We start from the raw sequence: 56,438 nt of genomic DNA, 5'->3' as shown, positions 1-56,438 counted from the left end.
CCGATGGTCTATGCGATCTTTCTCTCGGCCTTCTATCTTCCAGTCGCCCTGCTGCTGGTTGCTTTGATCCTGCGCGGCGTTGCCTTCGAGTTTCGCTATAAGGATCACCGTCACCGCTGGCTCTGGGACCTCGGCTTCATCGCTGGCTCGGTCGTTGCCGCGTTCGTGCAGGGCGCTGCGATCGGAGCGATGGTCGCCGGGATCGCCGTGGAGGATGGCCGCTTCGCCGGCGGGCCGTTCGACTGGGTTGCGCCCTTCCCGATCCTCTGCGGCATCGGCCTGGTGCTCGGCTACAGCCTGCTCGGCGCCGGTTGGCTGGTGCTCAAGACCACTGGTCGCCTGCGCGACTGGGCCTACCGGTTGCTACCAAGGCTGATGTGGGGCGTGATTGCGTTTGTTGCAGCCGCGCTCCTGCTCACCTTGATCGACAACTTTCGCGTCGTCGATCGCTGGCTTGCGCAGCCCTGGCTTCTCGGCTTTCCGTTACTCGCCAGCGCCGCCGCCTGGGGCCTATTCCGCGGTGCCGAGGCGCGGCGCGATTGGCAGCCTTGGCTGATGGCCTCGGTACTCTTCGTTACAGCCTTCGCGATGCTCGCCGGCAGCTTCTGGCCCTGGATCCTGCCCTACCACCTGACCTTCGATGAGGCCGCAGCGCCGGAAGCCAGTTTGAGCTTTCTATTCTACGGGGTCGGACTGGTCGTGCTACCGGTGATCCTGGTCTATACGGGGGTGGTCTACTGGATCTTTCGCGGCAAGGTGTCGCCTGAAACGAGCTACCATTGATCATCCCACCAAGTCGGCACGATCAGCGACGGCCTTCCAGTCAGTCGAGCCTCAGGGCTGGCCTACGATCACGGCAGCACCCCAATCCGGAGAACGAAGTAATCGCAGCCGCGGCCGTTGTTTCACGACCGGAACGAGCCCGACCGCCGCTGTCAGTGGGCGCCGCGACTGCGTCAAGGTCACCTCAGGTCTTGGCCCACTTGCGACGGCTTTGCCGCGGTGCCTGCTAAGGGATGCGACAGCGTAACCCCTGACTAGACGGCTTCTGGCAATCCAGGCAGAAGCGCGGAGAAGTCTGGGACCGCATCGAACTCGTCGCAGGTTCGCACGGGCTGCGCCGAGTCCGGTGACAGGATCGCGAGCAGCCAGTGGAAGCCGTATTCGCGGGCGGCCCGCAGCACCGGCAGACTGTCGTCGACGAACAGCGTGCGCTGCGGATCAAAAGGCTCGACCTGCTGCACCCGCGGCCAGAACTCCGGCGACTCCTTCGCCGCCCGCAGGTCGTGGGAACAGACGATGTGCTCCAGATGCCCGTCGAGGCGCGTCTTGCTCATCTTGAGCTCGATCGACTTCTGATGGGCATTGGTCACCAGCACGCGCCGCTTGCCGGCAGCGGCCAGTGCCTCGAGGAACGCCAGTACATGCGGATGGACCGCGATCAGGTGCTCGACCTCGGCCTTGAGCAGCGCGATGTCGAGCTCGAGCTCCTGCGTCCAGTGATCGACGCAGTACCACTGCAGCGAGCCCAGCAGCTCCCGATAGCGGGCGTAGAGCCTCTCCTTCGCCGCCGCCAGCGAGATCCCGCGGGACTCCGCATAACGCAGCGGAACATGCTCGAGCCAAAAATGGTTGTCGAAGCGCAGGTCCAGCAGGGTGCCGTCCATATCGAGAAAGACGGTGTCGATCGCGTTCCAGTCCAGCATCGGTCAGCTCAGTTCAGTGGCGGGAGTTACCTTTTGCGGCATAAGAATGGGGACGGTGCCATCCCGCGTCAGGCGAATTGACGAATTTCGGCTCGCCGCCGGAAGGCACGGTTGCCGAGCGCGAAGCCGATAACGCGCCAGGATCGACCTTGCCGATCCGTTGAAGCGGCGTCCGGCTTATGGAGCCGAGACCGGCGGTACGCCGCCTGATCGACGTTCCCGCTGAGTCAGCGCAGCGGCATCGCGCTACCGCACGCCAATGCGATACCCTGCTCGATCTTGGGGTCGTAACCTGAATCGAACCGGGCGGTATCGATGCCGAAGCCACTTCGCCTGCTTGCCGGACTCGTCTTATGCCTGTGCGCCGGTCTGGCCGCCAGTGCCCTGGAGAACCGTGTCTTCGAGTTGGAGCACCAGCGTGCGGACGCGGTCGTTCCGCAGCTGCAAGACCTGTACGGGGGTGAGATCCAGCTCTCAGCGACGGGCCAGACCCTCGTCGTCAGAGCTCAGTCCGAGCGGCTTTCCGAGATCGAGACCCTGCTCCGACAAATCGACCGACCGCCCCGGCAGGTGACGCTCTCGCTTCGCCATCGCAGCACGGCCAAACCCAATGGGCGCGATCGCTATTCCGCGGGGGTCTACAGCACCGGCCGGGACTCGACGCGCAGTCTGACGGTCCTGGACGGACGGGTCGCGCAGATCACCTCAGGCCGGATCGCCCGAGTGCCGATCGCCGAGCGCAGCGGCTGGCGCCCCGCTGTCTTGCTCGAGGAGATCGAGATGACCAGCGGCTTCCTGATCCAGCCCTCGGTGATCAACGACGATCAGGTGGAACTGCGGATCACCGCGGTCCAAGACGGGCCGCTTCGGGGACGAGGCGATTACGAGACCGCGGATCTGACGACGATGCGCCGCGTGCGATCGGGGGAATGGGTGGAGCTCGGGGAGGAGCACCAGAGGCGCAGCGCTCGCGGCACCAATCGAGTCTATGGTTCCCAGTTGCACGACAATCGACTCTGGGAAGTCAAAGTGGACGTGCTTCCGGCGCCATGATCTAAGAGGCCCTATAAGGTTATTCTTCTCGGAAGCGGTCAACTGCCGATTCTGGATTTCACTCTAAATGAGCCACTGAGACCGCAGGACCCGCCTGCGCTGCACTGGATTCAGCCATGCCTGTCTACGAGTTCTATTGCCCCGATTGTCACGCGATCTACAACTTCTTCTCGCGCAAGGTCGACACCGAGACGATCCCGGCCTGCCCCGACTGCGGGCGCTCGCCGCTCGAGCGTCAGGCGTCGCCATTCGCGATCTCGAAGGGCCGCGGCGACGAGGAGTCGGACGAGGAGGGCCTGCCGGCCGGGATGGACGAGGAGAAGATGATGCGCGCGCTAGCGTCGATGGAGGGCGAACTCGAGGGCATTGATGAGGATGACCCGAAGCAGGCGGCGCAGATGATGCGCCGGCTGTTCGACGCGACCGGCCTGAAGATGGGCGACGGCATGGCCGAGGCGATGCGCCGAATGGAGGCCGGCGAGGACCCGGACGCCATTGAGGCGGAGATGGGCGACGTGCTCGAGAACGAGGACCCCTTCGCTCTGAGCGCCAAGGGCGGCGGCGGAAAGCTGCCGAGCCTCAAGGACCTCCGCCGCGACCTGTTACCGCCGCGGCGCGTCGACGACTGGTATCCGTTGAAGCGTGATTGACTCGCTCGGTTCGCCGGAGGATGTCTCGCCGCTCAACGGTTTGAACGAGGGGTCGGTCTCCTCGGCTTCCAATCGCGGTATGCTGCGAGCCGAGTTGCGGTTCTAACGCCCATGGCACGGTGCCACCCCGGACGATGAATCCCGCGTCATTGACGGTGACGATGCAACCGCGACCTGAGGTCAGTGAGCAGACCTTTCCAACCACCACGCGGTGGCGGGCAAGCGTGCGCCTGCACGCTTGGTTCAGCCGTCGATGCATTTGGGTCAGCGATCGGAGGCCCAGCGATCGGGGGCTCAGCGATCGGAGGCTCAAACGGCGAGGGCTCTCGGTGAGCTTGAATCAGCCCAAGCAACGCCTTGGCCAGCGGATCGTGCTGCAAGGACAGGGCACAATGCAACGCCTGCTCGGCCGTGGCCGTGTCGTTTACCGCGAGGGCGGCGACAGCGCGGCGCAGACAGGCATCGGCAGCGCGCTCGGCGGCCAGCAGTCGACTGTGATCCATGCCGCAGCGGCGGCAGCTCTCGCTGCCATCGCTACGGGCGCGGCAATTGGGGCAACGCTCCATTGCGACTCAAGACTCGTAACGAGCCGAGCAGGCGGACGACTCCCGAAGAAGTGCTCGTTCTCGAGCCTGCTTGAGGGCGCCAGATGCCTGCAAAAGGCTCAGATTGTGTGTGCGTTGCAGCAAAACCATCGCTCGTCGTTCCGAGGCGCAGCCTCGCTCGATTGAGGTCTTTAGGCGATTGCCGGAAAAGCTCGTACCGAATTGCGCAGGATTGTCGTTTGCCTTCGAGGAGCGTCGCCGGGAGCATAGCCGGGCTATGTGACCGGCAGCGCGACGAAGAAGGCGAGCGAAAAGACCAGCAAGGCGGTATGAGCTTTGACAGAAATCGCCTTAGGCTCTGGTTGCGGGTTCCCAATGGCCGAACTCCGGTCGCCGCAGCTCAGGTCTCCAGGTAATAGATCAGGTCCGATAGCGCTGCCACCGAGCGCTCGAGCCCGGCCATGTCGTCCGCCGCGAGGGCATCGCGGACCGACTCGATCAGATCGATCAGGTCCTCCTTGTCCTCGGCGCTCGCGGTCTCGAACAGCCGCTCGCCCTTCTCGAGCAGGGCGCGCGCCTGCACCACCTCACGGCGGTCACCGGTCGCGGCATCGGCCGCCTCATCGACCTCCTCGGCATCGCCGTCGATCAAGGCCGACAGCCGCTGACGGGCCGCATCGAGTTGCTCGGATTCGAAGCGCGCGGTCGCGTTGTCGATCGCGATGTGCTTTTCGAGGCCAGTACGCTTCTCAGTCGCGGTGACCTTGAGGATGCCATCCAGGTCCAGCTCGAAGCGCATCAGGATGACGTTGCCGGACGGCACATCGCTGAGCCCTTCGACCTTGAACGAGCCGATCTCGGTGTTATTTAGCGCATCGCGGTCCTCGCCCTGATAGATGCGTACGTCGACCGCCTGCTGCCCGTCGACCATCGTGTAGAAGCTCTCGCTCTTTACGGTCGGGATCGGGCTGTTCTTACGGATCAGCGGCACAAAGCGGTGCGGATAGGGCACCCCACCCATCTCGCCGACGGCACTGGTGCCGAAGGTGTAAGGCGTGACATCGACCAGCACGCCGCGGGTGGTCTCGCCGGCGGTCACCCCGGCCTGGATTGCGGCGCCGGCGGCGACGCACAGGTCCGGATCGATCTCGGCACGCGGCTGCTGCCCGAGGGTCTCCTCGAGCCGCTGCTGGATCAGCGGCGTGCGGGTGGCGCCGCCGACCAGCACGACCTCGTCGATATCGGCGACGGTCAGCTCGGCCCCCTTCAGTGCCGTATGCACCGCCTCCAGGGTCTCGTCGATGTAGCCATCGATCAGCGCCTCGTAGTCCTCGCGACTGACCTCGAGTGAGAGGTTCACCGGCGGATCGCGATCCGGGAGCAGATATTCCTCGTCGATGCGCGCATAAGGGGCATCGCTGAGCGCGATCTTCGCCGCCTCGCAGGCGCGGTTGATGCGAGCCATCGCAGCGCGGTCGGCACTCGGATCGCAGTCGTGCTCGCGCTGCAGGTACTCGCGGACATGCTCGATCAGCTTGGCGTCGAAGTCGTCACCGCCGAGGTGGTTGTTGCCGTGGCTGGCTAGGACCTCGGTGACCTCTCCGCCGGCGCGAACCACCGAGCAGTCGAAGGTGCCGCCGCCCAGATCGTAGACCAGGATGGTGCGCGGCTGAGTGGCATCGACCTCGTAGGCCAGCGCCGCGGCGGTCGGCTCATTGATAATGCGCACCACCTCGAGCCCGGCCAGCTCGCCGGCATCGCGCGTCGCCTGGCGCTGCGCGTCGGAGAAGTAGGCCGGCACCGTGATCACGGCCTTACCGACGCTCGCGCCCAGGTGCTCCTCGGCGGCGCGCTTGAGCCGCTTCAGGATCAGCGCCGAGACCTCCTGCGGGCTGTAGGACTGCTCGCCCATCGGCAGCTGCACGTCTTCGCCCATCCGCCGCTTAACCGAGCGGATGGTGCGCTCCGGATAGAGCGCGTATTGGTTGCGGGCGGCCTGGCCGACGAGCAGGTTGCCGTCGTCGGCGAGGCCGACGATCGAGGGCAGGATGCGGGCACCATCGACCTCGAGGACCTGCGGCTGGCCGTCGCGGATGAGGGCGACTTCCGAGTTGGTGGTCCCGAGATCGATGCCGATGATGATGTCGCTCATGATGAATCCTTGGTCGAAGACGGCGGGGTGAGATCAGGCCGATCGGGCCGATTGACGACCACCTCGGCTGAGCGCAGCAGCTCACCGTCGAGCAGGAAGCCGGCGCGCTGCTCAGCGAGGACCTCACCGACCCGACGCTCCGGATCGGAGGCGAGCTCGGCGGCGTGCATCCGGTGCGGATCGAACAACCGCCCAAGCGCCGGCAACGGCTGCACACCGCGCCGCGCCAGGGTTTCGTCGAGCCGGCGCAGGTTCATCGCCAGCCCCTCGGCCATCGACGCGGCAAAGGCACGTGCCTGGCGCCGACCGAACAGACCGCGCGGACGATAGCCCGCCGCGGCCTCATGCCCGGCCTGCAGCCGGTCGCGCAGGTCCAGCAGCTCCAGCAGCAGATCCTTGCGCTCGCGCGCCCGGTTGGCCTGCTCCTGCTCGCGGCGGCGCTGCTGCTCCTGCTCGGCGCGGCTGTTGGCGGTCTCCAACGCCTCGAAGACATTGCGGAACTCGTCGAGGGCGGTCTTGACCTGGCGCGCCTCGAGCTTGACCTCGTTCTTCAGCGCGGCAAGCTCGCTGAGCAGGCTGAACAGATCGGGCGCCGCGGCCTCGTCGGCCGCGGGCGCGGAGGAGGGGTCATCGGCCCGATCCAGATAGTCGCGCAGGCGCGCGAGCAGATCCTCCTTCGCGGTCTCCGTCACTGCAGGCTCCATCAGTCCTCTCCGCGCAGCAGCGCCGCGAACAGCGCCGGGTCGGGGCGCCGCGGCCTTGCCTCGTCCTCCCTGCGGCCCTGCGCCTCGGCGCGGCGCAGGATATCGATCGGCTCAGGCGGCTCGGTCTCGAACAGCGCATAGGCGATCCGGTCGCGTTGCGTGCGCACCCGCTCATAGGCCGCACGCACGGCCTGGAAACCGGCCGGATCGCGATCGGGCGGACAGCGCTTGATCGCGGCGCGATAAGCAGACTCGACGACATGATCGTCGGCATCGGGATCGATGCCGAGGGTCAGAAAGGGATCGGACATCAGAATAGATCGAACTGTTTCGGCGGGCCATCGGGATCATCGGCCGAACGCGCCTTGCTACGGCCACCACCTCCCTGCGGCTTCGGCAGCTCGCCGGCCGCTTCGGCGGCGCTGTAGATCATCGCCTTGAGCATCTCGACCGCAGCCTCGTCACCCTGCTCGCGCGCGATCCTCATGACCTGCCGACGCATATCCTTGGGCATTCCGGTGACCTCAAGCGCCTGCTTCAACGGCATCTGCTCGAGCACCTGCAAGAGCAACGCAATGCCCTCCCCGAGGTCCTGACCATCGTCCTTCGGGTCCGGAGGGAATGGATCATCCCAAGGATCATCATCGAAGCCCGGCGGGCCTGGCATCCGTCCAAAGGGCATGAACTGCTGCAGCAGCTCGCGCAGCCGCTCGGCCGCGCGCATCTCGCCGGCCTCTCGTGCCCGCGCCAAGGCGCCTTCCATCTTGTCCAGCTCCGACATACTCGGGAAGCCGCCATCGCTGTAGCGGCTATCGAAATCATGGTATTCGAGCATCGGCGTACGCGGCCAGCGATTGAGCCCGGCCCGCGCGGCCTCGCGCCGCGCCGCGTTCAGCCGGAACGCACGCAAGGTCTCGCAGGCGTGCTCGAGCTCGTTGCGCTCGAGCCGCTTCCAGGGCGCGCCCTTGAGCGCCGCCGCCAGCCGTTCCAGCAGGCTGCGCCGGAAATGGCCGACCTGGTCGGCATGGCTGCGCAGCTGACCGATGATCGCGCGCAGGTCTTCGGGAGCGCCCACCTTGATCCGCTTGAGCCCGAGCCGCTTCGCGATGTCGTCCTGCTTGAGCGTGAGCCGATCGACGGCGAGCATCAGCTCCACCTGCGCCACGACGCCGCTGCCGCGCTGAGTGAGGCATTCGTTCAACATCGCCTTGCCTTGGTCGGCGTCCTCCAGCGCCAGCACCACGAGGCCTTCGAGCAGATCGAGCTGCGCGCGCACCGGCTCCAGACCGCTACCCCGCCCGGTCCAGTTCCGGGCCTCGGCGAGCTCCTTGCGCGCCAGGTCGCCACGCCGCTTCGGGATCTGCTTGGCAGCGTGCTCGATATGGGCCTCGACCAGACGCCGGCGCGCACTGCTGTTGATCGGGTCGATCGCCAGCATGCGCCGGGCGATGCCGGCCGCCTTCTTGAAGGCGTTGCTCGCCAGCGCCGTCTCCATCGCCGCTTCCAGCAAGGCCATATCCTGCGGCCAGCGCTCCTGGGCCTGGCCGAGGACGCGGCGGGCGTCCTTGAGTCGGTTCGCGCGCCGGTACCAGGTGATCAGCCGCAGATAGGTCTCGCGGTGGTCCGGGTCCCATTGCAGGCTGCGCTCGAGCTGCTCAGCGGCGATGGTCTCGGGGGAATCCAGATCATCCTCGGGGTGCTCGGTCTCGAGCAGCTTGAAGCGCCTTTCCCCGCGCCGCAGCACCATCGCGATCTCGAGCGAATACGGTGCATCTCGGCGGCCGCGCTGCTCGGCGATCAGCCCCTGTGCGACCATCTCCCAAGCGTCGAGCACATCCCAAGGATCGCCCTCGGGCTCGGTGCCCCAAGCCTTGATCAGAGCGCGCTCGTGCCCGCTCAGCGCGTTCCAGCCCGGCGGATGCGGATCGAGCAGCCCGGTCCGCCGTGGCATCAACCGCAGCGAGGCCTGCTGCGCCCAGTCATGGCCGAGCAGATCCCGATAGCGTTTCAGCAGCGGCTGCAATGTCTTCTGCTGCCGGCCGCTGTCGCGCTGGAACGATGCCAGCGCCCGCGCCAGCTCCAGCTGTGCGTTGGACCAACCGCGCAATGCCGCGACGAGCTCGGCTTGTCGCGGTCCGGCCCGATCCAGCTCGGCCAGGAGCTCGGCATCGGGCAGGAGCGCAAGCTCGGCCGCGCGCCGCAGCGGCGCGAAGGCCGAGGCGTCATCGATACGCGCGAGCATCTCCCGAGCGGCGTCGGGCTCGGTTTCCGCGCGCACGAGCGCCTTGAGCAGGATTGCCAATGCCCGATACGGCGAGCGGAACGGCAGCTCGGCGAGCGCCGCTTCCATACCGTTCTGATCCGCGTTGCAATAGGCGGTGAGCGCCATCTGCGCCGGCTCGGCATGGCGGCGGATGGGATCATCCTCGGCGAGCTGCTCGAGCAGCGCGGTATCACCGCCGACGAGCCGCTCCGACAGCACGGCTGCCGCGAGCTGCTCGCCGACGCGCTGGCGCTCCTCGCGGTTCAGCGCATCAGGGTGAGCCCAGGCTGCGATCAGCGGCTGCGGATCACCGAGGCGCAGTCGCAGGATGCCGTGATCGAGCGACGGCGGGATATCGGCGCCGAGCGCGGCCCGGTTCTCCCAGATCACCGCCGCTTCCTTGAGCATCCCTTTGGCGGTCAGGTCGCGCGCGCGGCCGGCATAGGCGTCGGCCAGCGCGCGCCGACGGGCCGGTGTGCGCTCGCTCTCGGGGTCGTCCTTCAACAGCGCCTTCAGCGCCTGGATCGCATCGCGCCAGTGACCGCTCTCGAGCGCCTGCAGCGCCTCCCGCTCGCGGACCTCGGGGCGCTGTTTAGCGGCCGCAGCGGCCTTGGAGCCGCCGTGACTCGATTGTTTCTTTCGCTTGCGTGCCATGCACTCAGGTTACCCGATCGTCGCATGGAGTTCGATAGGGTATTGCAACCGTCTCGGGCGCTTGACCCACTTCGGAAGGGCCGACTCGCCTCTGCAGCGACGCAGAGCCGAGGATATTGATTCCGCGTCCAGCTCTTGGCCTGAGCTCGGCATCATCCTGACCATGGCAATGATGATGGTCGCCTCGGCGGCGATCGTCCGCGAGGCCGAGCGCGGCAATATCCAGAGAGTTAGGGCGCGCGTGGCACGGCCTAGGCTCCCATGAGAAACACTCGAGATAGGCGGCCTGCTCTTGCGTCGGGTGAAGCGGTCATGGTCGGCGGACGTGCTCATTGCGCCTCAGGATAGAAGTCGTCGTCGAAGACCTGCTCGCGGCTATAGGGGCAGACCTCCGGGAAGGTCGTCTTCGGCAGCCGGGTCTCCTTGTGGGCGAGCCGCACCGCGACCGGGTAGGCGTCGGCAATCGCCTCATCGACGGCGGACTGGAGGCCGGAAGATTGGCGCAGCAGATCGGCGAGCTGCTCGCGCTGCTCGACGATGGTCGAGCGCCAGCTGCGCCCATCGAATTCGCGCCAGCGATCAGCGAGCAGGGGATACTGAAATTCCCACTTCAAGAGATGAGCCAGCAGCACCAGCAACCGGCTGTGCAGCTCGCGGCGGTCGCTCTTGCTCATGTCGCTGAGCTCCTCCAGCAGATGGGCAATATCCAGTTCCTCGAAGCGTCGCTCGCGCAGCAGCTCGGCATTGCGTTGCGCCCATTGGGCATAGTCGGTGTCATACAACGTGGCGAGGTCCGTCATGTTGGCGCCTCCAGGTTTGACGACTAGGCATCCGGATGCAGCAGTGGATGCCGACGGTGAGGATTATGAGTCAGGGCCGCAAGCAACAACTCCAGATTTGTCCCTAGCCCAGGCGGCGCGACGACACGGCTTCTTCGGTTCATAGCTGCTGCCCACTGAGACTGATCAGCTGAAGATCCTGGGGGTAGCGCCAGCTTAGGGACGGAATAGCCGGCACGGTCTAGGCGTCTGACCCAACCGAGGCAATCGGCGCGCGTTGCCCAAGCGGCGAGCCATTGCGCACCGCGATCAGCTCGGCGATGGCCGAGACGGCGATCTCGGCCGGAGTGCGGCCGCCGATCGCCAGCCCGATCGGACCGCGCAGGCGCGCCAAGCGCTCCTCGGAGACCCCGAGGGAGACCAGCCGCTCGCGCCGCTGGGCGTTGCTCGCGCGCGAGCCGAGGGCGCCGACATAGCCGGTCTAGGCGTTGATGGCCTCCAGCAGCGCAGGCTCCTCGCCGGCGAGCCGCTTGGCAAGCACGGCCGCCGCGAGCTGCTCGCCGACGCGCTGGCGCTCCTCGCGGTTCAGCGCATCAGGGTGAGCCCAGGCTGCGATCAGCGGCTGCGGATCACCGAGGCGCAGTCGCAGGATGCCGTGATCGAGCGACGGCGCGATATCGGCGCCGAGCGCGGCCCGGTTCTCCCAGATCACCGTCGCTTCCTTGAGCATCCCTTTAGCGGTCAGGTCGCGCGCGCGGCCGGCATAGGCGTCGGCCAGCACGCGCCGACGGGCCGGTGCGCGCTCGCTCTCAGGGTCGTCCTTCAACAGCGCCTTCAGCGCCTGGATCGCATCGCGCCAGTGACCGCTCTCGAGCGCCTGCAGCGCCTCCCGCTAGCGGACCTCGGGGCGCTGTTTGGCGGCCGCAGCCGCCTTGGAGCCGCCGTGAGCCGAGTGCTTCTTTCGCTTGCGTGCCATGTTGTTCAGGGTACTCGATCAGCGAGTGGAGTTCGACAAGGGGCTGCGTCCGCTCGGGACGCTTGACCCGCGTCGGAAGGCCCGACTAGCCTCTGCCGCGACCAGGAGCCGAAGAGATCGATCCGCGTCCAGCCTTTGAGCCTGAGCGCGGTGTCGACCGGCCTCTAGCCCTGGCGATCACGAGAGCACAGAGGAGGCCACTCAGCCATGCCCCGTTCCAGGCCCGCCGTCGCGCTCACGCTCCTCCTCGTGGCCCTGCTCGCGGGCTGCGCCGACGCCGAGCCGCCGCTCGCCCTCGGCACCCTGGAGCGCGATCGGGTCGCGCTGACCGCGACCGCCGCCGAGATCCTCGTCGACCTGCCGGTAGCCGAAGGCTCGCCGGTCAGCAAGGGCACACTGCTCGCCCAGCTCGATGACCGCCAGCAGCGCGCCGAGGTCGCCCGCGGCAAGGCGCGGGTGGCCGAGGCCGAGGCCAATCTCAAACGCCTGCGCAATGGCCCGCGGCCGCAGACAATCGCCGCGGCGCGCGCGCAGGTCGCCGGGCGCGAGGCCGATCTGCGCGAGGCCGGGATCAGCTACGAGCGCAATCGCGAGCTGCTCGCGCGCAACGCCGTCAGTCAGGCCGAGGTCGACCGCGCCAAGGCGTTGCGCGATGCGGCCAGCGCCAAGCTCGACGAGGCCCAGGAGCACCTCGACGAGCTCCTCGCCGGGACCCGCCCGGAGGAGATCACCCAGGCCGAGGCCGAGCTCGAGGCGGCGCGCGCCGAGCTTACCTATCAGCAGGCATTGCTCGCGGAGCTCTCGATCACGGCCACGCGCGACGGCGTGCTCGACAGTCTGCCCTGGAACCTCGGCGAGCGCGTCACCATCGGCAGCCCGGTCGCGGTCCTGCTCGCCGGCAAGGCGCCCTATGCCCGTGTCTATGTGCCCGAGCCCTATCGGGTCAAGATCAACCAGGGCGACACCCTCAGGGTCCGGATCGACGGGCTCGCGCAGGGCTTCGACGGTACCGTGCGCTGGATCAGCTCCGATCCGGCCTTCACGCCCTACTACGCCTTGAACGCCAGCGACCGCGCCCGGCTGATGTACCTGGCCGAGGTGATGCTGCCCGACAGCGCCGCCGACCTGCCGAACGGCGTCCCGGCGCAGGTCGAGCTGCCGTGACCGCTCCGCTGCCTGAGTCCGTCACCCTTCCCTGGAGCTACCCTCATCGCTCGCTATGAGACCGACCCGAAGCCAGCGCCTGCGCAAATGCCCGAGCCATTGTCTGAGCAAGCAACGGGACCAATGACCGAGCCGGTCATCGAGGCGCGCGGCCTCACGCGCCGGTTCGGCGAGCTGACCGCGGTCGATGCGCTGGATCTGAGCGTCGCCCCCCAGACCATCTATGGCTTCCTCGGACCCAACGGCTGCGGCAAGACGACGACGGTGCGGATGCTGACCGGCCTGCTGACGCCCTCGGCCGGCGAGGTGACGGTGCTCGGCCACGCGCTACCGCGTGACGCCGAGCGGCTCAAGCGCCAGATTGGCTATATGACGCAGCGATTCTCGCTCTACGACGACCTGAGTGTGTCCGAGAACCTGCGCTTCGTCGCCGAGATCTACGGCCTTGGCCGCCGCGCCGCGCGCCGGCGCATCGATGCCCTCTTGGCGACCTACGCGCTGGAGCCGATGCGGCATCGCCGCGCCGGGCAGATGAGCGGCGGTCAGCGCCAGCGTCTCGCACTCGCAGCGGCGACCCTGCATTCGCCCTCGCTGCTGTTTCTCGACGAGCCGACCTCGGCCGTCGACCCGGAGAACCGGCGCGACTTCTGGGAGCGGCTGTTCGATCTGGTCGAGGGCGGCGCGACCATCCTGGTCTCGACCCACTACATGGACGAGGCCGAGCGCTGCCACCGGCTCGCGATCATGGAGCGCGGCCACAAGCGTGCCGACGGCTCGCCGGCCGAGCTGATGGCGGCGATGGGCGCCCGCGTGGTCGAGGTCGAGGGGCGGGATCTGCGCCGTCTCAAGCCGCAGATCACCCGGTTGCCGGAGGTCATCTCGGCGGCGCAGCTTGGCAGCCGGCTACGGGTGCTGGTGCGCGACCGGGTCGCCGACCCGGTCGCCTGGCTGCAAGCGCAGGCGCTCGACCCCAGCCCGACCCGCCTAACCCAGGTGCGCCCGAGCCTGGAGGACGTCTTCGTCACCAGCACGGGCCGCCGCATCGAGGCCAGCGCTGACGATGGCCGCGAAGGCAGGACTGGCAGCGGCCCCGGTAGCAGCGGCCCCAAAGGCAGCGGCCTTACTGGAAGCAGCCCAGGAGGTAGCAGCTCTGGCGGGTGCGGCCCGGATGGGAGCAGCCCAGATGGGAGCGGCTCTTCTAAGAATGATCATGCCGGGAACGGAAAACCAAGCACGCTTGCCAGCGCCACGCCGGCTGTCCGCGACGACTGACCATGGCCATAAGCGCCCTGCTGCAATCCGCCCCACTGCAATCGGTCCGGCGCATCGGCGCGATCCTGCTCAAGGAGCTGACCCAGCTGCGGCGCGACCGCACCACGCTCGGCATGGTCATCATGATCCCGCTGATCCAGCTGGTGCTGTTCGGCTACGCGATCAACACCAATGTGCGCGATATCCCGGTCGCCTTGGTGGACCAGGCCAACAGCGGCATCAGCCGGGTGCTGGCGCAGACGGTGCAGGCAACCCAGGTGGTGCGCTTCACCGAGCAGCATCCCGACATCCCCAGCGCGCGCGACGCGATCACCGAGGGACGGGTGCGTGCAGCGCTCATCATCCCGGCCGACCTCAGCCAGCGCGTCGCCCGCAGCGGTAGCGTCGGCGCCGGGCTGGAGACACCGCCCGCGAGCGACGTCCAGACCAGCCGCCCAGTCGCGCAATGGATCGTCGACGGCTCCGACACCATCATCGCGTCGGCGATCAAGGGCTTGCGTGCGATGCCGCTGACCGAATTGCTGCGCCGTCCGGCGAACCGCAACACCCCGACCTTCGCGGTCGCGCTGCTGTTCAACCCCGAGCAGCGCACCGCGATCAACATCGTGCCTGGCCTGATCGGCATCATCCTGACCATGACAATGGTGATGTTCACCTCGGCGGCGATCGTGCGCGAGGCCGAGCGCGGCAATATGGAGATGCTGATCAACACGCCGGTGCGCCCGCTCGAGCTGATGCTCGGCAAGATCGTGCCCTACATCGCGATCGGGATCATCCAGACCGCGATCATCCTGCTGCTCGGACACCTGATCTTCGGCGTCCCGCTGACCGGCTCGCTCGCGGCGCTAGCCGTGACCACGCTCGCCTTCATCGGCGCCAGTCTCGCGCTTGGGCTGGTGCTGTCGACGATCGCGACCAGCCAACTGCAGGCGATGCAGATGACCGTGTTCATCCTGCTGCCGTCGATCCTGCTGTCCGGCTTCATGTTCCCGTACGAGGGCATGCCGGCGCTGGCGCAGTACATCGCCGAGGTCTTGCCGGCGACCCATTTCATGCGCACGATCCGCGCCGTGATGCTGCGCGAGGCCAGTCTCGAGGACGTTGCCGAGGATACCCTCTGGCTGCTCGGCTTCATGCTGATCGGGCTGCTGGTCGCCTCGCTGCGGTTCAAGAAGCGGCTGGACTAACTCGAACTCAGCGCGCAGAGCGTGTTGGCCGGCGTTATTGCCACCACGATGGCTCTGTGACCGGGATGGCTCATCGAGCCCGAGCGTCTTTCCGAGGCCGCGATCGGCCAGCGAGCATGAGCAGCAGCAAACAGGCACCGACCAGCACGAGCTGGTCGACACTCGGCTCATCGATGGGCGTTGCGCTCGAGGCCGGAACGAACCCGCTGAACGCGTAGTCGTTAATCTGTCCGGCGTCCCAGTCCTGGTCTCCCGTTCCCGGTTGGCTCGCGGAGCCGGCATTGAAGCTGCCGACAATGAAGTTGCCGTCGATGTGCCCGTTGTAGAAGCGGGTCGCGGCGTGCGGAGCGAGGATGCTGCCTTTGATTCCGACGCTGTAGAGGTCGAGCGTCGTCGCCTCGACAAAGTTGAACAGGATGTTGTTGCTCAGAGCGCCGTCATGTCGGCTGTCAGGCGTGTTATCGGGGAACTGGCGATTGCCGCCGTCGAGCGCGGTATGAAAGAAGCCGGTATCAAAGAGCTCCACCTCCTCTCCAAAGACGTTGACCAGTGCCACAGAAGCGTCGGGAATATCGAAGGTGATACTCTTGTCTCCTTTGGAAAAAAGCTCGGCGGACACGGTAAAGATGTTGAGGTCGCCATCTCCACTGAACGTCAGGTTGCCCCATTCGGTCAGCGTCTCTCCAGTGCTCTCGAGGGCGCCCCAATCTACGGACCGGTTGATCAGATCGTTCGCGAGTGAACCGAAATCGATGATTGACTCCGCTTCCAAAAGCGACCCGTTCAGTGTGTGCGGATCATCATCGCTGTAGAAGCCGACGGTCTCATGGCCGTCCTGATCGGTACCGATCGTCGCGTTTCCACCAACGACCGCATTGCCGTGATGGATCCTCGAGTTGCTGATCTCGGCGTCGCCACCGACGATCAGGTCGTCGCGACCGCCGTCCGAGTCGTCGAGCAGCAAACCAACGGAGTAATCACTGATTTGAAGATCGCCCGCGACCGCGAGCCGACCTTCCACATCGGACCTGTAAGCCGCCATATCGCCGAGGATGAGCGCATTGAACTGCCCGGCGTCCCCGAGGGTGATCGGCATCGCCGACAAGGCCGGAGCTTGAAGAACAAGCACAGCAAGGACGGTGAGATAGCGTGTGGACGGCATCCTGAGCATTCGAGTCACACCATTAGGCGCTGTCGCAAGACCAGGCTTGCTGCGCGCCGCAGGGTCACATCTCCCGGGGCTTGTTCAGCAGGCATAGCCATGCTGTAAACCTAACCGTCAACCCGGCGGTTTTCTGAGAAATGCCTCGCAACCGGCGATCACGATCCCGCCGCCAACCGTTGCACGAGCGCTGGGGAGCCGCCCTCGCGCCGCGCGACCGAAGCGATGCATGCAGCACCGTCTCGCGGCAATGATCAGCGGGGAGGGCTCGGCTGCAGGTGCCGCGGGTCATCGACGTCGCGGATGACGCCAGGGTCGGTGCATGGGATCTCGACAACATGAACGGATCGCAGCAGATGGCGTGCACCGTTGTCGCCGTCGAGGCGTTGCAGGTCGCTACCAAACGGAGCGCTGAACCCGACTGGATGCCCATGCCGGCCGGTATAGCAAGGGCGCGCAACGGGTGCCCCCTCGGCTAGGGCCGCGGCCACCGCGGCGATGCTCTCCGGTCGCACCCAGGGCATGTCGCCGAGCGCGATCAGCCAGCCGTCGGCCTCCGCGCTCGCCGCCACCCCGCAGGCGATGCTGTGGCCCATCCCTCCCGCAGCGGCCGGACAGCAGATCACCTCCACCCCTTCCCTGGCCAAGCGTTGCGCAACCTCATCCGCCTCCCGCACCACCGCCAGCGTCCGTGGCAGCGCGGCGCTCAACGCCCGCGCGGCAGCAACGACCATCGGTGTGCCATCGGCGAGCGGATGCAACCGCTTGTCGCCACCGAAGCGCCGGCCCTTGCCGGCCGCGAGAAGTATGCCGACCGGCACGGAATAGCCGGACACCGCCTAGGCGTTTGACCCGACCGAGGCAATCGGCGAGCGCTGCGCGAGCGGCGAGCCATTGCGCACCGCGACCAGCTCGGCGATGGCCGAGACGGCGATCTCGGCCGGGGTGCGGCCGCCGATCGCCAGCCCGATCGGGCCGCGCAAGCGCGCCAAGCGCTCCTCGGAGACCCCGAGGGAGACCAGCCGCTCGCGCCGCTGGGCGTTACTCGCACGCGAGCCCAGGGCACCGACATAGCCGGTCTCGGCGTTGAGGGCCTCCAGCAGCGCCAGGTCGTCCAGGCGCAGGTCATGCGCCAGGCTCATCACCGCGCTGCGGGGATCGGTGGCATGCACCCGCACGGCATCGTCCGGCATCCGGGTCTCCAGCCGCACGCCGGGCAGTGTCCAGCCAGCCGGGTCCTCGATGCGTGGATCGCAGAGGATCACCTCGATATCCAGCGCCCGCGCCATCTCCGCCACCAGCCTCGCGATGGCGCCGTCGCCGATCAGCAGCAGCCGCCAGACCGGGCCGAAGACCCGCGTGACCGTCTCCGCATCCTGCTGCACCGCTGTGCTGTCGCGCGTCGCCGGCGTCAAGCGCACCGCGCCGCTCGCCAGCTCCACCCGGCGGGCGATGCGCTGGCGCTCGGCGAGCGCGGTCAGGATCGCCGCGAGCGGTTCCGGATCATCGAGCCGCTCAGCCAGCAGTTCCACCCGGCCGCCGCAGGGCAGGCCGAAGCGCCGCGCCTCATCGGCGGTGACGCCGTATTCCAAGATCTCGGGTCGGGGCAACAGCCCAGCCGCGCCGAGACGGCGCGCCAGCTCCGTCTCCAGGCAGCCGCCCGAAACCGAGCCGATGCTAGCCCCGTCCTCAGCCAAGGCCCAGAGCGAGCCGACCGGGCGCGGCGAGGAGCCCCAGGTGCGCAAGACCATCACCAGATGCACGCCGCGGCCGGCCTGCAGCCAGCCGACCGCGGCCTCCAGCACCGCCTGATCCGCCGGGGTCATGGCCTGAGCATCACGCGCAAGCGTTTACCGTGAAACAACGGCCGTACCCGCTTCATTCTCCGGGGTGGCGCACCGTCATAAGCGTTAGCCGGAATCGACAGCCGCAAACCCTCGATCCGCTGCTGCAAACCCACAATGCTTCCGATTGGCGCTCTGTGAGGCTCGTGACACTGAGCGAACGCGCTCGCCCTTCGCGGTGGCACCGCAGCCTCAATGCCAGCCGGCAACCATCGCTGCGGCAAACCCATCGCAGCAGCGCCTTCAGATCGACGGCGGATCATCCCAGCCGGATCGGCAGGCGCCGCACCGGCTCGCCGGTCAGCGCGAAGACCGCGTTGGCGACCGCCGGCGCGATCGGCGGCGTGCCCGGCTCGCCGACGCCGCCGGGGGAGGCATCCGACTCGAGGATACGGACCTCGACCTCGGGCATCTCGGCGATGCCGAGCAGCGGGTAGTCGTCGAAGTTGCCCTGCTGGACACGGCCGTTGCCGATCGTGATCTCGCCGTTGAGGGTGGCGTTGAGGCCGTAGGCGATCCCGCTCTCCATCTGCGCCTCAATGATCGCCGGATTGACGATCTGGCCGCAGTCGATCGCGCAGACGACGCGCTTGACCCGGACCCGATTCTCGTCCAGCTCGACCTCGGCGACCTGGGCGCAGTAGCTGCCGAACGACTTGGCGACCGCGATCCCGCGGGCGCGACCCGCCGGCAGCGGCTCGCCCCAACCGGCCTTTTTCGCCGCCAGCTCGAGCACGCCGCGATGGCGCGGCTGATCGGCGAGCAGTTCGAGGCGCAGCTCGTAGGGATCACGGCCGGCCGCGCGGGCAACCTCGTCGAAGAAGGCCTCGGTGACGAAGGCGTTCTGTGAGCTGCCGACCGAGCGCCAGTAGCCGACCGGGACCGGCGGGTTGACCATCGCGTAGGTCACGTCCAGGTTCGCGATCTCATAGGGCATATTCTCGGCCCCCTCCACCGAGGAGCCGTCCATCCCGCTCTCGCGCACCTGCTCGGAGTTGCGCGCGCGGATCGAGGGACCGGCGATGCGGTGGCGCCAGGCCAGCGGCTTGCCGTCGGCGTCGAGCGCCGCGGCCAGCCGGTTGTAGGTCGCCGGGCGGTAGTAATCGTGCTGGATATCGTCCTCGCGGCTCCAGATCACCTTGACCGGGCGCCCGGTCTGCTGGGCGAGGCTCACCGCATCGCGCACGAAATCCTGCTCCGAGCGCCGCCCGAAGCCGCCGCCGAGAAACAGCGTGTGCACCCGCACCTGCTCCTGCGGCAGCCCGGTGATCGCCATCGCCGTCTGCTGGGTGCGGGTCTGGGCCTGGGTGCCGACCCAGACATCGCAGCCGTCCTCGCCGACCTCGGCGACGCAGGTCATCGGCTCCATGCAGGCATGGGCCAGATAGGGCACCTCGTAGGTCGCCTCGAGGGTCTTGCCCGCCTGGCCCAGGGCCGCGGCCACATCGCCCTCGCTGCGGGCGCTGATGCCGGCGTCGACCGCCTGCTCGAACCGGCGGCGGATCTCGGCGCTGGAGAGCCCGCCGTTGCCGGCGAAGTCCCAATCGATGCGCAGCTTGTCGCGCGCCTGCTGCGCCGGCCACCAGCCCTCGGCGACCACCGCGACCGCATCATCGGCGAGCGGCAGCACATCGACCACGCCCTTGACCTGACGGGCGCTCTCGGCGTCGAAGCCCATGCGCGTGCCGCCGAACACCGGGCAGCGCTGGACCACCGCCGTGAGCATGTTCGGGCGCGTGACATCTTGCGCGAAGACCGCGCTGCCGTCGCACTTGGCCGGGGTATCGAGGCGCTTCTGCGGAGTGCCGAGCAGGCGGAATTCGCCCGGCTCCTTCAGGAACACCGCCGCCGGTACCGGCTGCTTGGCGGCATCGCCGGCCAGTTCACCATAGCCGAGCCGGCGCCCGCTCGCGGCATGGATCACTTCGCCGTTGCGGGCGCTGCAGGCGTTCTCGGCGACGCCCCAGCGCTGCGCCGCGGCGGCCAAGAGCATCATTCGCGCGGCGGCGCCGGCCTCGCGCACCGGGGTCCAGTAGCCGCGCACCGCGGTGCTGCCGCCGGTGAGCTGCTGGCCGATGATCGGGTTGGTGTAGGCCCTGTCTGCCGGCGCGAACTCGGCCTGGATGCGCAGCCAGTCGGCCTCGAGTTCTTCGGCGAGCAGCATCGGGATCGCGGTCATCACGCCCTGGCCCATCTCGGAACTGGCGACCACCGCGGTGATCCGACCATCGGGATCGATGCGTACCCAGGCATTGGGCGCGAACTCGTCGTCGGCGACTGGCGCGGTGCGGGCCTCGGCGGCCGAGAGCTGAAAGCCGAGCAAGAACCCGCCGCCGGCGAGCCCGCTCACCTGCAGGAAGCTGCGTCGGGTCATCTTCATGACTGGGTCTCCCCCTCGCTGGCGAGCTCGGCGGCGCGCTTGATCGCGGCGCGGATGCGGTTGTAGGTGCCACAGCGGCACAGGACGCCGCCCATGCCCTGGTCGATCTCGGCGTCGCTCGGCGTCGGATGCTCGCTGAGCAACGACGCCGCGGCCATGATCTGCCCAGACTGGCAGAACCCGCACTGGGGCACGTCGAGCTCGATCCAGGCCCGCTGCACCGGATGCTCGGCCTGCGCGGACAGGCCCTCGATGGTGACGATCGCGCGCCCGGCGACCGCCGAGACCGGGGTCGAGCAGGAGCGGGTGGCAACGCCATCGACATGCACGGTGCAGGCGCCGCACTGGGCGATCCCGCAGCTGAACTTGGTGCCGGTCAGCCCGAGCTGGTCGCGCAGTACCCACAGCAGCGGCGTCTGCGGATCGACGTCGACCTCGCGGGCCTCACCGTTGACGGTCAGTTTGAGCATTCAGGATCCCCTTTGCGTGACGCGCCCGAAGCCCTTCTGCAGCAGCCGAAATGCGGCTCGGGCCGGATGGTGGGACAAGGATTAGGCATCATCCGCCGGGTTGCAACCGCTGCAGCGGATTGTCGGAGCAAACACGCCGGTTCGGTAGCAAGGCCTCGGTGCTCGGAAGCCTTCGCGGTGCGAGCCTCAGCGTTGCAAGCCTTGCCGGGAAACGGCCGCCGCACGGATCGCATTCTCCGGGTCGGCGCACCGGCATCATCGCCGCGGCTTGAGAAAACGCACGCTTGAGAAAACGCACTCATCGAGGGCCGGAGGTTGTGCAGCCGTTCCAGGTCTTTGCAGCATTCGGCGGCTATGCTCACGGTTAGGCGTTGCGCTCGAGCGCGCCGGGAGGAATCCTGTCATGAAAGGGACGAGCCTGCCGCGGCGTCTGACAACCGCGGGCCAGCGGCGATGGCGCCGCACCGGACTGCGCGCCCGCTTGGCCCTGGCGCTGACCCTGGTCGCGCTGCTGCCGCTGCTGACCCTGTACTGGACGATACATGAGCGCATCGCCTCGAACGCGACGACCGCGGTGCGTGGGACGCTGGCCCTGATCGCCAACGCCCAGCAGCGCCGCATCAATACCGAGCTGCAACGCCTTCAGGACCTGACCAAGCTCGTCGCCAGCCGCACCCAGTTGCGTCTCAGCCTCAGGGCCTACCGCCAGGATGACGACCCTCGGCACCTCGCGCTGATGACTCGCATCCTTCAGGACGTGGTCGATTCGATGCCGCAGGTACGCGGGGTCTGGGTCCGTGATCTCCAGGGCAGCATGCTGATGCGGGTCACCCGCGGCCGAGCCGCAGCAACGGCCTTCGACAGCGCCGCGATCCCGGTCGACGAGCCGGCCCCGATCCTGTTCCGCCAGCTCGACACGCCCGACCCGCAACTCTGGTTGAGTGACCCGCTGATCCTCGACGAGGTCGCGATCGGCAGTATCCACCTGCTGGTGCGCCTGGACGGCATCGATGCCGTCCTGCAGGACTTTTCGAATCAGCAGACGGGTGGGCAAACCCTGCTCTTGGTCCGCGATCCGCGCACCGACGCCCTGTTCGCATTGAGCGGCCACACCGGGGGCTGGCAGCCCCATCGCGCTCATCCCTCCGCATTGAACAGCTTGCTCCAGCATCTCTACCCGCCTCCGGGACCCTGCACCGCGATCGCCAGCGCCCAGACCCAAGACTGGGCGCAAACCCTGCTCTACACCCAGCGCGCGGTCAGGCTCGACTGTTCGAGCCTGCTGGTCGCCATGAGCCTGGACAGGGTCACGCAGCGCATCCAGGCCGGCGTGCATCTCCTGCTGCTCATCACCACCACCCTATTCCTGCTCGCCCTGCTCACCGCCATCGCGCTCTCGAGCGCCATCGCCAAGCCGATCAGGACCCTGACGGCGGCGATGGAGCGCCTTGCCGACGGCGATTATCAGACGCGGATCAAGGAGCGCAGCTGGGGCGAACTCGCGCTCCTCAGCCGCGCCTTCAACAGCACGGCGAGCGCGCTGCAGCGCGAGCATCAGGCACGGCGGCGCTCGGAACAAGACCTGCGCAATCTGGCCAACACGGATGCGCTGACCGGCCTGAACAACCGGCGCCACTTCCTCGAGATCCTGACTCGGCAGCTCGAGCAACAGCGCCATCCCGACGAGCAGGGCGCCCTGCTCTATCTGGACCTCGACGGCTTCAAGCCGATCAACGACGAGTACGGTCATGCGGCCGGGGATGCGGTTCTGCGCATCGTTGCCGAGCGGCTGCGCAACACCACCCGGGATCAGGACCGGGTCGGTCGGCTCGGAGGCGACGAATTCGCGATCCTGCTCGACAGGATCGCTTCCAACGCCGAGCTCGAGCAGCTGCTCGAGCGCATCAGGCAGGCCTTGAGCCAGCCAATCCAGGTCCAGGGCCATACCATTCGGGTCGGCTGCAGCATCGGCGTCGCGCCGATCCGCCCAGAGGCGACACCCGCCAGCCTATTGCAGGAGGCCGATGCCGCGATGTACCGTATCAAGGTCAGCAGACGCGACCGACAGCGCGGCTGATGCCAAGCGCGGTCTCCTGGCGCCCGCGGTCATCCCGGCGCCGAACGCGCCTTGCCGCTCGGACCATTGCGCCCGAGCCGGCCGATTGCCGCCCGGAGCGAGGCTACATCGCTTCGGCGAGATAGCGACCCATCGCCATATCGGTGCCGTAGATATGGCCGGTCAGCCAATGCTCGAGGGACTCGATCTGTTGCGAGGAGAGCGAGGCGCCGGACTGCCTGAGTCCCTGCAGCAGCGCCCGACCACTCTCGATCAGTTCCGCATGCTCGGCGCGATGCGCCGGCAGATCGGGATAACAGTGCTGCTCCATCAGCCGTTCCTCGTGCTGGAAGTGCCAGTCGGTGCAGCTGATCAGTTCATCCAGGGTCGCCTCGATCCGGGCCTGCGGCTCGCCATCCTCGACCGCGTGACCGAGCCGATTGAAGAGCTCAAGCAAGCGGCGATGATCGGCATCGATCTCCGGCACGTCGACGCTCAGCGTCTTGTCCCAAATGAGGTCTTTCATGGCGAGGCCCCCAGCTTAGTCCACCGATATTGTGCGGCTCAAGCTTGGCGCGCGGCGGCTCGGGCGTCAATCGGCTCGGTCTGCGACAGCGCCGCTCCGGCGCCGCACCCGAGGCAACGTGCCAGCCCGGCTCGCCCGCGCGAAGCCACTGTAGCGGGCGCGCTCCGCTCGGGATGACGCGGCGCGCAACTGGCCGGAGACGTCCTTCGCCGGCGCGCCCAACCCGCCTCGTCACGCGGTTGTTCTAGCGGATGTCATCGTCGGCAGCCAGGCAGGCTGCGATAAGATCCTGTCCAACAGTAGCTGCATAACGGTCTTTCATGCTCGATCCAGCCCAGCCCACCCCTGACACGCCCCTTCCGTCCAACCGCGACCCGGCCCAGTCTGAGACCCAGTCCGAGGCCCAGCTCGAGGCCCAGTCCGAGACCGGGCTGGAAACAGGCGAGCTGGCGCCAGGCACGCACCGCCTGCGCGAGATCCCGTACAACTACACCTCGTTCTCGGATCGCGAGATCGTCATCCGCTTCCTCGGCGAGGCGAACTGGCGGCTGATCGAACGTCTGCGCGGCTCGCGCCGGACCGGGCGCTCGGCGCGGATGCTGTTCGAGGTGCTCGGCGACATGTGGGTGGTCACCCGCAACCCCTATCTGCAGGACGACCTGCTCGAGCAGCCCAAGCGCCGCCGGCTGCTGCTGCAGTCGCTGCAGCACCGGCTCGAACAGTTCGAGACGCGCCTGAACCAGAACGCCGAAGCGGCCGCATTGCTCGGCGCCGCGCGCGACGCGGTCGCCCGCTTCGATGCCCAGCTCGACGCCGACCGCGCGCTGCGCCAGCGCCTGCGCAAGCGCCTGAGCGGGATCACCCGCAGCGACAACATCGACTTCGGCGGGCTCGCCCGCGTCGCCCACGCGACCGACGCAACCGACTGGCGCGTCGAGATGCCGTTCGTCGTCATCGCCCCGGACACCGAGGAGGAGGTCGCCGCGGTCGTCGGCGCCTGCATCGACTGCGGGCTGTCACTGATCCCGCGCGGCGGCGGCACCGGCTACACCGGCTCGGCGGTGCCGCTGTCGCCGCGCTCGGCGGTGATCAACACCGAGAAGCTCGAGGCCCTGTCCGGCGTCGAGCGCATCGCGCTGCCCGAGGTCGACGGCGCGGTGCCGACCGTGCGCTGCGGCGCCGGCGTGGTCACGCGCCGGGTCTCGGAGCTGGCCGACGCCAACGGCCTGGCGTTCGCGGTCGACCCGACCTCGCAGGACGCCTCCTGCATCGGCGGCAACGTGGCGATGAACGCCGGCGGCAAGAAGGCGGTGCTCTGGGGCACCGCGATCGACAACCTCGCCTCCTGGCGCATGGTCACCCCGGATGCCGACTGGCTCGAGGTCGAGCGCGTCGGCCACAACCTCGGCAAATTGCAGGACACCGAGGTCGCGCGCTTTCGCATCACCCGTTTTACCCGAGACGGCACCATGCAGGTCGGCGAGCCCGAGCTGCTCGCGATCCCGACCGCGCAGATGCGCAAGCCCGGGCTCGGCAAGGACGTCACCGACAAGGCCCTCGGCGGGCTACCCGGGGTGCAGAAGGAGGGCTGCGACGGGCTCATCACCTCGGCGCGCTTCATCCTGCACCGGATGCCGGAGCAGGTGCGCACCGTCTGTCTCGAGTTCTTCGGCACCGATCTCAATCAGGCCGTCCCGGCGATCGTCGAGATCAAGGACTTCGTCGAGGCGCGCGACGACGTGCAGATCGCCGGCCTCGAGCACCTCGACGAGCGCTATGTGCGCGCGGTCGACTACTCGACCAAGGCCGCACGCCGCGAGCTGCCGAAGATGGTGCTGCTCGCCGACCTGGTCGCGGACGATGAGCACGCGGTCGATGCAGTGGCCCAGCAGGTGGTCGAGCTGGCGCAGGCACGCGACGGCGAGGGCTTCATCGCGATCAGCGCCGAGGCGCGCAAGCGCTTCTGGCTCGACCGCGCCCGCACCGCGGCGATCTCGCGCCACACCAACGCCTTCAAGATCAACGAGGATGTGGTCATCCCGCTGCCGCGCCTGGCCGAGTACAGCCGCGAGATCGAGCGCCTCAACATCGAGCAGTCGATCAAGAACAAGGATGCGATCATGGCGGCGGTGCTCGACTACCTGGCCGGGCCGCTGCGCGAGGCGCTGCCGCCGGGCGAGTACGCGTCCAGCGACGAGGCCCTGGCGATCCTCAAGGCCAAGTGCGACGCCGCGCGCGATGCGGTGCGCGTCGCCCGCCGGCGCTGGCAGCACATCCTGGCGCGGCTCGATGAGCCCGCCGCCGAGCACACCGCCTTGCTACGCGACCCGGAGCGCCAGCTCGTCCGCGATGGCGACAGCCTGCTCGACATGATGCTGCGGCGCGACCTGCGCCAGACCTATCGCAAGGAGGTCGGCAACCGGCTCGCCGAGATCTTCGGCGGCCATGAGCTGACCGGGGTGCGCGATCGCCTCGCCGAGATCCACCGCGAGGTGCGCAATGCGCGCCTGTTCGTCGCGCTGCACATGCACGCCGGCGACGGCAACATCCACACCAATATCCCGGTGCACTCGGCCAACTATGCGATGCTCAAGGAGGCCGATGTCCTGGTCGATCGGATCATGGCGATCGCCGAGCGCCTCGATGGCGTGATCTCGGGCGAGCACGGCATCGGGCTGACCAAGGTGCAATACCTCGCGCCCGAGAAGCTCGCTGCCTTCGCCGACTACAAGCAACGCGTCGATCCGCAGCAGCGTTTCAATCCCGGCAAGCTGATGCCCGGCTCCGGGCTCGACGGCGCCTATACCCCGTCGCTGCAATTGGTCGAGCAGGAGGCGATCATCCTCGAGGCGACCGAGCTCGGCGCGCTCAATGACGATGTGAAGAACTGTCTGCGCTGCGGCAAGTGCAAGCCCAAGTGCATGACCCATGTGCCGCGCGCCAACCTCGACTATTCGCCGCGCAACAAGATCCTCGGCACCGGCCTGATCATCGAGGCCTTCCTCTATGAGGAGCAGACCCGGCGCGGGCTCTCCGAGCGCCACTTCGACGAGATGAACGACGTGGCCGATCACTGCACGATCTGCCACAAGTGCCTGAACCCCTGCCCGGTCGACATCGACTATGGCGATGTGACCATGCGCATGCGCCGTATCCTGGTCGAGCGCGGCAAGAAGCGCTCGAGCCCCGGCGCCAAGGCGGCGATGGCCTTCCTAAACACCCAGAATCCGCAGGCGATCCGGGTGATGCGCAAGGGTCTGGCCGAATGGGGCTTCCAGGGGCTGAACCTCGCCAATGCCGCGGCCAAGGGGCTGCAACTGACCCAGCAGCCGAACCAGCGCCCCGGCAGCAGCACCGGCAACCCGAGCCCGGTCGGCCAGGCGGTGAATCTGGTCAGCCGCTCGCTCCGGGTCGAGCTGCCCAAGCGCACCTTCCGCCAGGTGCTCGGGCTCGAGGACCGCACCCGGGTGCCGATCCTGGCCGACCCGGCCAAGGTCGATGAGGACTCGGATGCGGTCTTCTACTTCCCCGGCTGCGGCTCCGAGCGGCTGTTCTCGGACATCGGCCTGGCGACCCTGGCGATGCTCTATGAGCAGGGCGCGCAGACCGTGCTGCCGCCGGGCTATCTCTGCTGCGGCTATCCGCAGCGCGCCGCCGGGCTCGAGGAATCCGGCCACCAGATCACCACCGAGAACCGGGTGCTCTTCCACCGCGTCGCCAACACGCTCAACTATCTGGACATCCGCACCGTGATCGTCTCCTGCGGCACCTGCATGGATCAGCTGCTCAAGTACGAGTTCGAACGCATCTTCCCCGGCTGCCGGCTCTTGGACATCCACGAGTACCTGATGGAGCAGGGCGTCAGCCTCGACGGGGTCAAGGGCCAGCAGTACCTCTACCACGACCCCTGCCATACGCCGATGAAGACCTATCAGCCGACCTCGGTGGCCGAAAAACTGATGGGTCAGCCGGTGCCGCTCTCGGACCGCTGCTGCGGCGAGGCCGGGACGCTGGGCACCGCTCGCCCGGACATCGCCAACCAGGTCCGTTTCCGCAAGCAGGAGGAGCTGACCAAGGGCATCCAGGCGCTCACCGGCAAGGAACGCGCCGAGAACGGTGAGGTCAAGCTGCTCACCGCCTGCCCGGCCTGTCAGCAGGGACTGGCCAAGTATGCCGACGACACCGGCCTCAAGACCGACTACATCGTCGTCGAGCTCGCCAAGCATCGCTTCGGTGAGGGCTGGCAGCAGCGCTTCCTCGAGCGCGTCAAGGAGGGGGGGATCGAGCGGGTGTTGCTCTAAGAGGGAGGTGTGGGCGCGGATAAGCGCCCGCACGCCGCGCGGCCCATGCCCGCCAATGCGCTGACACCCGAGGAAGAGCAGGCCATTCTCGCGGGCTGTCATCGGCCCGAATTCGCCAGCCTGGCGCCGGAGCAGATCGTCGCCCGGCTGCTCGACGAGGAGCAGTGCTACATCGCTTCGGTCTCGAGCTTCTATCGGGTGCTGCGCCGCCACGGGGAGCTGGCCCATCGCGGCCGCGCCAAGGGCAGCACTGTTACCATGGGTGTTATATCATAAGCATGCCCCTGCGGAGGTAACAGGCACGATGGAGATTACAGGCAAGATTACCCAAGTGCTGCCAGAGAAGAGCGGCACCTCGGCGCGCGGCCCTTGGCGAAAGCAGGAGTACATCCTCGAGACGGCGGGCGATTATCCGAAACAGGTCTGCTTCATGGTCTGGGGCGACCGCATCGATCAGTTCGCAATCAGGGAAGGACAGGAGCTGCGGGTCAGCTTCAATCTCGAGAGCCGCGAGTTCAACGGCCGTTGGTACACGGACGTCAAGGCCTGGCGCGTCGAGCCCGCCGATGAAGGCGGCCAGGCGGAGGCAAGTCCGGGGGCCATGAACCCAAACGAGCCGCCTCCGTTCGATGATGGCCCGCCGTTCTGAAACGGCCAGGCGAAAACCTGCTGCGCTGGGCGGCTGTGCTGGGGGCTGCTTTGGGCGGCTGCGTTGAGCGGGATCGCTCAGCCATGGGGCTGGACCAGCCCAACGATGTCCTGCCAACGATGTCCTGGAGGAGCCCAGCGACAGGCGGGCGCGATGAGTGAGGTAAAGCCATTCCGCCTGATCGCCGGACAGAAAGCGCCGGAACAGGCAGCACCGATGGGCTCATCCTGTCCGGAAACCAGTGCGAGTGACGATACCAATGCAGTCCAAAACCGACCGGCGGGGCGCCGCCTCGCCTTCGGCAGGCTCAATCCGCGGCCGCTGACCCCTCTTCCTCTTCGCCTTCCGGAATCAAACGCTGGGCGACCGATGCACCACGATAGAAGGTCGTCCGAAAGCTCCCGACCAATCGGTTGTCGCTCGCAACCCGCCACTTGATCGCCCCACGGCCAGCTCGCGCCCCGTTGCGTTCGAACACCCAGGCGATGACATACCCCTTGTCAAGGACCGTCTCGACCACCTGCAAAGTGGTCCGTTCCCGAGGCCCTGGCGGGCGACCGTTGACCGACAACGTCTCGCCCTGACCATTGACCGCAATCCCTTCGCCGGAGAGGCTGAGCCGATAGCGGAACGTCCAGCTCTTGTAGGGCCCCCACTGGACCAGGTGGGTCAACAGCCAGTCGCCCTCGAGATCGATCGCCGGAATCGACTCGATCCGGCTCTGGATCACCGCAACCGCGGCGAGGGCGAGAACGATGGCCGCCAAGGCCATCAGGAAAGCAGTAACCGGTCGGACCTTCATCGTTGTGATAGCCCCTCTGATCAACCGCCGCCGGCACCGGCACTTCCAGCATTGTCGTCCCTCAATGTGGACCGCCAGGCGGAGCGTTTACGCTGAAACCCTCTGTACGCGCCGGCCGCTCAATGGTCCTTCTAACGGGCCTGGAACCGAAGTCCGCGCTGTCAAGACGCCCTGAAGCGCCGCCCGCCGTCGCATCGAAACCCACCGATTCGTGCGGGCTGGAAGGCCGGACCGACGGCTGATATGGCTCTCAATTTGCCTGGTTTGAGGGACTACCGTAACGTCGGAACAGGGTTCTTCAGGCAGCCTCAGCGGGCATCGGGCAGCTGCCGGCAGGACCTCGGCACTTGCGTACATCATCGCAAGAGCGGCGTGTCGGTCGAGCCTCGAGCCCGTTTACGTTCGCATTAAACGGAGCCTGAAACAACCGGACAGCAGCATCGGTTAGCGGCACCTGGTTGATAGCCGTCAGGCAGGGTTCGCCGGTTTGTCGCGACGCTTCCTTGCATTGCGCCGAGCCTGTTCTTTAAGCTGCGCACAGCTTCACGCTTGAGTTCTCAGGCAGCTTGGCACAGGACGGGAGGCACCCGTCACCCCAACTCGGCTTGGTCTGATCTGAACCACCGAGCGGGCAGCCAATGCTGGCGGGTCCGGATGATCCGGCGCCACTCAGGCAAGCCCTTTCATTGTTTCCGGCAGGCCCTGAGCCTCGAGTCATCGCTGCGCTGACGCGGCAGATGCATTGTGCGCCGACCGTCAACGACACGAGTGATCTATGTCTCAAGAACAATTCATCCGCCAAGAACTTCCTCACGGGGTCATGCTGAACGCATACCCGGACAGCATCGGAGGAAAGCTCGCCGACATCGTCACCATGCTGAAGCGGCCTGAGTTCCAGGATGCCTTCTCGCTGTTCTATATCCTGCCGACCTTCTTCAACAGCGATCTCGATCGCGGCTTCTCGATCGTCGATTACGGCCTGAACGAAGAGCTCGTAACGCCGGATGACCTCGCCGAGCTGCACAAGCTCAACATCAACTTCAAGCTCGACCTCGTCCTGAACCATCTCTCGGTTCAGTCGCCGCAATTTCAGGACCTGATCGAGCGTGGCAACGAGTCGCAGTACAAGGACTTCTTCGTCGATTGGAACGAGTTCTGGCATGAACATGGCACCGAGGCGCCCGACGGGACGATCATCCCGACGGAGGAGTATCTCCAGAAGCTGTTCATGCGCAAACCGGGGCTGCCGATCCTGAAGGTCCGTTTTCCAGACGGCTCCGACCGACTGTACTGGAATACCTTCTATCAGGATGTCAGCTATCAGGAGATCACACCCGAAGAACTCGCCGAGATCGACGGGATCAGCCCGGATGATGCCTCCCAGATCGCTGCCGTGGTCAATCAGGCCATCGCAGCGAAGACCGACATCTCGAGCATGGAGCTCGACGGCTATACGCATCACCGAGACGCCATCCTCGCCTTGGTCGAGCGTAAGCGAAAGTACCTCGGACAGATGGACTTGAACGCCCGCTCCGAGAAGGTCTGGCACTTCTACGACGAAACCCTGCGCCGCCTGCGCGACTATGGCGCCAAGATCATCCGGCTCGACGCGTTCGCCTACCTGCACAAGGAACCGGGCCAGACCAACTTCTTCAATCGCCCGGGGACATGGGACTACCTGGAGCGCCTGAAGCGGCTCGCCGAGAAGAACGATCTGATCGTCTTCCCGGAGATCCATGCCGAATACGGCACCGGCCTGCATGAAGAGGTCGCGAGCAAGGGCTTCCCGATCTACGACTTCTTCTTCCCTGGTCTCGTCATCGATGCGCTCGAGCGCGGCACCAGTCAGGCCCTATTGCGCTGGATCGACGAGATCCAGGCCAAGGGTCTGCAGACGATCAATATGCTCGGATGCCATGACGGCATCCCGTTGCTCGACCTGCGCGGCAAGGCCTCCGGGGCCGGCAGCTTCCGGGAAGGACTGCTCGACGAGGAGCAGATCGAGGCAACGATGGCGCGCGTGACCGAGCGCGGCGGGCGTGTCAAGAATCTCTACGGCCCGGACGGTCGCAAGATCGCCTACTACCAGGTCAATGCCACCTTCTTCAGCGCATTGGGCGAGGACGAGCAAAAGCTCTTGATGGCGCGCGCGATCCAGCTCTTCATGCCGGGTATCCCGCAGGTCTGGTATCTGGACCTCTTCGCCGGCAAGAACGACTATGCTGCGGCCGATCGCGGCGGTGCCGCTGGACACAAGGAGATCAACCGCACCAATCTGTCGTTGGAGGATATCGAGGCCGGGCTCAAGCGGCTCGTAGTGCGTGACCAGCTGAAGCTCATCCAGCTACGCAACACCTCGCCTGCGTTCCGGGGTCACCTCGAGGTTCAGCCCACCGATCCACAGCATCTCCATCTGACCTGGCGGAATGGGCAGAGCCAGGCCACGCTGATGGCCGACCTGCGCAACAGCAGCTTCCGGATCGCCCTAAGCGACGCCTCTGGCCAGGAACAGTTGTTCACCTACGAGCGCTGACCATCCTGGGAACTGTCGACTTTCGGCGCATCGGCTGCCGATCACTCCGACCGCCGCCCCATCTCAGTAAAACAGCGACGGGGCGCGAGGACCAAGGCAGAAGGCATCGATACCGATCGGGCTTTCGAGCCATCACGGACAGCTAGCCGATCGTGTCGGATCGTGAATGATCCAGGTACTCGGCCTCATGCGATCGACGGAAGATGGGCCGCTCAACCCTTGGTCTCGTGGGCTTCGGCCTTCTGGACCTCGTCATCAGGGATCGAGCCCTCGGATTGCTTGCGCTGCTCGTCGTCCTCACGCCGAAGACGGTCTTGACGCTGATTCCACCAGAAATAGCCGAGCGCACCGAAGATCGCGGCAAACTCAAGGATCTTGAAGGTCTTCATGTCCATCCGCCGTTCCTCCGAGGGGTAGTGTAGCCATTCCGCCTGATCGCCAGACAGAAAGCGCCGGAACAGTCAGCACCGATGGGCTCAGCCTGTCCGGAAACCAGGGCGAGTGACTATAACCCGGGCCGATCAAGAGGTTGCTGAGCGACGTCATGACCGACGCGAAGGGATCGGCGAACGGTGCGCCGACCCCATTACCGTCGGTCCGAGAGGTTTCGGCGTCAGGCCGCTGCCGCGTAACGTTCCTTCATCTCGCGAGCCTCACGTGCTTGCTCCGGAGTATAGCCCTTGCCGGACCAGAGCATCTCGTAGGCGATCTCCTCGTTGCCGTTCTCGCACAACTCCAGCACCTGCTGGAACAAGGGCTGAAAGGTCTCGCTGCGATGCGAGGCCTCATGTTCCTCGAAGCTGTTCCAGAAGGTCACGATCAGCGCCTCGCGATCCTTGAGCCCGCTCTCGACGGCCTGGCCGATGGTCGAGCCCTCGTTCGAGATCTGGCCGCTATTCATCGCCACGAAGCCACCGACGAAGCCACTGTCGGAGTGATAGGTCTTGACGTTCTCGCACAGCATCGCGACCCGCTCCTGCAGATCGTCGACGCTGTACTCGGGCTTCAGGATCACGCGGTTGACGGTCACGGCACCATCGGTCGGAAAGCCAGGAATGAGATTGTTCATCATCAGCTCCTCTATATTAGAGTTTAACGATTTGCTTATGTTTTTTGACGTGGCACCGACGACTGAACCTTCCAACCGCCTAAAACCATTTTTATATCATGGTAACTTTTGAGCAAGGCTCGCCATTGTCATCATGACTGCAGCATCGGCCTTGCCTCAGTCATCATCGCGACAGGCGACCAACTGCACCAGATCACCCTGCATCCCGATCTCGGCTTGGAACTCGATCGGCCGACAACAGACCGGACAATCCTCGATGTAGCGGTGGCTACCGGCCGAGACGTCGACCTCGGCCGTGATCGTCTCGCCGCAATAAGGGCACTGCACCCATCTGTGCTCGAGCATCGATGACCTCCTGCGGTGATTTGACTGCCCCCGACCGATCTGTCGAAATGGCCCGCAACAGCGCTACGACGCGCCATGCAACGACAACGGAGACCCCGCAATGCGAGTACTTGCGACCGATCTCGACCGGACCCTGCTGCCGAACGGGAGCTGGCCCGCCGATCCGAATGCAATCGAGCTGTTCAACGCGCTGACCGAGCGCCAGGGGATCTTCGTGGTCTATGTGACCGGCCGCAACCTGCGCCTGGCCGAGGCGGCGATCCGCGAGTTCGGCATCCGCCATCCGAATGTGCTGATCGGCGATGTCGGCACCTCGATCCGGCGCTTCGAGGACGGCCAATGGGCGATGGATCAGGCCTGGATCGAGCATGTCAAGCAGGTCTGCCCGCGCTGGGATGCCAACGCGGTGCGCGAGGCCGTCGCCGACATCGACGGCCTGCGCGAGCAGGAGGCCGAGCATCTGAGCCCGTTCAAGCAGAGCTACTACGTCGACCATGCCAACCAGGACGCGGTCATGGAGCAAGTGACCGCGCGCACGCAAGACCAGTTCGACGAGGTGGCGATCTACAGCTTCGACTCCCAAAGCGGTGACGGGCTGCTCGACTTCCTGCCCAAGGCCGCGACCAAGCAGACCGCGCTCGAATTCCTCGCCGAAGAGCTCGGCGTGCCCAAGCAGGAGGTCGTCTTCTGCGGCGACAGCGGCAACGACATCTTCCCGCTCACCGCCGGCTTCTCCGGGGTGCTGGTGCGCAATGCCGACGAGCAGCTGGTCGCCAAGGTCAAGGAGGCGCAGACGCAGAATCCGGGCCTGCGCGCCTATTTCGCTCAGGGCGGCTTCAAGGGGCTGAACGGCTACTACACCGGCGGGGTGCTCGAGGGCGCGCACCACTATGGCATCCTGAGCGACGACGCCGGCTGAGCCTCGCGGCGCAGCGGCTCGGTCCTCACTTATCGTTCCGCCGGGACCAATCCTAACGGAGGAGCCGCCTATTCCCAGTATCTGGCGGCTTCTTGGTGTCCGGACCACATCAGTCGGGACGATAAGTCCACAGTGGCCGAGCGCTCGCCGCCTAGCCGCTGACCGAGCAGGGTCCTGCCCCCTCGGGCTGATCACCCTCGGGGCCGATCGACCCGGCTTGCACATGCACAAGATCGAATATAAGAAATCGAATATCTGTTTGCCTTGGGTTCAAAGATCGCGGAAGCCCTGCCACCCGGTACGCCGCCGCAACTGACCGTGGAGCCCCCTTGTCTGATCCCTTTGCCTGGCTCGGCGACCTCGTCGCCTACTCGCTACTCGGCCTGAGCCCGAATTCCGCCGCAGGCTCGGCGCTGCAGTTCTTCGTCATGGATGTGACCAAGATCTTCGCGCTCTTGGTCATCATCATCTATCTCATGGGGCTGCTGCGCGCGCTGGTCTCGCCCGAGCGCGTGCGCGAATTCGTGCGCGGCCGGCCGGATTGGCAGGCGCGCGGCATGGCCGTGGGCCTAGGGGCGGTGACGCCGTTCTGCTCCTGCTCTTCGGTGCCGCTGTTCATCGGCTTCGTTGAGGCCGGCATCCCGCTCGGCGTGACCTTCTCGTTCCTGATCGCCTCACCGATGATCAACGAGGTCGCGGCGGTGCTGCTGATCGGCATCCTCGGCTGGAAGCTGGCGTTGCTCTATCTCGCCGCCGGGCTGAGCGTCGCCTGGCTCGGCGGCATCGTCATGCAGCGCTTCAAGCCCGAGCGCTGGGTCGAGGACTACGTCTGGCGGATCCAGATGGGCGCGGTTGCCGCTCAGCGCCCGGATACCAGCCTGCGAGGCCGGCATCGCTTCGCCGTGGCCGAGGTCCGTGAGATCCTGCGCCGGATCTGGAAGTGGGTGTTGATCGGCATCGGCGTCGGCGCCCTCTTCCATGGCTTCGTGCCGACGCAATGGGTGGTCGACAACCTCGGCGATGGCCAATGGCTCGCGGTGCCGGGCGCGGTGCTGGTCGGCATCCCGCTGTACTCCAACGCGACCGGCGTGATCCCGGTTGCCGAGGCGATGCTCGGCAAGGGTGTGGCGGTCGGCACCGTGCTGGCGCTGATGATGAGCATCGCCGCGCTGTCGGTCCCGGAGATGCTGATCCTGCGCAAGGTCATCCGCTGGCCCGCGCTGGCGCTGTTCGCCACCGTGCTTGGGGTGTCCTTCGTGCTGGTCGGTTGGACCTTCAATCTGATGACCTGAACAGAAGTTTGAAGGGCGAAGGGTGAAGTTTGAAACGCCCTTCACCCTTCACCGACCCTTCAAACTTCACCCTTCGAACTTCAAACTTCAAACTGGTGGCTCCGTCATGAAACAGATCAAGGTCCTGGGCACCGGCTGCCGCAATTGCGAGATCACCGCCAAGATCATCAGCCAGGCGGCGGCCGAGGCCGGTGTCGAGATCGAGCTCGAGAAGGTCACCGATATCGCCGCGATCATGGGCTATGGGGTGATGTCCACGCCCGGCGTCGTGGTCGATGGCGTCGTCGTGCACTCCGGCGGCGTGCCGGGGCCGGATCAGGCGCGTGCCTGGGTCCGTGAGGGCGCCGACAGCGCCGGCTGATCAGCCACTCCGTATGCGTCGCTCTGGAGATGGCGATCGGTTGCACATCTCTTTGCGAACGCGCGTTGAGCAGGATCATCGTCAGATCGCGCCTCGAGAGCCGCGGCACTCCCTCGCCGCCGTGATCACCTTCCTGGCGATCGGGCCTCGACCAATGGTGGATGTCTTCTTCGACGCTGTTCTTTTTGCCATAGGCGGATCCGCTTTCTACGTTGTTGGCCCGAATCGCTGCGGGCTGGAAGATGCGCGCGGCGCAGCAATGCCGGAGAGCCGGCAGCCGAAGGATTCTCACGAGCCCGGGGCAACGCTCAGGTGTCAATGCGGCCGCTCGAAGGCGCCGCGGCTGGCAGGGCTGCTCAGGGTGCGGCTGTAAAAGGCCTCGAAGTGTCTCTCTACGTCCTGCCCAGAAAACCGAAAGATGCGATCGACCAGTGTGTCGATGACCTCGGGCGGTGTCATCGCAGGATCGTCGGCCTCATTCAGGGCCTCGCGAAGACCTTCCCGGCCCAGGCGATGTGCGATCCCGGTCAGTGCCCAGGACGCATCCGCACGAAGAGACTGCGGACCATCGAGCGTCACCGCCAACAACGGGAGAACCGCTCGGCGGTCACCGCTACGGGACAAGAATCCGTAGCGCTCGTAGAACACCCGCTGGCCAAGCAAGAGGTCCAACAAAGCGTCCGCAGCGCGCGCGTCCGCGAAGTCGATCAAGCCCCAAAGCGGGCCGACCCAGTGTGTGGTCGAGTCGGAGTGCGTACGCTCGAAGAAGGTCCATAGTCGGTCAGCAGCCGAGCGCGCATCGAGCAGGCCCAGCGCAACGCAGGCCAAGCTGCGTCCGTAGTCGTCGAACGCGTCCCAGCCATCGATGAGTGCGTCGGCGCCGGCGTCGCCGCACCACCGCAGCGCGCTGATGAAACGCTCCTGAATGCCGGTGAATGCCGGTGCGCGCCTGCCGCTGCGAGCGCATCCAGTCGCTGTGCAGCCGAGCGACGATTTCGGGAGCAGCGCTTGCACCCCGGACCGTCACCCGCTTGAGCCAGGCATACTCAGCCAAGCCGCCTGCGATCGGTGCGAGATCCAGTACGGCGCTTAAGTCCGCGGCCTGCTCGATGCGTCGGATCTTGCCGGCGTCACGCTGCACCAGAGACGGCTGAACAGCCATCGTTGTCGCGTGCAACTGCTCTTGGGCGCTGAAGTCCAGGTGTAAGCTTCGCCACAGCGTCTGCGCGCTCGGTAGAGGAGCCATTTCGCGCGGCGTCGGTTGTTTCCTCGTCGAGGCCTGCGCCTGACGGCGCGCCTGTTGCCTTTTGCGGCGGCGCTTTTCTTCGCGATTCTTCGACATATTCAGGTATACGGATGCCCGTGTCTTGAGGAAACGCCGATCGGCCGTCGTTTCCCGCGTGGACCATTGGTTAAGGCGCGCTGTGGGCACCGAACGGCTGTCGATGCCACCCTTAGGGTGCGTCCATACACCCTAGACCATCTGTCGGCGCGCTCGCGGTGCCCCCCTGCCCATGCACGCCCTCAGGACGCTCACCGATGCTTGCTGAAAAAGACTGTCCGGTGCGGTGTGCTTGACCCATTGGGCAAGGGCATCACCGCCCTGGAGCTCGCCCCGCACTCGATCGATGCTGAGCAGGCGTGCTCCGGCATGATGATGGTCCAGGCAAGCCCAGAACCCGGGGCACAAGTCGAAGCCGTAGTAGCGTCGGTGCGCCTCGATGAAGACATTGGCATCGAGCACGAAAGCTTTGGTGGCGCCGACTGTCATCGCAGGTCAACGCCCACCGACTTTGCGAATTTCTCGAATGTAGTGCCCCGCAGCCCAGTCAGCCGGTAGGCATCCCGGTAGAGCAGCCGGCCTTCCTTGGTGGCGCGCACCACCGCAGCGCCAAAGCGTGCTCCAAGCCGCACGTTCTGGGTATTCCAGAAATCGCCACCGTCGGATTTGCTTGATTTGTTGCGGCGTTCATCGGCCTCGTAGGCGCGGTGGAACTGGAGGTACTCGTTACGGGAGATGAGCGCAAGATCCTGCGCCCGCCGCGCCGCCACGATGGGGCTCACCTTGAAGTGCCGGGCGAGGAACTGATAGGGCTCCGCACTGCCCTGTGCCTGTGGCCACACGGACCGCAGCAGCTTCGCCGGCACGAGCAGCTCCGCCTGCCGGTAGCGAAGTTGCCCGGTGCGCTCCCAGGTCTCGACGCGATCCGTTGCGACCTTGAGCTTGTCGGCCAACAGCCCTGCACTGAGCCCGGCGCGTTGCCTGGCCCAGGCCAGCACCTGCGGATTCAGCTCCAGATTCATGGGTGCAATGCTAAACCCCGACACGGTCCCAAGCTATGCGCTGCGCCGCGCAGAGGCGGGCGCGGGCGGCTAGTTGAGCGCGTCACCGGCTGCCCGCTCTGCCATCGCCTCGGCGGCATCCATCAGCTCCGGGTCATCAACGGGCTCCGCGCCGTCCGGGTCCGGCGGCGCGTCGGGCTCGTCCGGCAGCGATGGCAGCGAGACGACGCGCACGTCCAGCTTGCCGGTGACCACGTCAGTGACGAGGCGGGTGCGGTATTCGCGCAGTAGGTCGATCTCGCGCATGGCGCTTGCTCTTGCGATCGCGATCGGAGAAATCTGCTGCTCTACCGATTGGGCGATCGCCACTTGCTCGTCGCGCGGCGGGACCAAGAGAGCAAAACTCAAGGAAAGCAACTTCGTTTCTCGAAGGCCCGTGTTTCTGTCTTTCCTCAGTCGGAAGGCAGCAAACCCCGGTGCCAGCTCCCAATGCGAGGGGACATCACCGAGCCAGTCGAGACCCGTCGATTTGACCCGTGGATAACGCCGCAGTCGGATACTCACGAAGGATTTCCAGCTAAGAAACTGTCCATCAACGTCTTCCCGATTTGAGGGGCACTGTTGGACGATCATCGGGAAGTAGAAAATGGACAGCCACTAAGCGTCGTGTTGGGGGCACTTGAGTCATTCGAGCCATCCTCAGGCCGTTTCATACTTGGCGGCGCCACGACCTGGGGCATTCGAGCCACTTTTGAGGCCTGCTCAAGCGGCGGCGTCGCGCGCACTGCACCGGATGCGCCAAGATGCCGTCAGGCCGCAGACCTCGTGGACACGCCCGAGGCCGGCGTGCTACGTCGGAGCGACGGCGGCGCCCCTCGCGCGGGAAGCGCGCGCCCCATGCCGGGGGCGCAGATCAAAGCCCGGATGCCTGAGGCGATTTCTGTCAAAGCTCATACCGCCTTGCTGGTCTTTTCGCTCGCCTTCTTCGTCGCGCCGCCGGTCACATAGCCCGGCTATGCTCCCGGCGACGCTCCTCGAAGGCAAACGAAAATCCTGCGCAATTCGGTACGAGCTTTTCCGGCAATCGCCTGAGCTTGACAGCAACTCGGCGCATCATATGCTATGCGATATGAGATCGTTGCGCGTGGTCCTCGACACCAATGTCCTGGTCGCAGCATCCCGAAGTCGGCGCGGTGCAACCTTCGCGCTGCTGCGGCTGTTGCGCGCCGGGCGTTTCACCCTGCTTGCTTCCGTGCCGCTGTTGCTGGAGTACGAGGCGGTGCTGAAGCGGCCGGAGCACCTGCGCGTCGGCGGGCGCACGGAGGCGAAGACGGATGCCTTTCTGGACGCCTTGTGTCTGCGCTGCGAGCCTGTGCAGCTTTTCTACCTCTGGCGCCCGCGCACCCGTGATCCGGCGGACGACATGGTGTTGGAAACGGCCTTGAACGGACGGGCGAATCATTTGGTGACCTTGAATACGGCCGACTTTGCAGCCGCAGCGCAATTTCGGCTGAAGGTGCTGACACCAGGCGCGTTGCTGCACCAACTGAACAACGAGGCAAGCTGATGGCCAACTATGCATTGCGGGTACCCGAATCCTTGTTCGCCTATGCACGCAAGGTGGCGGACGAGGAGAATGTATCGATGAACCAGTTCTTCGTCACCGCCATCGCGGAGAAGGTCGCGGCGCTCAAGACCGAGACCTACTTCGGTGAGCGCCGGGCGCGCGGCGATCTCGCCGATTTGGACGCCTGGCTCGACGCGAGCCCGGACAATCCCCCCGAGCCCGGCGACGAGCTGCCCGAGTGATGGCCCGCGACCGACGCGGCTGGGCCCCGGGGGGGTCATACAGGCGTGTTAGCTCCCACACTCATTCACCGTTCTCTGCTCAAGCTATTCCGCGAGCATGAGCTGAGACTGTCCCGGATTGATCACACCGGTGAGAGAAACGGAGAAGGCCGCACTGGTCAGGGCATAGTGCGCCAAGCGATTGACCTGACGCGGCATCCCCTGCGTGGCCTGAAACAACGCCTCCACCGCAGCGGACTCAAATAACGGCAGCTCGCAGCCGGCCAGACGCAAGCGATGGCTGAGGTACGCCGGCACCTCCTCGCGTGTCAGCCCGCTCAAGTGATGCCGCACCACGATGCGCTGCGCCAGTGACTCATGCACCGCCATGCCCAAGCGCCGGCGCAGCTCCGTGAGCCCAACCAAGAGCAGACACAGCCGGTTCTCCGAATCCATGTTGTAGTTCGTCAACAGGCGCAGATCCTCAAGCACCTCATTGCGCAGGTGATGCGCCTCATCGACGATCAGCACCGGGCGCTGCTTCGCCTCCAGCGTCAGGCGCGTGATCTCCAGTCGGATCGAACGAAACGCCGCCGCGCGGTTGCGCTGCACCGGCAGGCCCAGCTCCCAGGTGATGGTCTTGTACATATCCATCACATTGGTGCGACACGAGGTCGCACGTGTATTTATCAGGGAACTTGAAGATCCGGTGTTCTGCCACCGGTACCCTACCGGGCCGTGCGTTGGGGGTAACCCCGGGGTGCGAAGCGTCCGGGACACTGTAGCCTCCGCCTGATAAGCGGGCAACTGAACCACGAGGGGACGTTGTGACTGCCAGCCTCACGGCGGTCGGGAGCTGGGTTGAGGGGTATGGCCAACTCAGGTGAACCGCCGTTGAGCCGTCGTAAGGGATAGCATGCCAAAGAGGCTGTCAGGCATGGACCAACAGGTATGCAGTCAGGTCGAGGAGCCCAGTTTTCTCCTTGCGCAGATGTTGTACTGCCGGCGGAGAGGCGGGGCCTAAGCCCCTCGGGAATGGTACGCGTGCGGAACGTGGTAAGCCCAATCGTCCCCGCAAGGAGGGCGGCAAGTGGTCCGCAAGGGCTCACCGACGGGCGAGTGGGTATAGGAGTTCGGAGGAAGCGAAGGCCGCGCTGTAATCGAGCGGATAGGGGTTCGAACTTTGCCCTACCCCGAAAGGGGGCTGACTTCCGACAGGTCTCGAATCACGAGAAAGGTGCGACAAGGTGCAACCCGGAAGGTTACTTAGACGATGAACGCCATGGGCGTCATTGAAGGCCCCCGGGGCGCGGCGGCACGCTGGTCCTCGATCGATTGGACCAAGATGCGTCGCCACGTCGACCGCTTACAAGCCCGTATCGTGAAGGCGGTCAGGGCAGGCAAGTGGCATCGTGTGCGGTGTCTGCAACGCCTGCTCGCCAACTCGTTTGCCGCTAAGCTCTTGGCGGTAAAGCGGGTCAGCTCCAATCGGGGCAAACGCACTGCAGGAGTCGACGGCATCGTGCTAGAGACCCCTGCGCAGAAGTGGCGACAAGCTCTGCAGTTGAACGCGAAGGATTACAAACCAAAGCCGCTCAGACGGATCTACATCCCCAAGAAGAACGGAAAACGCCGCCCCCTCGGCATCCCAACGCAAGCCGATAGGGCCGAACAAGCCCTGGAATTGCTTGGGCTGGACCCGGTGTCAGAGACGCTGGCCGACAGGTGCTCCTACGGTTTTCGCAAGGAGCGCTCGACGCAGGACGCGATGGCTGGTTGCTTCAACGCACTGTGCCGGGGTAAGAGTGCGGAATGGATTCTGGAAGGGGACATCCGGGGCTGTTTCGACCATCTTGATCACGATTGGCTGGTCGAGCGTCTCCCCACCCACAAAGGACGATTGCGCGCTTGGCTGAAGGCCGGCTACCTGGAACGCAAGGTGTTCTATCCAACGGCAGAGGGGACCCCGCAAGGCGGCATCGTTTCCCCGACAGCGGCCAACATGGCCCTCGACGGCTTAGAAAGGCGTTTGTACAAGCGCTTCAAGAGCCATCAAAAGGTCAATCTGGTCCGGTATGCCGACGACTTCATTATCACCGGCGTCTCTCGGGCGCTGCTCGATGATGAAGTCAAGCCTTTGGTGATGCGGTTTCTGACGGAACGCGGACTGGCGCTGGCGGAGGAGAAGACGCGCATCGTCCACGTCGACGAGGGCTTCGACTTCCTCGGCTTCAATTTCCGCAAGTACAACGGTACGCTGCTCATCAAGCCGGCTAAGTCCAGCATCGCAGCGGTAAAGGAGAAGGCTCGGGACATCTTCAAAACGGGCAGAACCCTGCCTCAAAGCGTCCTGATCCAGCGACTCAACCCCGTGCTCCGGGGCTGGGGCAATTACTACCGCCATGTCGTGAGCAAGGACACGTTCTGCGACATTGACCACGCGATCTGGCGTATGGCATGGAACTGGGCCATACGACGCCATCCCCAGAAAGGCCGTCGGTGGATCAAGGAGCGATATTTTGACCACAAGGAAGGCCGCGACTGGGTGTTCACCAACGGGTCGGTCACGCTCTTTCGGATGGCGACCATCCCGATCCGCCGCCATGTCAAGGTACGGGGCGACGCCAATCCCTACGATCCGGCGGACGCCGATTATTTTGCGGCTCGTCGTGCTCGTCAGAGAGGGCAAGTCCCTGCCGTTCGACCAACATGGCTCACCTGGTGACGCGTCTTAGCCACCACCCCGTTGACCGGCGGATGCTTGACGGCATCTTATCGAGGCTTGAGCCGTGTGCGGTGAAAGTCGCATGCACGGTTCTTAGGGGGCGGGGTGACGCTAACGTCACCCTGCTACCCGACCCGGTGGAGAGCGGGATGTAGAACACCCGATACAGCCCGGGGTGCAGATCCGCGGCCACCTTACGGCACACGGTGGTCTTCCCGGAGCCGGCCTCACCGGTGACCAGACCGATGCCGCGCAACTCCAGGAGATGTTTGAGCCGCGCCTCGGCCTCGCTGAGGCTGGCGGCGGCGAACAGCGCATCCGGTGGCGGGGTCAGATCAAACGGAAACGCCGTCAGGGCGAAGTGCTTGCGGACCATCAGCGTCGCTCCCCAATGTCGTCATCGCCGTCAGCGAACTCACGCAAGCGCAGCGCCGAGGGCGCCGGCTCTGCGACCGGGCCATCGACCGCCACGGTGCGCGACGGGCGATCGCGTTTCACGAAGCAATTGGCGTCGGTGTCCACCGGCCGCGCCATCGCCAGGCGCTCGCCCTGGAAGCAGACCTGGATCGGGCGCTCGGGCGGTGCACTGGGATCGAAGCGCAAGGTCACATTCTCCCCGATGAGTGCGGCCTCGACCTCATAGAGCACCCCGTTGAGGCTCACCGTGCGATCCTTCTGCACCTTGCGCACCGCCTCGAGCAGGAACAGATCGGCCAAATCGACATCGGGCTCGACAAAGCGCACCCCAGAGCCGGTGCGGGCCCACTGCTCCAAGGGTGTGGCGCCCTCCAGGCCGCGATGCGGGCTGTGGTGATACTCGCCCTCGATCCAGCCGGCCAGACGCCGGTTGAGCGCCGTGAGGCTGGCCAGATCGGCCTCGGTGAGCCGGGTCAGCAGCTGCGCGCGCACGGTCTTGAACCAGCGCTCGATCTTGCCCTTGCCCTGCGGTTGATAGGGCCGTGCATGGATCAGCGCGATGCCAAGCTTGGCGCAGACCAAGGCCAGATGCTTGGAGCGGTAGTTCGCCCCGTTATCGACAAAGAGCTTCTTCGGTAAGCCCCGACGCAGGATTGCCTGCTCGAGCACCGGCAGGAAGGTGGCGGTGTTCTCCGAGAGGGCAAAGGCCGCGTGCGGGATCACCCGCGTGGCATCATCGATGAAGGCGATCAGGTAGGTCTTGCGCCTGACCCGCTCACCGACCACCACGCTCGGGCCGTGCATGACATCGCTCATCCATAGCTCGCCGGCGTGCTCGAAGGCAAAGCGGCGTCGATCCTGGGGATCACCGGCTGTGTTGGCGCGCTCCATCAATCCATGACGAGCCAACAGCCGATGCACGGTCGAGGGCGGCAGCGGCAGATCGGGCGGGACATCAGGGCGCTCGCGCACGGCGCGGATGACCGGCTGCACCGAGAGCGCCGGGTTGCCCTCCTTGGTGGCCAACAGCGCCTCGACCACGCTCGGCGGTAACCCACGCACCTGGCCGCGGTCGGCCCGGGGCTTGGGCAGCAGCGCCTCGAAACCACCGCGCCGATAGGCCTTGAGCCAATCGCGAATGGTCTCCGCGGCGATGCGGGTGCGGCTGCTGCCGGGGATGGTGTACTCGCGCGCGGCCTTGGCGGCGATCGCCGCATACAGGCCCTTGGTGTCTGTCGGCCATTGGGCCAGCTCGGCGATCACCCCGTAGCGAAACAGGGCGATCTCTCGCTGACGCTCGGTGTCAGGGTCGTTCATAGCGGCAAAGTCCACAAAACGCAGGCCCGTTGCCTGCGCTCGTGACCCTAGGCCACCAGCCCGGGCGGGTCCGCCCCCGCTCGGTGTTGGCGGGCGCTTTTCAAGCCCGCCCCCCGGCTGACGCCGGGGGCAGAATCCAAACGGCCTTGGCAATTCTTGCAGCCAGGGCGCGGCGATCCCGCGCAGCGCCACCAAGACCTCTGAGACGCCGAGCATGAGGGCAAACGCCAGCAGTGTCGGCACGCAGGCGCCAAAGCGCTCCGGCAGCAGCCCTTTGATCACGACCAAGGCCTGATGCACCGCCTGCACGCGGCGCGTGACGAAACGCTGCACGCCCGGCAGTTCGATGTCTAAGCGCAGTCCGGCACAGGCCGCCGCCTGGCTCGGCGCCTGCTCCACCGCGCGCACCACGGCTTCGACCTCGCTGAGCTGTCCGCTCAGGCGCGCGGCATAGCAGTCCGGCAGCAGACTGAAGGTGCGATGCCCCTCAGGGCAATAGTAGCGGGTGATCAGGGTTCCAGGCGGGGAGACGCGCGCATCGGTGCCATGACGGGCGAAACCGCAGCCGCCGTGCGGATGCAGCGGACAACGATCGAGTGTTGCCTGCTGCCAGTCCCGGCGCTTAACGTACTCCTCGCCGGTGTGCGAGTAGGCAAAACGCAGTTGCACCGGCTCCGGCCTGCCCACGGCTGCAACCGGGGCGGGCCACCTCTTCTGATGAATCGAGCGTCTTGCGATTGTCGCCGATGCGCCCGGCCACCGCTCGGCGGTGACGCCTGTGAGAACCCGCCTTCAACTACCGCCCGCTTTGCTCCACCCGATCCTCAATCCACCGGTGAACCAGTGGCTGCGGTTATTGGCGGTGGTTTGCGGATCAGGGAGGGAAACAACACCCCCTGACGACATGCCGGGTCGCCACGGGTGATTGCTCACCCGTGGCTCCCACAGATCCGGACGAGCCCAATTCGGGCATCCGGCTCCTCGATCGAGACAATCGCTACGTGGCATAGATGCTGTGAACCACACGCGCGGGCGGGAGTGGGTAGCGCTGGGCAAGGCGAGCGAACGCCGCCCAGTTCAGGCGTGTCGCCCGAGAGCGACGGTTCAGCCACTTGCGCCAAAGACGACGGACCTCATGACGGAATCGGGCGAGCGCTCGCGCGTTGCCGGTGATTCCGTAGTAGGCATCGTGGCCTCTGAGCTTGCGGCTGAGCACCTGCTGCTGTTCCGCCACCGGACGGTGACGGTTGCGCCGGCACCAGTCGCCGATCTGCCGCAGGGCGCGGCTGAAGCGGGTCTTGGCGGTCTTGCGTTGCACGACCCAGTGCCCCTTGCGGGAGCGCCCCCAATAGTGGCTGAAGCCGAGTAGGTCGAAGCTGCGCTCACGTTGTGCGCGCGGCTCCTGTCCTGCCCTCGGTGGGCTGCGAAAGTCCACCAATCGGGTCTTCTCGGGGTGGAGGGTCAACCCAAAGCGCGCGAGGCGCTTAGGCAGGACCTCCAGTACCCGCCGAGCGTCGTCTTCCCGCTCGAAGGCCAAGGTCGCATCATCGGCAAACCGCACCAGAAAGGCGCGGCCGCGCAGACGCGGCTTGACCTCGCACTCGAACCAGGTATCGAGCACCTCGTGCAGGTAGAGATTGGACGCCAGTGGGCTGATCACCGCCCCCTGCGGGCTGCCCCGCTCGGGATAGCGGATCACCCCTTCGTCCATGACCCCGGCATGCATCCACTTGCCCAGTACGCGGCGGATCACGCCGTCACGCACCCGTTGGTCGAGAAAGGCGTTGAGATGTTGTCGTTCCATGCTGCCAAAGAAGTCTTGGATGTCGAGGTCGATCACCCAACCACCGCCGATGTCCATGAGCCCCTGCCAGAGCGCGTCGAGCGCTTGGTGGGCACTGCGTCCGGGCCGGAAGCCATACGAGCAGTCCAGAAAGTCCTGCTCGTAGATCGGCTCCAGCACCCTCAGCACCGCGCGCTGGAGCACTTTGTCTTCCAGTGTGGTGATGCCAATGGGACGGGTCTTCTTGGTGCCGTCCTTGGGGATGTGGACACGTCTGACCGGTGGCGCCCGGTAGCGTCCGCTCTTGAACCGTTCGAGCAGGTCGCTCAGGTTCGCCTGCAGATCGGCTTCGTACGCCTCGGCGGTGACGCCATCCACCCCAACCGCGCCGTCCTTGCGCGTGCGCCGGTACGCTTCTTCCAGCCACATCAGGTCGATGTGGTGTGCCAGCGTGGTCAGCACCCTCTCGGGTGCCTCGCTCGCCAAGTTCGCGATCTTCTGTTGTGTCGTGGAGATGATCTCGCGCTCCGATGTTCGCGTCATCTTGCCCTCCAGAAGGTGTTTAGACCGACCGGCCGCTTCCCTCGAACGGGTCCGCTGGGGTGCGTTCCCCGCCGTCATCAGTCGTATCAGCCGGCTCCGATTGCTCAACCGTCATCGCGCCGCACCTCTGGCCTTCGCTTGGCGCTACCTCGTCGTCGGTCCTGTTCGCGCCCGTCGGCTGGACCAATGCCGACGGTGACCTGGGCGGCTTCTACTGCGGCGCCCGCACCGCATCGTTTGACGAGGAACGTCTGAACCCTCCCAGGTTCCTGGGTGACCCTTGCGACCATGCCCTGCTCTCCGACCCCGGTGGAGTGCGCGCATCAGGCCACTGTCAATGCGCTCACTGTTGCCTTCCGCCTTTTCGACAACGTCGGCTCCACGTTCACTCTTTCGAGGCTCTATCACACGGCCTAGCCGCCCCCTGTGTACGCTTCGCAGGCAGGGTCGCCCCTGCACCGCGCAACACTCGGTTCCGGTGGATGGCCAACCTTACCGGTTCGGGACTTTCACCCGGCGGGTCACAAGCAGCGCGGCCAGCAGCACGGCCGCGCCACCATGTTCCTCCTCCAGATCGAGCGCAAATTCGGCCCCCGAGCGAGCCAATCCGCGCCAAGGTCACACAAACCGACCCCGACACCCTGCTTGCCTGGTCCGAGCGCATTCTCGACGCCCAGAGCTTGGAGGAGGTACTGTATTGAGGGGCTGGGGGATAATGAGCGGCCTGTAGGCGAGCGGGAGCGCGGCGTCAATCGCCCCCAAATGCATTCCTGCATCGCAGTCAGGCGCCGCCGCGCGAATAGCGCCGACCGATGCCGCCGGAACTGCCCGCCACCGCTTAGACGACGTCGGCCGAGCCCCTCTTCTCCTGCACCGTTGTCTTGTACTCGCCCTTACACAGCGCCTTCTCCTTGAAGTAGCCATAGGTGCCGGAGATCGTGTTGCGCCCGAACAGCTCGATGCGCCGCTTCGACCAGGCGTAGAGCAGCTTCAGGTCACCCCAACTGAAGATGTCCCGATTCAGCCCGCAGCCGCGCGTCGCGGAAAAGATCGCGTCGACCTGTTTCATGCTCAGACCCTTGATCGGCTTGTCCCGGCTCACGTAGACCGCAAGGGTGTCGATCGCCACCGGGATCGCCGTCGACTTGTAGCCGAAGGTGCCCTCGAACTGCGCCTCCTCCGCCTTCTTCATGACGCGGCTCATGGGTCCGAGGTTGGAGGGACCGGCAATGAGGGCCGGAGGCGCCGTCGATGAGCCAGCCGCCTGGATGTCGATGCTCACGCCCGGGTAAATGCGCTTGAAGGCATCGGCCCACAGCGACATCAGGGTCGCCAGCGTGTCGGAGCCGACGCTCGAGAGATGACCGGAGATACCGTCGGCCTTCGTTTAGTCGGGCAAGCCCGTGTCGGCTGTGGCGGGAGCGGCCAAGGAGCCAAAGGCCAGCAACAGACCGGCGGCCAGGGAAGCGAGGCGCTTAAGGGCAGGACGCATGGCTTGTTCTCCTCTGGAGTAGTTGCACGCCATGTCGGATAAAGGGTAGCGGCCGGAACCGCCTGATACCGCGACGCCTCTCAGCGTCGCAGCTCGAAGCGCAGATCCTCGAGCTTGTAGCGGTAATCGGCGATCGCATTCTCGATCGCCACCGCGCCGAGACCGGTGAGCGGCTCGTGCTGCTTGAAGGCATCCCAGAAGCCTTTCTTCTCATAGCGCTCGAGCAGCTCGGTGTTGACCTGGAGCAGCTCCTTGTTCTTGCCCTCGCAGTCCTCGATCAACCGCTGACGCTTCGCACTGACGTCCTCGAGCTCGGCCGTCTTGCCGCGCAGACCGCGGATCATCACCGCTGCCTCCTGCAGCCGCCCGTTGTATGTATCGATGATCTCGCGCGTGCGATCCTGGCTCTTCTGCAACAGATCTCGTAGCTTGGTGTCGGTCTCCTTGTAGCGGTCGAGTGCATCGCTGGTGCGCCCGAGCTTGAGCTCCAGCTGCTTGGCACTCGATTCCACTCGCTTGAGGTCGGACCCCAGCTCTACGATCTCCCTCTCGAGCTGGGCGTTGCGCGCCTGCAGCTCCGCCTTTTCCTTGGAGAGCTGGCGCATGAGGAATTGCATCTTGGCCATCGCCTGCTGCTCGCGGCTGCCGCCACCGCCGCCGCGGGCACTCTGCGCGACCGTGTCGCCAGCAAGTCCAACGAGCAGGACGGCTAACAGTGAGGCACAAATACCGATTGCGCTAAGACTCTTCGGTTCTCGATGCATTGCGCTCCCCATCGTCTTGCCGGTATCAGAACTTGGCGTTCAGATCGAGCTGCAGCACGTCCACACCCAAGGGCGGTCCGTCGATCTCATTTGCGCTAAGCCAACGCAGACTCAACCAGGTGTTGTCGTCCAGCCCGTATTCGCCACCGAGAATGAATCCCTTGGCATCGGTGCCGCCGAGGTGGAAGTCGGAATCGGTGAAGGCGTCGAGCACGGCATCGCGCTGCAGGGACTTGTAGGCACCAAACAGTCGCCAGTTACCGCGACGGTCGATCTTGGGCCAGCCCACGGACAGCCCTAGCTGCCAGCCATCTCTGCGCGCTTCGATGCGGGCGCCCGTGCGGCGCTCGATCGCATTCTCATCAAAGCCGATGTTTCGGACGTAGTCGCCGAGCAGGACCACGTGGATCGGGGCCAGCTGCGCGAAATCGTACTCGGCGGTCAGGTTGACCAGCTCGTAGTCCGCGGCCAGGGCGTATAGGTTTGTGCTCGGATCAAGGTCGTTGCGGATGTCGAACATGGAGTTGCCCTTCTGCACGAACTCGGGCGCTGTCCAATCGTACTCGGTCGAAAGGTACTCGTTGCGCCTTCCGGCGATGTTCTGATAGCTGTAGTAAGCCACCCCGGCCTTGAAGGCCGACTGATTCTCGAACATCAGCTCGGTACCGAGCTGCGCGCCGTAGAGCCACTTGTCATGAGAAGACAGCTCGACCTCCTGAAGAGGGAAGGCGCCCAAAGTCAGGAAGGCCGTGTCGGTTCGGTCTTCCATGGCGAACAGGTTGCCCGAGCCCTGCAGGTTGTAGCGAAAGGTGACGGCCATCCCCTGGAAGGTCAGATCGGAATCCCACACGAGATCGGTGGAATACCAGGGATTCTTGAAGCGCCCACCATAAAGCGTCATCCAGGGATAGCCGTCGTCGGACAACCTGGTGTACTTCAGGTAGGCGAGGTCCAGACTCAGGCTGTACTTTTCCCCGTAGCTCCCCATGGTCTGATTGGTCGAGATCGGGTCGCCCTCGTTGCCCGTCGCGAGGCGAAAACCGGCCTCCACGGAATTGGTGACCTTGGCCGTCAGGCCGAGGCGTGCCCGCACCCGAGCGCGCCAGCGGTCCATGGTGGTATTGAGAAAGGCATCCCTGCCGGCCTCGACCACTCCGCCCGCATCGTTGATGGCGTTCCAATCAGGATAGGAATAGGGCTGGTTCTTCTCGGCAAAGAGGTCGCCCTGGCCCCGTACACGAATGTCACCGTAAAGCTTGATGCGGTCGATCCAGTCGGGCAAGGCGTCCGGAACGCCCCATCGCTCCTCCTTCGCGTGCCGCAGCACGTCCTGGGTGACGTCGGCGCGCAGCTGGGCGCGCACGTCGTTGCGGATGTCCTCCTTGATAAACTCCGGTACGTACATCACACGCACCGCGTTGCCCTCCGCCCCCGCGTCTGCGACTGGGATCGGCGCCATCCGAGCCGCCGGCGCCTCTTGAGTCTCAGCGACGGCTGGTGCCGCCGCGGCCGGAGCAGGCGCCGGAGCGACTCCCGAGGCCGGAGCCGACGCCATTCGCGCCTCTCGCGTCTCAGCGGCTGCTCGCACTGCCGCCTTGGACTCGGCCTGCTCGACGATGGATTCAGCCACTGCCGCACTCAGCACACCCTGCTCGACCAGCGCCGTGACCAGGTTGGTGATCGTGTGCTTGATCTCGAGCAGCTCCTCCCGCGCGCCGTCCGCCGCCGCATGCGCCGCGGCCGGCGCCACGCTCGCGGGCGCGACTGGCGCGCTCTCCCCCGCCACCTCCGCACCTGTCTTGACACCTGCTCCCGCGCCCTCAACCGTTGCAGCCGCCTCAGCCGCAGGCATCGGCGGCTCCGTCCTCTCGACGGTCACTGCAGTCCCTGCCGGCACCCCGGCGTGGCTCGCCGCTGACGAATCGCCGACGGCCGTCTGCTCGGGCCTTCGCTCCGCGGGCGGGCTTGGCGGCTTCTCCGCGCTCGAGGCTGCCGCTTCAACGCCTTCAATGGGTGCGAGCAAGTTTGCACCGATCGCATCCGCGCCGACCGCGGGCGGCGGCGCCTCGTCGGCTGAGTCAGGCGGCGCTATGGCCTGGCCGACCGCGACCCCAAGCACCACCCCGAGCGGAAGGCTCAGTCCCAGCGCAACGGCACGTGCCTGTTTGGCGCCGCTCGTCTTGAGCTTCGGATTAGTCTTGGTATTCGGGTTCGTGTTGGTCATTGAGTCGCCAATCAATTCGCGCAGCGCAACCGCTACTTCTACAGCCTCGAGGTAACCCGCAGCTTCACGGGCTGGGGCATGTCCTCCGGCGGCGGCTGACTCAGTCGCGGTAAGGAGGAGAAGGCGAGACGCAGCGACTCGTCGGTCTTTCGATCGCCCGTGCTGCTCAAGAGCTCGTATCGCTCGATCCGTCCCGACTGGTCGATCCACAGCTTGACCAACACCGAGTAGCCATGATCGCGAACCCCGGAGGCCGCCGATAAGGCATCGACGATGTCCTCCTTGATGAGCCCGGCATAAGACCCGAAGCGGCTGCCGTCGCTGAGCAGACCGCGCCCGCCCTTCCGCCCGATCAGGCCGAAACCGTCGCCGCCCGCTCCACCTTCGGCATCCAGCCCCAGCAGATCGCCGGCTGGAGGCTCGTCGTTGACCAGGTCCGGAAGCTCTTCCGGCACCTCTTCCGGCTCCGGCTCCGGCTCCGGCACCTCTTCCTTCATCTCCGGCTCCGGCGGCTTCTCCACCTTGGGCGGCGGAGGCGGCGGAGGCGGCTGGACCAGCGAGATCTGCTGCACCGTCTGCTTCGGCGCAGGTGGCGCGCCGGCGAGCAAGCCCCGCAGCAGGTACACGAGAAACCCCGCACCCAGCAGCACAAGGACAATGACCAACGCCGGGAGCGCCTTCAGCAGCCTGCGTCGGGTATTCGTCGCCATGACCTGGAGTCCGCCCTACTTGACCAGCGCCTGGGTCACCAGTCCCAGCTGATGGATCTCCAGCCGCCCCGCAAGATCGAGCACATCGACCACCTTCTGGTAGGCGATCTGGCCGTCCGCCTTGACCACGACCGGCAGTTCGGGATCGACCGCCTTGTAGCTGGTCAGGCGCGACTCCAGCTCCTCGAATGAGACGGGATAGGTGTCGAGGAAGATGGTGCCGTCCTGAGTGATGGTGATGGCCTTGGTGCGCGGCTTAGCCAGGCTGGGTGTGTCGCTCGCCTGCGGCAGATTGACCAGGATGCCCTGCACCGTGGCCGTCGTCATGATGATGAAGATGATCAACAACGTATACGCAACGTCGAGCATGGGCGTCACGTTGAGGTCGTCGTAGATCTTGTTCTCGATGCGGAAAGCCATGAATGGGCGCCTCACTCACCGTGATATTCGCCGATATTCGCGATGAGCTCATCGGCGAACACCTGCATGTCCGCGAGCATGTCGCGGATCTTGATGGTCAAGTAGTTGTATCCGAATAGCGCGGGGATCGCGACGACGAGTCCAGCCACCGTGGTCAGCAGCGCCGCGGACACACCGGGAGCGATTGCGTTGATGTTGACGTCACCCGTCGCGGCGATGGCGGCGAAGGTGATCATGACGCCGACCACGGTGCCGAGCAGACCGAGAAAGGGGCCGCCGCTGATCGCGATGGTAAGCAGGACCATGAGGCCGTTCAGACGCTGGGTCTCGCGGACCGTGGCACCGTCGATCGTCGCGCGCACCGAGCTGAGTGCCGCCGGCGTCAGGCCGGCCGCCCGCGCACCCGCCGAGCGGCCGGCGCGCTGATGGATGTCCTGCAGACCGGCCCGGTAGACGCGGAACAGGGTCGAGCTCTGATAGTGGTCATGCTTGCCGAACAGTGCCATGAGCATCGGCGAGTCGCTCAACCCCTCGTCATCGCTGCCTTCGTCGTTCTTCTCGAGGCTCGCGGCACCGGCGCCAAGCCGACGAAAGTCTTGCAGAAAGGCGCGGTTGTCCTTCTGAATGCGCCACAGCGTGAAGCCCTTGCTGAACATGACGAGCCAGCTGGCGGCCGACATCATGGCCAGCAGACCAATGATCACCCAGCCATCGTTGGAGACGTTCTGCAGGATGGACCAGAGATAGGTATTGCCGGCTCCGCTCTGGCGCTTTTCGTCCTCTCCGAGGACGATCAGCGCGGCGTCCCGACCCTGGATGTGCGACGCGGCGGCGATCCGTTCGGGGCTGCGCAGGACCTTGGCGATCTCCACCTGATCGACCTGCCCCACGAAGGACTCCGCACCGTTCGCGAGTGCACCCAGCGTGAGCCTACCACCCAGCTCTACCAGCGGCACCGGGACGGTTGCGGCCTGCTCGCCGTCGACATACAACGTCAGGCCGTCACCACCGGCGCCCAATGCCAGGTGATGCCATTGCTCAGGCACGAGCTCCGGGGCGGCAGGGGTCTGGTACATCGCGCCAGACGAATCCGTGAAGCGCGCGAACGGGGCATTGCCGGACAAGCCGAGCACCAAAGAGCCGCCGGTATCCTCCAAGGAGACGATGATCGCCTCGCTCGCGGCTGTCGAAGCCACAGGAGCCACCACGGGGGTTGTCGAGGCCGCACTTTCGGTGCCGCCAACCGGCGAGGACGCCTCCGCAGCAGCCGCGGGCTCCTCCACCATCTCCGCGCCCGCGTCCGGCTGAGCCAGTGATGCGCCCGCCGCCGTGTCATCCGTGGCCACCGCAGCGCCTGGCCTTACCCAGGCGGAAAAGGTCCAACCAGTATCGGGCACCAATCGCAACGAGGGCGTGACCGGCACGCCGAGCACCTGCCCGCCCTCGAGCTTCGCACCCGCCGCAATGAACGAGGCCTCCTCGCGCTGTGCGGTCCAGATATCCGGCTCGTTGCCATAGGCAGTCAGGTCGCGAGGCGCACCCGCGGGCTCCGAGAAGCCGAGCACCAGCGCCTGCTCCTTGTCGAAGGTCCCAGCGGAGTCATCGCCAGCGGAGACATTCGGGCTGCCGTAGTACATCCAGATGCTGTCGTTGTCAGACCCCGCCAGCAGGCGCGGGATCTTCACCCAGATCAGACCGATCTGGTTGATCGGATCGAAGCGCTCGACGTAGTACTTCAGCGGAGTCTCGTCGTCGCCGGCAATGAAGCGCAGATCGGCGCCTTCCGGCGCCACGTCGAGAAAGTAGGCGAAGTTGCCGGTGTGAAGCCGAATCAGCACAGGGACCTCGTCCAGCGAAGTGGCCAGATTCGCGCCGGCCGCACTGGTGTCCAGCGTGATCTTCTTGCGGAAGTCCCAGTCATCGTTCCACCATGCCTGGGCCAGGCCGGGCAGAAGACAAGACAGGGCTAGGGTCAGCACCCGGGACCAGGTCACGGCAGTCATTCCTACGAAATCCTCGAGCTCGCTCGTTTACAGGACATTGATTGAAAGATGCTCAAGCACCGCGGATCGGGTCGGATCGTCCGTTCGACAGACGCTGCGACAACGCTAAAACTCGTAGCCCAGGCGAAAGTGCCACCGAGGGTCGCCGGCCGCCGTCGCCGATGCGTCCAGCAATGGATAAGCCCAATCCAGCTCACCTTTGAGGCCACTCCAGGCTGTTATTCGCATCCCCAGCCCAGTGCCCATCAGATCGGCCTCTCGATCCTCGCCAGGCAAGGGATCCTCGACATGCACGTACCCCCGATCCAGAAACGCCAGGAGCATCAGACGATTCAACGGCTCGCCGATGTAAGAGGCTAGCGCGGGCGAGCGCAGCTCGACGGTCGCCGCCAGGCCATGGTCACCCAGCTCCTCGCATTCGACATATCCGCGCACAGTCTCCACGCCGCCCGCGCAGAACTGCTCGCTGCTGACCAGTGGCCCGTCCGCGACCTGCCACTCCATCCGCCCCATCAGGCTGAACTGCTTCGGCAGACGCTGCTCACGCTCCAGGGAGCCCGTCAGATAGATGAAATTCGGCTCCGCCTTGAACCGCTTGCTCTCGAACTCCTCTTCGCTGTTGATCACGCCGCGCGGCGCGAAATGCACACCGGCACTGGCTCGCGTTGTGCCCGAGGACCCCAGAAAGGTCGCACGGTATTCCGCGGAGAGCTTGAGATAGTCGATGGGTGTGGCCAGGTCACCAGCTCCGTCCAGGCGGACGATGTCCTCCAGGTCCTTGTAGTCCAAGCCCGCACTGAGGCTGTGGAACATCCCTTCGCTTCCGCGCAGCGGAACGATGCCGCGCACTCCGAAGATGTTGCCCTTGCCGATAACACCCAGTGTGCCAAGGCTGGCCACATCGCTAGCGGACTTCACCCCATAGAGAACCACTTGCTTGCCCGAGTCGCCGAGCGGAAACAAATATGTGCCTGACAGCACCTTGACCTCTTCCCTGTTCTCGGGCGAGCTGAGATACGATAATGACAGGCTGTGTTGACGCTGCCAGAGGTTGTCGTAACGGAGTGATCCGGAAAGCCGAGGCTTGGTGGTATTCTGCGTGTAGCGGTTGTTGAGCTCGATGCTGCCGTGCAGGGGGAGCTCGTCCTTGACCTTTAGCTCCGCCTCCACCGACCCCGGCTCGCGTCCGGCTCGGAAGATTGGCGTCACGGCACGGTCGGGCGAGGCCTGGTTCAGCTTCGCCAACTGCTTCTGCGCCGTCGGCAGGTGCGGTATCTCGCCAGGCGCCAGGGCCGGCACCTTTTCGCGGATCTTGCCCTGGGAGAAGTACTTGTTGCCTGTGATGCGCAGGCGATCGATCTTGCCCTCGATCACCTCCAGACGAACCACCGCGTTGCTGACGTCCTGCTCCGGGATGTTGACCAGCACCGTCCCGTAGCCCCTGGTGCGGTAAAGCGATTCGAGAGCGGCCCGTGCCGCCTCGATATCCTCAATGGTCTTTTGGGGACCGAGATGGGAATAGACCGCTCGCTCGACGTCCATGGTGTCGAGCAGGGTGTTGCCGTCGACGCGAAACTCCCAAACATCGAAATGAAACCGCTCTTGCGGAGCGGGCGTGGTCGCTTCCCTAAGGGCTTCGCCCGATGGCTGCTCTTCTACACCAAACGCCATCCCAAGCCCCGCTGCCAGCAGAACGGCGGCCAGCAGCATCTGACCAAGCACAATCGTCGTCTCCCGAGAGTCGGCGGCAGAACCGAGCAGGCAGCACTAACGGCGGCCGCTCGGTTACCCGATTCCCGGTATTCTAATGATCAGACGTTTCACTCTAGTTACAGTTGCGGGTACCACCTGTTGCGGCTCACCCAAGACCTGCAAGCGGACGGCAGGTCGCTGACCAGGCGCCAGCGGAGGGTCGGTAAGCGCCGTCCATTGCCCTTAGCCGTCTCCGAACCCGACGACCTCCACGTCGATCACGGCCATGCCCTGGCCGGCCTGCGCGCCACTCTCGTCCGCTCGACTTGCCACCTGGCTCGCGGTTGCGTTCTCCGCAGCCTTGCTGGTGCTCGCAGCCACACCAGTGGCGCCGGTGAGACCTACCGCGACACTTGGGGGGGGACCTAATGAGAAACCCACGGCGAAACCGCCGATGTCGATA

Annotated in this window: 51 protein-coding genes and 1 pseudogene (2 of these 52 cut by a window edge); 18 read left to right on the top strand and 34 right to left on the bottom strand. The window is 65.7% G+C overall.

Annotation, left to right across the window (positions count from 1 at the left end):
• On the top strand, window positions 1-783 hold the 3' portion of the coding sequence (gene cydB / locus CKO40_RS08405) for a cytochrome d ubiquinol oxidase subunit II (protein ID WP_200345756.1). Its footprint begins 228 nt before the window's first position; 783 of the gene's 1,011 nt are visible here — the last part of the coding sequence; its start codon lies off the left edge, out of view; it ends in the stop codon at window positions 781-783.
• Between the two features lie 254 nt (window positions 784-1,037).
• Here cydB and yrfG read toward each other — a convergent pair whose 3' ends face one another.
• On the bottom strand, window positions 1,038-1,706 hold the full coding sequence (gene yrfG, locus CKO40_RS08400) for a GMP/IMP nucleotidase (RefSeq protein WP_200345755.1): 669 nt from the start codon (window positions 1,704-1,706) through the stop codon (window positions 1,038-1,040).
• A 315-nt stretch (window positions 1,707-2,021) separates the two neighbouring features.
• Here yrfG and CKO40_RS08395 point away from each other — a divergent pair, with 315 nt between their 5' ends.
• From CKO40_RS08395 to CKO40_RS08385, 3 genes are all read left to right on the top strand, one after another.
• Entirely contained in the window at window positions 2,022-2,759 is a 738-nt protein-coding gene (locus tag CKO40_RS08395; protein WP_200345754.1) for a secretin N-terminal domain-containing protein, read from the top strand.
• A gap of 116 nt (window positions 2,760-2,875) precedes the next feature.
• The gene (locus tag CKO40_RS08390; protein WP_200345753.1) at window positions 2,876-3,409 is read left to right on the top strand and encodes an FmdB family zinc ribbon protein; all 534 of its coding nucleotides are present in this window, start codon (window positions 2,876-2,878) and stop codon (window positions 3,407-3,409) included.
• Window positions 3,410-3,801: 392 nt separating this feature from the next.
• On the top strand, window positions 3,802-4,140 hold the full coding sequence (locus CKO40_RS08385) for a hypothetical protein (RefSeq protein WP_200345752.1): 339 nt from the start codon (window positions 3,802-3,804) through the stop codon (window positions 4,138-4,140).
• Between the two features lie 214 nt (window positions 4,141-4,354).
• Here CKO40_RS08385 and CKO40_RS08380 read toward each other — a convergent pair whose 3' ends face one another.
• The 7 genes and pseudogenes from CKO40_RS08380 to CKO40_RS08350 form a co-directional block, all read right to left on the bottom strand.
• Window positions 4,355-6,106 carry an Hsp70 family protein gene (locus CKO40_RS08380; protein ID WP_200345751.1) on the bottom strand — a complete coding sequence of 584 codons (1,752 nt, stop codon included), beginning with the start codon at window positions 6,104-6,106 and terminating at the stop codon, window positions 4,355-4,357.
• Window positions 6,103-6,810: a nucleotide exchange factor GrpE gene (locus CKO40_RS08375; RefSeq protein WP_200345750.1), complete on the bottom strand. Its 708-nt coding sequence runs from the start codon at window positions 6,808-6,810 to the stop codon at window positions 6,103-6,105. The genes CKO40_RS08380 and CKO40_RS08375 overlap by 4 nt, the downstream gene beginning before the upstream one ends.
• Window positions 6,810-7,121, bottom strand: a complete 312-nt coding sequence (locus CKO40_RS08370) for a J domain-containing protein (RefSeq protein WP_200345749.1) — start codon at window positions 7,119-7,121, stop codon at window positions 6,810-6,812. Before CKO40_RS08370 ends, CKO40_RS08375 begins: the two co-directional genes overlap by 1 nt.
• On the bottom strand, window positions 7,121-9,727 hold the full coding sequence (locus CKO40_RS08365) for a hypothetical protein (RefSeq protein ID WP_200345748.1): 2,607 nt from the start codon (window positions 9,725-9,727) through the stop codon (window positions 7,121-7,123). The genes CKO40_RS08370 and CKO40_RS08365 overlap by 1 nt, the downstream gene beginning before the upstream one ends.
• Window positions 9,728-10,056: 329 nt before the next feature.
• Complete coding sequence (locus CKO40_RS08360) at window positions 10,057-10,527, bottom strand: DUF29 domain-containing protein (RefSeq protein WP_200345747.1); 471 nt, start codon at window positions 10,525-10,527, stop codon at window positions 10,057-10,059.
• Window positions 10,528-10,747: 220 nt separating this feature from the next.
• Window positions 10,748-10,972, bottom strand: a pseudogene (locus CKO40_RS08355) (XdhC family protein); the annotation flags it as partial.
• Window positions 10,973-10,987: 15 nt separating this feature from the next.
• Window positions 10,988-11,332, bottom strand: coding sequence for a hypothetical protein (locus CKO40_RS08350; protein WP_200345746.1), 345 nt, complete (start codon window positions 11,330-11,332; stop codon window positions 10,988-10,990).
• Between the two features lie 357 nt (window positions 11,333-11,689).
• Here CKO40_RS08350 and CKO40_RS08345 point away from each other — a divergent pair, with 357 nt between their 5' ends.
• From CKO40_RS08345 to CKO40_RS08335, 3 genes are all read left to right on the top strand, one after another.
• The gene (locus CKO40_RS08345) at window positions 11,690-12,646 is read left to right on the top strand and encodes an HlyD family secretion protein (RefSeq protein ID WP_200345745.1); all 957 of its coding nucleotides are present in this window, start codon (window positions 11,690-11,692) and stop codon (window positions 12,644-12,646) included.
• Window positions 12,647-12,769: 123 nt separating this feature from the next.
• On the top strand, window positions 12,770-13,918 hold the full coding sequence (locus CKO40_RS08340) for an ABC transporter ATP-binding protein (RefSeq protein ID WP_242476907.1): 1,149 nt from the start codon (window positions 12,770-12,772) through the stop codon (window positions 13,916-13,918).
• Between the two features lie 2 nt (window positions 13,919-13,920).
• Window positions 13,921-15,105, top strand: a complete 1,185-nt coding sequence (locus tag CKO40_RS08335) for an ABC transporter permease (RefSeq protein ID WP_200345744.1) — start codon at window positions 13,921-13,923, stop codon at window positions 15,103-15,105.
• Between the two features lie 70 nt (window positions 15,106-15,175).
• Here CKO40_RS08335 and CKO40_RS08330 read toward each other — a convergent pair whose 3' ends face one another.
• The 5 genes from CKO40_RS08330 to CKO40_RS08310 all read right to left on the bottom strand — a co-directional run bounded on the left by CKO40_RS08330 (window position 15,176) and on the right by CKO40_RS08310 (window position 20,961).
• Entirely contained in the window at window positions 15,176-16,267 is a 1,092-nt protein-coding gene (locus CKO40_RS08330; protein WP_207173489.1) for a choice-of-anchor A family protein, read from the bottom strand.
• A 254-nt stretch (window positions 16,268-16,521) separates the two neighbouring features.
• Complete coding sequence (locus CKO40_RS08325; RefSeq protein ID WP_338074148.1) at window positions 16,522-17,103, bottom strand: nucleotidyltransferase family protein; 582 nt, start codon at window positions 17,101-17,103, stop codon at window positions 16,522-16,524.
• Window positions 17,104-17,106: 3 nt separating this feature from the next.
• The gene (locus tag CKO40_RS08320) at window positions 17,107-18,093 is read right to left on the bottom strand and encodes an XdhC family protein (RefSeq protein WP_200345742.1); all 987 of its coding nucleotides are present in this window, start codon (window positions 18,091-18,093) and stop codon (window positions 17,107-17,109) included.
• Between the two features lie 277 nt (window positions 18,094-18,370).
• A complete protein-coding gene (locus CKO40_RS08315; RefSeq protein WP_200345741.1) occupies window positions 18,371-20,491 on the bottom strand; it encodes a xanthine dehydrogenase family protein molybdopterin-binding subunit in 2,121 nt (706 codons plus the stop codon).
• Window positions 20,488-20,961 carry a (2Fe-2S)-binding protein gene (locus CKO40_RS08310; RefSeq protein WP_200345740.1) on the bottom strand — a complete coding sequence of 158 codons (474 nt, stop codon included), beginning with the start codon at window positions 20,959-20,961 and terminating at the stop codon, window positions 20,488-20,490. Before CKO40_RS08310 ends, CKO40_RS08315 begins: the two co-directional genes overlap by 4 nt.
• A gap of 403 nt (window positions 20,962-21,364) precedes the next feature.
• Here CKO40_RS08310 and CKO40_RS08305 point away from each other — a divergent pair, with 403 nt between their 5' ends.
• Window positions 21,365-23,038 (top strand): GGDEF domain-containing protein, encoded by a 1,674-nt coding sequence (locus CKO40_RS08305; RefSeq protein WP_200345739.1) that lies wholly within the window; start codon window positions 21,365-21,367, stop codon window positions 23,036-23,038.
• 103 nt (window positions 23,039-23,141) lie between these two features.
• Here the strand turns inward: CKO40_RS08305 and CKO40_RS08300 are convergent, their stop codons facing one another.
• The gene (locus CKO40_RS08300; protein ID WP_200345738.1) at window positions 23,142-23,543 is read right to left on the bottom strand and encodes a bacteriohemerythrin; all 402 of its coding nucleotides are present in this window, start codon (window positions 23,541-23,543) and stop codon (window positions 23,142-23,144) included.
• Window positions 23,544-23,863: 320 nt separating this feature from the next.
• Here CKO40_RS08300 and CKO40_RS08295 point away from each other — a divergent pair, with 320 nt between their 5' ends.
• From CKO40_RS08295 to CKO40_RS08285, 3 genes are read left to right on the top strand one after another with little or no spacing between them, the layout of a single operon-like run.
• Window positions 23,864-27,844, top strand: coding sequence for a DUF3683 domain-containing protein (locus tag CKO40_RS08295; protein ID WP_200345737.1), 3,981 nt, complete (start codon window positions 23,864-23,866; stop codon window positions 27,842-27,844).
• A gap of 9 nt (window positions 27,845-27,853) precedes the next feature.
• On the top strand, window positions 27,854-28,120 hold the full coding sequence (locus tag CKO40_RS08290) for a helix-turn-helix domain-containing protein (RefSeq protein WP_200345736.1): 267 nt from the start codon (window positions 27,854-27,856) through the stop codon (window positions 28,118-28,120).
• A gap of 28 nt (window positions 28,121-28,148) precedes the next feature.
• Window positions 28,149-28,493: a DUF3127 domain-containing protein gene (locus tag CKO40_RS08285; RefSeq protein ID WP_200345735.1), complete on the top strand. Its 345-nt coding sequence runs from the start codon at window positions 28,149-28,151 to the stop codon at window positions 28,491-28,493.
• 307 nt (window positions 28,494-28,800) lie between these two features.
• Here the strand turns inward: CKO40_RS08285 and CKO40_RS08280 are convergent, their stop codons facing one another.
• On the bottom strand, window positions 28,801-29,295 hold the full coding sequence (locus tag CKO40_RS08280; protein ID WP_200345734.1) for a hypothetical protein: 495 nt from the start codon (window positions 29,293-29,295) through the stop codon (window positions 28,801-28,803).
• Between the two features lie 775 nt (window positions 29,296-30,070).
• Here CKO40_RS08280 and CKO40_RS08275 point away from each other — a divergent pair.
• Window positions 30,071-31,828, top strand: a complete 1,758-nt coding sequence (locus CKO40_RS08275) for an alpha-amylase family glycosyl hydrolase (RefSeq protein ID WP_200345733.1) — start codon at window positions 30,071-30,073, stop codon at window positions 31,826-31,828.
• Between the two features lie 212 nt (window positions 31,829-32,040).
• On the opposite strand, the gene CKO40_RS08270 is transcribed toward CKO40_RS08275, so the two are convergent.
• From CKO40_RS08270 to CKO40_RS08260, 3 genes are all read right to left on the bottom strand, one after another.
• Complete coding sequence (locus CKO40_RS08270; RefSeq protein ID WP_200345732.1) at window positions 32,041-32,223, bottom strand: hypothetical protein; 183 nt, start codon at window positions 32,221-32,223, stop codon at window positions 32,041-32,043.
• Window positions 32,224-32,441: 218 nt separating this feature from the next.
• Window positions 32,442-32,897: a ligand-binding protein SH3 gene (locus tag CKO40_RS08265; RefSeq protein ID WP_200345731.1), complete on the bottom strand. Its 456-nt coding sequence runs from the start codon at window positions 32,895-32,897 to the stop codon at window positions 32,442-32,444.
• A 156-nt stretch (window positions 32,898-33,053) separates the two neighbouring features.
• The gene (locus CKO40_RS08260) at window positions 33,054-33,242 is read right to left on the bottom strand and encodes a CPXCG motif-containing cysteine-rich protein (RefSeq protein ID WP_200345730.1); all 189 of its coding nucleotides are present in this window, start codon (window positions 33,240-33,242) and stop codon (window positions 33,054-33,056) included.
• 100 nt (window positions 33,243-33,342) lie between these two features.
• On the opposite strand from CKO40_RS08260, the gene CKO40_RS08255 reads away from it, so the two are divergent.
• The 3 genes from CKO40_RS08255 to CKO40_RS08245 all read left to right on the top strand — a co-directional run bounded on the left by CKO40_RS08255 (window position 33,343) and on the right by CKO40_RS08245 (window position 35,814).
• Window positions 33,343-34,161, top strand: coding sequence for an HAD-IIB family hydrolase (locus CKO40_RS08255; RefSeq protein ID WP_200345729.1), 819 nt, complete (start codon window positions 33,343-33,345; stop codon window positions 34,159-34,161).
• Window positions 34,162-34,490: 329 nt separating this feature from the next.
• Window positions 34,491-35,453, top strand: a complete 963-nt coding sequence (locus tag CKO40_RS08250; RefSeq protein ID WP_200345728.1) for a permease — start codon at window positions 34,491-34,493, stop codon at window positions 35,451-35,453.
• 106 nt (window positions 35,454-35,559) lie between these two features.
• Entirely contained in the window at window positions 35,560-35,814 is a 255-nt protein-coding gene (locus tag CKO40_RS08245) for a thioredoxin family protein (RefSeq protein ID WP_200345727.1), read from the top strand.
• A 315-nt stretch (window positions 35,815-36,129) separates the two neighbouring features.
• On the opposite strand, the gene CKO40_RS08240 is transcribed toward CKO40_RS08245, so the two are convergent.
• The 4 genes from CKO40_RS08240 to CKO40_RS08225 form a co-directional block, all read right to left on the bottom strand.
• Entirely contained in the window at window positions 36,130-36,828 is a 699-nt protein-coding gene (locus CKO40_RS08240; protein ID WP_200345726.1) for a hypothetical protein, read from the bottom strand.
• Between the two features lie 460 nt (window positions 36,829-37,288).
• A complete protein-coding gene (locus tag CKO40_RS08235) occupies window positions 37,289-37,585 on the bottom strand; it encodes a DUF4411 family protein (RefSeq protein ID WP_200345725.1) in 297 nt (98 codons plus the stop codon).
• Window positions 37,582-38,118 (bottom strand): ImmA/IrrE family metallo-endopeptidase, encoded by a 537-nt coding sequence (locus CKO40_RS08230; protein WP_200345724.1) that lies wholly within the window; start codon window positions 38,116-38,118, stop codon window positions 37,582-37,584. The genes CKO40_RS08235 and CKO40_RS08230 overlap by 4 nt, the downstream gene beginning before the upstream one ends.
• 69 nt (window positions 38,119-38,187) lie before the next feature.
• Window positions 38,188-38,730, bottom strand: coding sequence for a restriction endonuclease subunit S (locus CKO40_RS08225; protein WP_200345723.1), 543 nt, complete (start codon window positions 38,728-38,730; stop codon window positions 38,188-38,190).
• 496 nt (window positions 38,731-39,226) lie between these two features.
• Here CKO40_RS08225 and CKO40_RS08220 point away from each other — a divergent pair, with 496 nt between their 5' ends.
• Window positions 39,227-39,664 (top strand): putative toxin-antitoxin system toxin component, PIN family, encoded by a 438-nt coding sequence (locus CKO40_RS08220; protein ID WP_242476906.1) that lies wholly within the window; start codon window positions 39,227-39,229, stop codon window positions 39,662-39,664.
• Window positions 39,664-39,906: a hypothetical protein gene (locus CKO40_RS08215; RefSeq protein WP_200345721.1), complete on the top strand. Its 243-nt coding sequence runs from the start codon at window positions 39,664-39,666 to the stop codon at window positions 39,904-39,906. Before CKO40_RS08220 ends, CKO40_RS08215 begins: the two co-directional genes overlap by 1 nt.
• Window positions 39,907-39,990: 84 nt before the next feature.
• Here CKO40_RS08215 and CKO40_RS08210 read toward each other — a convergent pair whose 3' ends face one another.
• Window positions 39,991-40,539 carry an ExeA family protein gene (locus CKO40_RS08210; RefSeq protein WP_242476905.1) on the bottom strand — a complete coding sequence of 183 codons (549 nt, stop codon included), beginning with the start codon at window positions 40,537-40,539 and terminating at the stop codon, window positions 39,991-39,993.
• Window positions 40,540-41,158: 619 nt separating this feature from the next.
• Here CKO40_RS08210 and ltrA (CKO40_RS08205) point away from each other — a divergent pair.
• Window positions 41,159-42,610 (top strand): group II intron reverse transcriptase/maturase, encoded by a 1,452-nt coding sequence (gene ltrA, locus CKO40_RS08205; RefSeq protein WP_200345720.1) that lies wholly within the window; start codon window positions 41,159-41,161, stop codon window positions 42,608-42,610.
• Here the strand turns inward: ltrA (CKO40_RS08205) and CKO40_RS24250 are convergent.
• The 11 genes from CKO40_RS24250 to CKO40_RS08145 all read right to left on the bottom strand — a co-directional run.
• On the bottom strand, window positions 42,600-42,986 hold the full coding sequence (locus CKO40_RS24250) for an AAA family ATPase (protein WP_242476904.1): 387 nt from the start codon (window positions 42,984-42,986) through the stop codon (window positions 42,600-42,602). The genes ltrA (CKO40_RS08205) and CKO40_RS24250 overlap by 11 nt on opposite strands.
• Complete coding sequence (locus CKO40_RS08195) at window positions 42,986-45,013, bottom strand: DDE-type integrase/transposase/recombinase (protein ID WP_338074147.1); 2,028 nt, start codon at window positions 45,011-45,013, stop codon at window positions 42,986-42,988. The genes CKO40_RS24250 and CKO40_RS08195 overlap by 1 nt, the downstream gene beginning before the upstream one ends.
• Window positions 45,014-45,341: 328 nt before the next feature.
• A complete protein-coding gene (gene ltrA, locus CKO40_RS08185; protein WP_200345718.1) occupies window positions 45,342-46,670 on the bottom strand; it encodes a group II intron reverse transcriptase/maturase in 1,329 nt (442 codons plus the stop codon).
• A gap of 838 nt (window positions 46,671-47,508) precedes the next feature.
• The gene (locus CKO40_RS08180; protein ID WP_338074151.1) at window positions 47,509-48,042 is read right to left on the bottom strand and encodes a substrate-binding domain-containing protein; all 534 of its coding nucleotides are present in this window, start codon (window positions 48,040-48,042) and stop codon (window positions 47,509-47,511) included.
• A gap of 200 nt (window positions 48,043-48,242) precedes the next feature.
• Window positions 48,243-48,926 (bottom strand): hypothetical protein, encoded by a 684-nt coding sequence (locus CKO40_RS08175; protein WP_200345717.1) that lies wholly within the window; start codon window positions 48,924-48,926, stop codon window positions 48,243-48,245.
• A gap of 25 nt (window positions 48,927-48,951) precedes the next feature.
• The gene (locus CKO40_RS08170) at window positions 48,952-51,150 is read right to left on the bottom strand and encodes a putative porin (protein ID WP_200345716.1); all 2,199 of its coding nucleotides are present in this window, start codon (window positions 51,148-51,150) and stop codon (window positions 48,952-48,954) included.
• 38 nt (window positions 51,151-51,188) lie between these two features.
• Window positions 51,189-51,860: a TonB family protein gene (locus CKO40_RS08165; protein ID WP_200345715.1), complete on the bottom strand. Its 672-nt coding sequence runs from the start codon at window positions 51,858-51,860 to the stop codon at window positions 51,189-51,191.
• 15 nt (window positions 51,861-51,875) lie between these two features.
• Window positions 51,876-52,280 (bottom strand): ExbD/TolR family protein, encoded by a 405-nt coding sequence (locus CKO40_RS08160; protein WP_200345714.1) that lies wholly within the window; start codon window positions 52,278-52,280, stop codon window positions 51,876-51,878.
• Between the two features lie 11 nt (window positions 52,281-52,291).
• Entirely contained in the window at window positions 52,292-54,283 is a 1,992-nt protein-coding gene (locus tag CKO40_RS08155) for a DUF2341 domain-containing protein (RefSeq protein WP_200345713.1), read from the bottom strand.
• Between the two features lie 105 nt (window positions 54,284-54,388).
• The gene (locus CKO40_RS08150) at window positions 54,389-55,993 is read right to left on the bottom strand and encodes a ShlB/FhaC/HecB family hemolysin secretion/activation protein (RefSeq protein WP_200345712.1); all 1,605 of its coding nucleotides are present in this window, start codon (window positions 55,991-55,993) and stop codon (window positions 54,389-54,391) included.
• Between the two features lie 225 nt (window positions 55,994-56,218).
• A protein-coding gene (locus CKO40_RS08145) for a two-partner secretion domain-containing protein (RefSeq protein ID WP_200345711.1) crosses the window boundary here: on the bottom strand, window positions 56,219-56,438 show its end. The gene runs 10,484 nt beyond the window's last position; only the last 220 of its 10,704 coding nucleotides appear in the window; the start codon falls outside the window, past its right edge — the gene reads right to left on this strand; its stop codon occupies window positions 56,219-56,221.

This window comes from Halochromatium glycolicum, assembly GCF_016584085.1.
Taxonomy (GTDB): Bacteria; Pseudomonadota; Gammaproteobacteria; order Chromatiales; family Chromatiaceae; genus Lamprobacter; species Lamprobacter glycolicus.
This window is presented reverse-complemented; position numbering and strand designations above follow the sequence as displayed.

Excerpts from the sequence above, each read along its gene's own strand:
- yrfG (WP_200345755.1), bottom strand. The coding sequence starts at position 1,706 with ATGCTGGACTGGAACGCGATCGACACCGTCTTTCTCGATATGGACGGC.
- CKO40_RS08395 (WP_200345754.1), top strand. The coding sequence starts at position 2,022 with ATGCCGAAGCCACTTCGCCTGCTTGCCGGACTCGTCTTATGCCTGTGC.
- CKO40_RS08390 (WP_200345753.1), top strand. The coding sequence starts at position 2,876 with ATGCCTGTCTACGAGTTCTATTGCCCCGATTGTCACGCGATCTACAAC.
- CKO40_RS08385 (WP_200345752.1), top strand. The coding sequence starts at position 3,802 with ATGCAACGCCTGCTCGGCCGTGGCCGTGTCGTTTACCGCGAGGGCGGC.
- CKO40_RS08380 (WP_200345751.1), bottom strand. The coding sequence starts at position 6,106 with ATGAGCGACATCATCATCGGCATCGATCTCGGGACCACCAACTCGGAA.
- CKO40_RS08375 (WP_200345750.1), bottom strand. The coding sequence starts at position 6,810 with ATGGAGCCTGCAGTGACGGAGACCGCGAAGGAGGATCTGCTCGCGCGC.
- CKO40_RS08370 (WP_200345749.1), bottom strand. The coding sequence starts at position 7,121 with ATGTCCGATCCCTTTCTGACCCTCGGCATCGATCCCGATGCCGACGAT.
- CKO40_RS08365 (WP_200345748.1), bottom strand. The coding sequence starts at position 9,727 with ATGGCACGCAAGCGAAAGAAACAATCGAGTCACGGCGGCTCCAAGGCC.
- CKO40_RS08360 (WP_200345747.1), bottom strand. The coding sequence starts at position 10,527 with ATGACGGACCTCGCCACGTTGTATGACACCGACTATGCCCAATGGGCG.
- CKO40_RS08345 (WP_200345745.1), top strand. The coding sequence starts at position 11,690 with ATGCCCCGTTCCAGGCCCGCCGTCGCGCTCACGCTCCTCCTCGTGGCC.
- CKO40_RS08340 (WP_242476907.1), top strand. The coding sequence starts at position 12,770 with ATGACCGAGCCGGTCATCGAGGCGCGCGGCCTCACGCGCCGGTTCGGC.
- CKO40_RS08335 (WP_200345744.1), top strand. The coding sequence starts at position 13,921 with ATGGCCATAAGCGCCCTGCTGCAATCCGCCCCACTGCAATCGGTCCGG.
- CKO40_RS08330 (WP_207173489.1), bottom strand. The coding sequence starts at position 16,267 with ATGCCGTCCACACGCTATCTCACCGTCCTTGCTGTGCTTGTTCTTCAA.
- CKO40_RS08320 (WP_200345742.1), bottom strand. The coding sequence starts at position 18,093 with ATGACCCCGGCGGATCAGGCGGTGCTGGAGGCCGCGGTCGGCTGGCTG.
- CKO40_RS08315 (WP_200345741.1), bottom strand. The coding sequence starts at position 20,491 with ATGAAGATGACCCGACGCAGCTTCCTGCAGGTGAGCGGGCTCGCCGGC.
- CKO40_RS08310 (WP_200345740.1), bottom strand. The coding sequence starts at position 20,961 with ATGCTCAAACTGACCGTCAACGGTGAGGCCCGCGAGGTCGACGTCGAT.
- CKO40_RS08305 (WP_200345739.1), top strand. The coding sequence starts at position 21,365 with ATGAAAGGGACGAGCCTGCCGCGGCGTCTGACAACCGCGGGCCAGCGG.
- CKO40_RS08300 (WP_200345738.1), bottom strand. The coding sequence starts at position 23,543 with ATGAAAGACCTCATTTGGGACAAGACGCTGAGCGTCGACGTGCCGGAG.
- CKO40_RS08295 (WP_200345737.1), top strand. The coding sequence starts at position 23,864 with ATGCTCGATCCAGCCCAGCCCACCCCTGACACGCCCCTTCCGTCCAAC.
- CKO40_RS08285 (WP_200345735.1), top strand. The coding sequence starts at position 28,149 with ATGGAGATTACAGGCAAGATTACCCAAGTGCTGCCAGAGAAGAGCGGC.
- CKO40_RS08280 (WP_200345734.1), bottom strand. The coding sequence starts at position 29,295 with ATGAAGGTCCGACCGGTTACTGCTTTCCTGATGGCCTTGGCGGCCATC.
- CKO40_RS08275 (WP_200345733.1), top strand. The coding sequence starts at position 30,071 with ATGTCTCAAGAACAATTCATCCGCCAAGAACTTCCTCACGGGGTCATG.
- CKO40_RS08270 (WP_200345732.1), bottom strand. The coding sequence starts at position 32,223 with ATGGACATGAAGACCTTCAAGATCCTTGAGTTTGCCGCGATCTTCGGT.
- CKO40_RS08265 (WP_200345731.1), bottom strand. The coding sequence starts at position 32,897 with ATGAACAATCTCATTCCTGGCTTTCCGACCGATGGTGCCGTGACCGTC.
- CKO40_RS08260 (WP_200345730.1), bottom strand. The coding sequence starts at position 33,242 with ATGCTCGAGCACAGATGGGTGCAGTGCCCTTATTGCGGCGAGACGATC.
- CKO40_RS08255 (WP_200345729.1), top strand. The coding sequence starts at position 33,343 with ATGCGAGTACTTGCGACCGATCTCGACCGGACCCTGCTGCCGAACGGG.
- CKO40_RS08245 (WP_200345727.1), top strand. The coding sequence starts at position 35,560 with ATGAAACAGATCAAGGTCCTGGGCACCGGCTGCCGCAATTGCGAGATC.
- CKO40_RS08235 (WP_200345725.1), bottom strand. The coding sequence starts at position 37,585 with ATGACAGTCGGCGCCACCAAAGCTTTCGTGCTCGATGCCAATGTCTTC.
- CKO40_RS08230 (WP_200345724.1), bottom strand. The coding sequence starts at position 38,118 with ATGAATCTGGAGCTGAATCCGCAGGTGCTGGCCTGGGCCAGGCAACGC.
- CKO40_RS08225 (WP_200345723.1), bottom strand. The coding sequence starts at position 38,730 with ATGATCGTCCAACAGTGCCCCTCAAATCGGGAAGACGTTGATGGACAG.
- CKO40_RS08220 (WP_242476906.1), top strand. The coding sequence starts at position 39,227 with ATGAGATCGTTGCGCGTGGTCCTCGACACCAATGTCCTGGTCGCAGCA.
- CKO40_RS08215 (WP_200345721.1), top strand. The coding sequence starts at position 39,664 with ATGGCCAACTATGCATTGCGGGTACCCGAATCCTTGTTCGCCTATGCA.
- CKO40_RS08210 (WP_242476905.1), bottom strand. The coding sequence starts at position 40,539 with ATGGATATGTACAAGACCATCACCTGGGAGCTGGGCCTGCCGGTGCAG.
- ltrA (WP_200345720.1), top strand. The coding sequence starts at position 41,159 with ATGAACGCCATGGGCGTCATTGAAGGCCCCCGGGGCGCGGCGGCACGC.
- CKO40_RS24250 (WP_242476904.1), bottom strand. The coding sequence starts at position 42,986 with ATGGTCCGCAAGCACTTCGCCCTGACGGCGTTTCCGTTTGATCTGACC.
- ltrA (WP_200345718.1), bottom strand. The coding sequence starts at position 46,670 with ATGACGCGAACATCGGAGCGCGAGATCATCTCCACGACACAACAGAAG.
- CKO40_RS08175 (WP_200345717.1), bottom strand. The coding sequence starts at position 48,926 with ATGCATCGAGAACCGAAGAGTCTTAGCGCAATCGGTATTTGTGCCTCA.
- CKO40_RS08170 (WP_200345716.1), bottom strand. The coding sequence starts at position 51,150 with ATGACCAACACGAACCCGAATACCAAGACTAATCCGAAGCTCAAGACG.
- CKO40_RS08165 (WP_200345715.1), bottom strand. The coding sequence starts at position 51,860 with ATGGCGACGAATACCCGACGCAGGCTGCTGAAGGCGCTCCCGGCGTTG.
- CKO40_RS08160 (WP_200345714.1), bottom strand. The coding sequence starts at position 52,280 with ATGGCTTTCCGCATCGAGAACAAGATCTACGACGACCTCAACGTGACG.
- CKO40_RS08155 (WP_200345713.1), bottom strand. The coding sequence starts at position 54,283 with ATGACTGCCGTGACCTGGTCCCGGGTGCTGACCCTAGCCCTGTCTTGT.
- CKO40_RS08150 (WP_200345712.1), bottom strand. The coding sequence starts at position 55,993 with ATGCTGCTGGCCGCCGTTCTGCTGGCAGCGGGGCTTGGGATGGCGTTT.